General features: G+C 43.4%; 43 protein-coding genes, 4 pseudogenes and 1 CRISPR repeat array. Of the genes and pseudogenes, 17 read left to right on the top strand and 30 right to left on the bottom strand.

Features of this window, described 5'->3' with window-relative positions:
- Nucleotides 1-491 precede the first annotated feature (491 nt).
- The 19 genes and pseudogenes from DP114_RS05745 to DP114_RS05660 all read right to left on the bottom strand — a co-directional run bounded on the left by DP114_RS05745 (nucleotide 492) and on the right by DP114_RS05660 (nucleotide 21,354).
- The gene (locus DP114_RS05745; protein ID WP_246163067.1) at nucleotides 492-1,229 is read right to left on the bottom strand and encodes a putative antibiotic biosynthesis monooxygenase; all 738 of its coding nucleotides are present in this window, start codon (nucleotides 1,227-1,229) and stop codon (nucleotides 492-494) included.
- Between the two features lie 26 nt (nucleotides 1,230-1,255).
- A complete protein-coding gene (gene ycaC, locus DP114_RS05740) occupies nucleotides 1,256-1,876 on the bottom strand; it encodes an isochorismate family cysteine hydrolase YcaC (protein WP_169265577.1) in 621 nt (206 codons plus the stop codon).
- 162 nt (nucleotides 1,877-2,038) lie between these two features.
- Nucleotides 2,039-2,737, bottom strand: a complete 699-nt coding sequence (locus DP114_RS05735) for a hydrolase (RefSeq protein WP_169265576.1) — start codon at nucleotides 2,735-2,737, stop codon at nucleotides 2,039-2,041.
- Nucleotides 2,738-2,795: 58 nt separating this feature from the next.
- Nucleotides 2,796-3,554, bottom strand: coding sequence for an SDR family oxidoreductase (locus tag DP114_RS05730; protein ID WP_171975675.1), 759 nt, complete (start codon nucleotides 3,552-3,554; stop codon nucleotides 2,796-2,798).
- 55 nt (nucleotides 3,555-3,609) lie between these two features.
- Entirely contained in the window at nucleotides 3,610-4,017 is a 408-nt protein-coding gene (locus DP114_RS05725; RefSeq protein WP_171975674.1) for a hypothetical protein, read from the bottom strand.
- Complete coding sequence (locus DP114_RS05720) at nucleotides 4,010-4,903, bottom strand: pirin family protein (protein ID WP_171975673.1); 894 nt, start codon at nucleotides 4,901-4,903, stop codon at nucleotides 4,010-4,012. Before DP114_RS05720 ends, DP114_RS05725 begins: the two co-directional genes overlap by 8 nt.
- A 275-nt stretch (nucleotides 4,904-5,178) precedes the next feature.
- Nucleotides 5,179-6,147: a zinc-dependent alcohol dehydrogenase family protein gene (locus DP114_RS05715; protein ID WP_171975672.1), complete on the bottom strand. Its 969-nt coding sequence runs from the start codon at nucleotides 6,145-6,147 to the stop codon at nucleotides 5,179-5,181.
- A gap of 41 nt (nucleotides 6,148-6,188) precedes the next feature.
- Nucleotides 6,189-6,557 (bottom strand): annotated as a pseudogene (locus DP114_RS05710) (SDR family NAD(P)-dependent oxidoreductase); the annotation flags it as partial.
- 47 nt (nucleotides 6,558-6,604) lie between these two features.
- On the bottom strand, nucleotides 6,605-7,333 hold the full coding sequence (locus DP114_RS05705) for an alpha/beta hydrolase (RefSeq protein WP_171975671.1): 729 nt from the start codon (nucleotides 7,331-7,333) through the stop codon (nucleotides 6,605-6,607).
- A gap of 108 nt (nucleotides 7,334-7,441) precedes the next feature.
- Nucleotides 7,442-8,212, bottom strand: coding sequence for an SDR family oxidoreductase (locus DP114_RS05700; RefSeq protein WP_171975670.1), 771 nt, complete (start codon nucleotides 8,210-8,212; stop codon nucleotides 7,442-7,444).
- Nucleotides 8,209-8,391 (bottom strand): hypothetical protein, encoded by a 183-nt coding sequence (locus tag DP114_RS05695; RefSeq protein ID WP_171975669.1) that lies wholly within the window; start codon nucleotides 8,389-8,391, stop codon nucleotides 8,209-8,211. The genes DP114_RS05700 and DP114_RS05695 overlap by 4 nt, the downstream gene beginning before the upstream one ends.
- 203 nt (nucleotides 8,392-8,594) lie before the next feature.
- Nucleotides 8,595-9,152 carry a DsbA family protein gene (locus DP114_RS05690; protein ID WP_169265568.1) on the bottom strand — a complete coding sequence of 186 codons (558 nt, stop codon included), beginning with the start codon at nucleotides 9,150-9,152 and terminating at the stop codon, nucleotides 8,595-8,597.
- A gap of 221 nt (nucleotides 9,153-9,373) precedes the next feature.
- Nucleotides 9,374-9,454, bottom strand: a pseudogene (locus tag DP114_RS36220) (DNA-binding response regulator); the annotation flags it as partial.
- A 218-nt stretch (nucleotides 9,455-9,672) separates the two neighbouring features.
- A complete protein-coding gene (locus DP114_RS05685; protein WP_216669970.1) occupies nucleotides 9,673-10,353 on the bottom strand; it encodes an isochorismatase family protein in 681 nt (226 codons plus the stop codon).
- Nucleotides 10,354-10,595: 242 nt separating this feature from the next.
- Nucleotides 10,596-11,225 (bottom strand): response regulator, encoded by a 630-nt coding sequence (locus tag DP114_RS05680; RefSeq protein WP_169265567.1) that lies wholly within the window; start codon nucleotides 11,223-11,225, stop codon nucleotides 10,596-10,598.
- A 12-nt stretch (nucleotides 11,226-11,237) separates the two neighbouring features.
- Nucleotides 11,238-17,999, bottom strand: coding sequence for a PAS domain S-box protein (locus DP114_RS05675; protein ID WP_171975668.1), 6,762 nt, complete (start codon nucleotides 17,997-17,999; stop codon nucleotides 11,238-11,240).
- A 177-nt stretch (nucleotides 18,000-18,176) separates the two neighbouring features.
- Nucleotides 18,177-19,267: pseudogene (locus DP114_RS05670) on the bottom strand (IS630 family transposase).
- A 282-nt stretch (nucleotides 19,268-19,549) separates the two neighbouring features.
- Complete coding sequence (locus tag DP114_RS05665; protein ID WP_169265565.1) at nucleotides 19,550-20,224, bottom strand: response regulator transcription factor; 675 nt, start codon at nucleotides 20,222-20,224, stop codon at nucleotides 19,550-19,552.
- Nucleotides 20,221-21,354, bottom strand: coding sequence for a sensor histidine kinase (locus DP114_RS05660; RefSeq protein ID WP_169265564.1), 1,134 nt, complete (start codon nucleotides 21,352-21,354; stop codon nucleotides 20,221-20,223). Before DP114_RS05660 ends, DP114_RS05665 begins: the two co-directional genes overlap by 4 nt.
- Before the next feature lie 743 nt (nucleotides 21,355-22,097).
- On the opposite strand from DP114_RS05660, the gene DP114_RS05655 reads away from it, so the two are divergent.
- Together DP114_RS05655 and DP114_RS05650 are read left to right on the top strand one after the other, a co-directional pair.
- Nucleotides 22,098-23,363 carry a GAF domain-containing sensor histidine kinase gene (locus tag DP114_RS05655; protein ID WP_171975667.1) on the top strand — a complete coding sequence of 422 codons (1,266 nt, stop codon included), beginning with the start codon at nucleotides 22,098-22,100 and terminating at the stop codon, nucleotides 23,361-23,363.
- 241 nt (nucleotides 23,364-23,604) lie between these two features.
- On the top strand, nucleotides 23,605-24,441 hold the full coding sequence (locus tag DP114_RS05650; RefSeq protein WP_246163066.1) for a DUF928 domain-containing protein: 837 nt from the start codon (nucleotides 23,605-23,607) through the stop codon (nucleotides 24,439-24,441).
- A gap of 48 nt (nucleotides 24,442-24,489) precedes the next feature.
- On the opposite strand, the gene DP114_RS05645 is transcribed toward DP114_RS05650, so the two are convergent.
- Both DP114_RS05645 and DP114_RS05640 read right to left on the bottom strand, forming a co-directional pair.
- Complete coding sequence (locus DP114_RS05645; RefSeq protein WP_171975665.1) at nucleotides 24,490-27,138, bottom strand: CHAT domain-containing protein; 2,649 nt, start codon at nucleotides 27,136-27,138, stop codon at nucleotides 24,490-24,492.
- Nucleotides 27,139-27,148: 10 nt separating this feature from the next.
- The gene (locus DP114_RS05640) at nucleotides 27,149-32,374 is read right to left on the bottom strand and encodes a beta strand repeat-containing protein (protein ID WP_172195165.1); all 5,226 of its coding nucleotides are present in this window, start codon (nucleotides 32,372-32,374) and stop codon (nucleotides 27,149-27,151) included.
- A 732-nt stretch (nucleotides 32,375-33,106) separates the two neighbouring features.
- Between DP114_RS05640 and DP114_RS05635 the strand changes: the two genes are divergently transcribed.
- The 10 genes from DP114_RS05635 to DP114_RS05590 all read left to right on the top strand — a co-directional run bounded on the left by DP114_RS05635 (nucleotide 33,107) and on the right by DP114_RS05590 (nucleotide 42,417).
- Nucleotides 33,107-34,669, top strand: a complete 1,563-nt coding sequence (locus DP114_RS05635; protein ID WP_169267695.1) for a hypothetical protein — start codon at nucleotides 33,107-33,109, stop codon at nucleotides 34,667-34,669.
- Between the two features lie 13 nt (nucleotides 34,670-34,682).
- A complete protein-coding gene (locus tag DP114_RS05630; protein ID WP_171975663.1) occupies nucleotides 34,683-35,873 on the top strand; it encodes a DUF1822 family protein in 1,191 nt (396 codons plus the stop codon).
- A 10-nt stretch (nucleotides 35,874-35,883) separates the two neighbouring features.
- A complete protein-coding gene (locus DP114_RS05625; protein ID WP_169267697.1) occupies nucleotides 35,884-37,086 on the top strand; it encodes a CHAT domain-containing protein in 1,203 nt (400 codons plus the stop codon).
- Nucleotides 37,087-37,319: 233 nt separating this feature from the next.
- On the top strand, nucleotides 37,320-38,069 hold the full coding sequence (locus DP114_RS05620; protein ID WP_169267698.1) for a hypothetical protein: 750 nt from the start codon (nucleotides 37,320-37,322) through the stop codon (nucleotides 38,067-38,069).
- Between the two features lie 4 nt (nucleotides 38,070-38,073).
- Nucleotides 38,074-38,568: a hypothetical protein gene (locus DP114_RS05615; protein WP_169267699.1), complete on the top strand. Its 495-nt coding sequence runs from the start codon at nucleotides 38,074-38,076 to the stop codon at nucleotides 38,566-38,568.
- Between the two features lie 18 nt (nucleotides 38,569-38,586).
- The gene (locus tag DP114_RS05610; RefSeq protein WP_169267700.1) at nucleotides 38,587-38,835 is read left to right on the top strand and encodes a hypothetical protein; all 249 of its coding nucleotides are present in this window, start codon (nucleotides 38,587-38,589) and stop codon (nucleotides 38,833-38,835) included.
- Between the two features lie 96 nt (nucleotides 38,836-38,931).
- Nucleotides 38,932-39,987: an ATP-binding protein gene (locus tag DP114_RS05605; RefSeq protein ID WP_169267701.1), complete on the top strand. Its 1,056-nt coding sequence runs from the start codon at nucleotides 38,932-38,934 to the stop codon at nucleotides 39,985-39,987.
- A gap of 163 nt (nucleotides 39,988-40,150) precedes the next feature.
- Nucleotides 40,151-40,717 carry a hypothetical protein gene (locus DP114_RS05600; RefSeq protein ID WP_171975662.1) on the top strand — a complete coding sequence of 189 codons (567 nt, stop codon included), beginning with the start codon at nucleotides 40,151-40,153 and terminating at the stop codon, nucleotides 40,715-40,717.
- 13 nt (nucleotides 40,718-40,730) lie between these two features.
- Nucleotides 40,731-41,801 (top strand): helix-turn-helix domain-containing protein, encoded by a 1,071-nt coding sequence (locus tag DP114_RS05595; RefSeq protein WP_169267703.1) that lies wholly within the window; start codon nucleotides 40,731-40,733, stop codon nucleotides 41,799-41,801.
- Entirely contained in the window at nucleotides 41,773-42,417 is a 645-nt protein-coding gene (locus DP114_RS05590; RefSeq protein WP_171975661.1) for an SAF domain-containing protein, read from the top strand. Before DP114_RS05595 ends, DP114_RS05590 begins: the two co-directional genes overlap by 29 nt.
- 133 nt (nucleotides 42,418-42,550) lie before the next feature.
- Here the strand turns inward: DP114_RS05590 and DP114_RS05585 are convergent, their stop codons facing one another.
- From DP114_RS05585 to DP114_RS05575, 3 genes are all read right to left on the bottom strand, one after another.
- A complete protein-coding gene (locus tag DP114_RS05585) occupies nucleotides 42,551-45,034 on the bottom strand; it encodes a CHASE2 domain-containing protein (protein ID WP_171975660.1) in 2,484 nt (827 codons plus the stop codon).
- 307 nt (nucleotides 45,035-45,341) lie between these two features.
- The gene (locus DP114_RS05580) at nucleotides 45,342-46,598 is read right to left on the bottom strand and encodes a DUF1822 family protein (protein WP_171975659.1); all 1,257 of its coding nucleotides are present in this window, start codon (nucleotides 46,596-46,598) and stop codon (nucleotides 45,342-45,344) included.
- Between the two features lie 19 nt (nucleotides 46,599-46,617).
- Entirely contained in the window at nucleotides 46,618-47,814 is a 1,197-nt protein-coding gene (locus DP114_RS05575) for a sigma-70 family RNA polymerase sigma factor (protein WP_171975658.1), read from the bottom strand.
- Between the two features lie 366 nt (nucleotides 47,815-48,180).
- On the opposite strand from DP114_RS05575, the gene DP114_RS05570 reads away from it, so the two are divergent.
- A complete protein-coding gene (locus DP114_RS05570; RefSeq protein WP_169266881.1) occupies nucleotides 48,181-48,849 on the top strand; it encodes a Uma2 family endonuclease in 669 nt (222 codons plus the stop codon).
- 2 nt (nucleotides 48,850-48,851) lie between these two features.
- Nucleotides 48,852-49,790 carry an RluA family pseudouridine synthase gene (locus DP114_RS05565; protein WP_171975657.1) on the top strand — a complete coding sequence of 313 codons (939 nt, stop codon included), beginning with the start codon at nucleotides 48,852-48,854 and terminating at the stop codon, nucleotides 49,788-49,790.
- A gap of 2 nt (nucleotides 49,791-49,792) precedes the next feature.
- On the opposite strand, the gene DP114_RS05560 is transcribed toward DP114_RS05565, so the two are convergent.
- Nucleotides 49,793-50,605 (bottom strand): HEAT repeat domain-containing protein, encoded by an 813-nt coding sequence (locus tag DP114_RS05560; RefSeq protein WP_171975656.1) that lies wholly within the window; start codon nucleotides 50,603-50,605, stop codon nucleotides 49,793-49,795.
- A 157-nt stretch (nucleotides 50,606-50,762) separates the two neighbouring features.
- Between DP114_RS05560 and DP114_RS05555 the strand changes: the two genes are divergently transcribed.
- Together DP114_RS05555 and DP114_RS05550 are read left to right on the top strand one after the other, a co-directional pair.
- The gene (locus tag DP114_RS05555) at nucleotides 50,763-50,960 is read left to right on the top strand and encodes a hypothetical protein (RefSeq protein ID WP_169266878.1); all 198 of its coding nucleotides are present in this window, start codon (nucleotides 50,763-50,765) and stop codon (nucleotides 50,958-50,960) included.
- A 171-nt stretch (nucleotides 50,961-51,131) separates the two neighbouring features.
- Nucleotides 51,132-51,362: a type II toxin-antitoxin system PemK/MazF family toxin gene (locus tag DP114_RS05550; RefSeq protein ID WP_169266883.1), complete on the top strand. Its 231-nt coding sequence runs from the start codon at nucleotides 51,132-51,134 to the stop codon at nucleotides 51,360-51,362.
- Nucleotides 51,363-51,390: 28 nt separating this feature from the next.
- Here the strand turns inward: DP114_RS05550 and DP114_RS05545 are convergent, their stop codons facing one another.
- Nucleotides 51,391-52,218 (bottom strand): HEAT repeat domain-containing protein, encoded by an 828-nt coding sequence (locus tag DP114_RS05545; protein WP_171975655.1) that lies wholly within the window; start codon nucleotides 52,216-52,218, stop codon nucleotides 51,391-51,393.
- Nucleotides 52,219-52,740: 522 nt separating this feature from the next.
- On the opposite strand from DP114_RS05545, the pseudogene DP114_RS36215 reads away from it, so the two are divergent.
- Nucleotides 52,741-53,148 (top strand): annotated as a pseudogene (locus DP114_RS36215) (hypothetical protein).
- Between the two features lie 73 nt (nucleotides 53,149-53,221).
- A CRISPR array of direct repeats spans nucleotides 53,222-54,131; the repeat unit is 37 nt; unit sequence GTTTCAATCCCTAATAGGGAGAAAGATAAATTTCGAC.
- Nucleotides 54,132-54,470: 339 nt separating this feature from the next.
- Here the strand turns inward: DP114_RS36215 and DP114_RS05535 are convergent.
- The 4 genes from DP114_RS05535 to DP114_RS05520 all read right to left on the bottom strand — a co-directional run bounded on the left by DP114_RS05535 (nucleotide 54,471) and on the right by DP114_RS05520 (nucleotide 57,562).
- Complete coding sequence (locus DP114_RS05535) at nucleotides 54,471-55,322, bottom strand: phycobilisome linker polypeptide (RefSeq protein WP_171975654.1); 852 nt, start codon at nucleotides 55,320-55,322, stop codon at nucleotides 54,471-54,473.
- 75 nt (nucleotides 55,323-55,397) lie between these two features.
- Nucleotides 55,398-56,213 carry a phycobilisome rod-core linker polypeptide gene (locus tag DP114_RS05530; protein ID WP_171975653.1) on the bottom strand — a complete coding sequence of 272 codons (816 nt, stop codon included), beginning with the start codon at nucleotides 56,211-56,213 and terminating at the stop codon, nucleotides 55,398-55,400.
- A gap of 214 nt (nucleotides 56,214-56,427) precedes the next feature.
- A complete protein-coding gene (cpcA, locus tag DP114_RS05525; RefSeq protein ID WP_169266874.1) occupies nucleotides 56,428-56,916 on the bottom strand; it encodes a phycocyanin subunit alpha in 489 nt (162 codons plus the stop codon).
- 127 nt (nucleotides 56,917-57,043) lie between these two features.
- Complete coding sequence (locus DP114_RS05520; RefSeq protein ID WP_169266873.1) at nucleotides 57,044-57,562, bottom strand: phycocyanin subunit beta; 519 nt, start codon at nucleotides 57,560-57,562, stop codon at nucleotides 57,044-57,046.
- Between the last annotated feature and the right edge of the window lie 109 nt (nucleotides 57,563-57,671).

Below are 57,671 nucleotides of genomic sequence, written 5' to 3'. Positions count from 1 at the left end.
CAAAGGAGCGGCGCTCGTCCTGTGTGGCAATTCGACCGTTGAAGAGAATGACATCGGCGTTGGTGTCGTTACTGGCAAGTGTGTTAGCGTTCATGCGATTTACTCCTAAAAGGTACGAGGAAGCCCCAACCGCAGTAGCCAGTTGTAAAAAACGTCTGCGGCCATTCGTGAGAGGTTAAGACAATATTCATTTTGTCAATTAGGAATTATGCTGAAAAGTGAGTGAAAAACAAAGTATTAAACTAAGCTTAGTACTGACTTTTCAGCATCAAAGTGAATCATGAGTCATTTGGTTACGCCATTGTTCCCACAAAAATTATGTTTCCTACCACGTTTTTGGTAGTATTTTTAAGTTTTTTTACTTATTGACAAAATTACCATAACCTTAACCTATCACGGTTGGTCTGCGGCTTGCTTGAGGGTGACTACTCATAATTCCTCCACTTGACGAAGGTGTTGATATCAAGAAAGAATGGATGCAGCGCTTAAACTTAGGAAGCCGGATACAGCCATTGGCGAAACAACTGCGTCAAACGCGGCATGATCAAATAAGTGAGAAAGGCTACGACGAGTCCAGTTGTGATCAATTGATTGAGCAATACAGGTAACTTGGACAGAAATGGTGCTAGTAGACGACTGAGAATCGCAAGAGTGATAAACACGCCCAGCCATGTCACTAGTGCCATTTTGTAACGAGGTGGGGGAGCCTTGAGGGGCTTGTTGGGCAGGGTGAACCAGGTTTCTAATCCAGTGAGAGTTTGCACTTCTTCCGGTTTTTCAATCAGCGGTCGCAATCGTTCAATCCATTCTCGCCGCACATCAGACTCCAGCCACTGTTTGAGGTTGGTGTACCGATCAAACCTGAGAATTGCTACATATTCAGGATGGGCGTGATCGCAAGGTTGAATGATACTTACACCCCTATGTCCCTTAAACTTCTTGGCGGCGGCAATAATTCCACGTAACCACTCCTCATACCCCTGCTCACGCCCTGGTCGGACAACATGAGAGATAATGGCTGTAACCTGCTGACTTTCTTCATCCGTACCGATTTCAAGAGGCTCTTCCAACATAAATGCGACCTTTCGTAATGTTGCGGCGGTGTACACAAACTCAATATTGGTAATGCCCATAAACCTAACAATCAGCCGTAGATAGGGCATTTGCAGATCATAAGCAGGGGCAGGGCTGCCCTCAGGATAGGTGCCTCCCTGTGACAGAATAAACAACCTCTCATCTGCAACCCGGTAGATTTCTACTGCTTCACGGCATAACTGGTCATCAGATTTTTGTAATCAGGAATGTAACCTGCCAACAGATTACCTAAACCTGTGACATCATTACGCCAGTCACGATGCAGCTCACACGCAACGCTGAACCAGTTTACTAATTGAATTCCAGCACGAGACATACGCTCCCAAGCGGCGTAGCGGCAAGTTTCATCAAATGTGCCAGACGCATCAGTGACGACAAAAACGTCATAACCGGCTTCGATCGCTGACAGAGCACAAAACGCGACACAAACATCCGTGACGATCCCAGCGATGATCAATTGTTTTCGACCCGTCTGAGCTACCGCCTTAACGAAATCTTCATTGTCCCAGGCGTTGATTTGTCCGGGGCGAGGAATATATGGAGCATCAGGAAACTTCTCTTTCAGTTCGGGCATGATAGGACCATTCGGACCTTGCTCAAAACTGGTCGTCAAAATCGTCGGAAGACCAAAAAACTTGACTGTACTTGCCAGCGCTAGCACATTATTTTTGAAGTCGGCGGCACCAAAATCACGCACGAGTGAGAACAGTCCAGTCTGGTGATCGACCAGTAGAGCCGCAGCATTATCTTTATCCAGACGGTTGTACTTGAACGTAGACATGAAGTATATCTCCTAATTGAGTATTAGTGAATGAATTTGTTGCAGGATGGAATCAGGGATAAGAGAGTATCTGTCCCTAACCTGCTCTTTGTCATAGCGGGGACGAAGACTGTGTTTAGAGAGGATTTCCCTCGCTAATCCTCTAGTGGCAATGGGATTTTACTATCGACCCGTGAAGATGGAGGAATTGCTGACCTGGACAGGTTTGCCGTCCGCTGGAGGGGTTGTTGCAAGGAGCTGAAGTTCCCATGCAAGGGCCACCGCACTAGCACCGCCATGCTCAAGAACAATATCTGATACACCCTCAGTTGTTTCTGTGCGTGCCCAGTCACGTTGCCATTCAGCAAGTACAGCCATCCAATTGATTGGAACTGCACCAGCTTGAACCATACGGCGAACAGCCATGTCATGAGCTTCCGCAGTAACACCGCCCGAAGCATCGGTAACGATGAATACTTCATAACCCTCACCAAGCGCCTGGATTGCTGGCATTGCCAGACAGATCTCGGTGTAAAGCGCAGCAAGTATAAGTTGCTTGCGGCCACTTTTCTTCACTACATCTGTAACGTTTGGATCTTCCCAGGTATTGATGAAAGTGCGGTTGATCGGTTTTTGATCAGGAAAAACATCCTGTAGTCCCTTAATGATATAACCCCCTCTTTCTTCAATTACTGTGGTCAGGATTGTGGGTACGTTAAACACCTTTGCCGATTTGGCAAGACCAATAACATTGTTAATGATCATCGTAGGTTCATGGCTGTTCAAGTTGGTGAACTGATAAGGCTGGTGGTCAATCAGTACCAGGATGCTATCTTCTGGACGAAGCAGTCCTTCTAGGCCGATTTTTGGATTTTTAGACATCGCTATAAGTCTCCATTCAATGTTTGCTTTACAGACATACCCTGTACGCGTTCAGGGGTCACTTCAGTCCGAAACCGCCGCTTGCTTCAATGTACTGACCTGTAACCCAACCTCCATCCTCTAGGGCGAGAAAGGCTGCAACACTGGCAATGTCTTTAACCTTTCCGATTCGTCCAAGCACAGTCATAGATGAAATCGTTTCTCTCACCGTTGGATCTTGCAAAATTTTGGCATTAGCATCGGTATCTGTGTAGCCAGGAGCGATCGAGTTCACAGTAATACCCCGCTTACCTAGCTCACCTGCCAACACTAGAGTGAAGTTATCGATCGCCGCTTTCGTCATCCCGTAAACTGCGATGTCTGAGAGAGGACGGCGTGAGGCTCCCGAAGAAAGATTAATGATTCTGCCACCATCACGGAGCCGGGGCAGAGTCATCTGAGTGATAAAGAAAGTGCCTTTGACATTGACGGCAAAGAGTCGATCAAACTCTTTTTCAGTTGTTCCCTCAACCGTCGTGAAGATTCCAATTCCGGCATTGTTGACGAGAATATCAAACTGGTTAGTTCCAGTCCGTTGAGTCAGTTCAACGTCGAGCTTGTCGTAAAACTTTTGAATCTCGGCGACCAAGCCAACATCTCCTTGCACTGCGAAGGCAGAACCACCATCGGCTTGAATCTCAGCAACGGTGGTTGCCGCTGCTTCAGCATCTCTAGCGTAATTGATCGCGACTAATGCACCCTCCTTCGCAAGGCGTTTGGCAATAGCTCGACCAATACCACGGCTAGAACCTGTAACCACAGCCACTTTGTCTTTCATAAAACCTTCTCCTTGGTTGATAGAAAAATTGCTTCTCCCACTTGTCTATCAAAGGTTAAATACTGTCAGAAGTCAGCAACATCATGACATCTGCATGAGCTAACACGACATCGGGGTGGCGTTGCAACGCCGTGTTATACTTCATGGCAAACTCATCGCCCAATTCATCGGGGCTGAGCAGTGTACGAATGTCACGGTCGATCGCTTCAATTACCTCTTGCGTAACAGGTTCATCAGTATGAAGCAACTCATCGATTTGGATAATCAATGCTGAGAGTCGATGCAACCAGGCAAACTGCTCATGACGAATCACCAGTTGTAGCAATTCACCTCTAGAAACTTGCCCTCGAACTTGCTGATAGGTAAGACGCTCAGTCTCTAGTAAAAGCTTGTGCAAACGCAGTAGTTTGATTCGTAACTCACTCAAGCGTTGATGTTGAGTAGATTGAAGTGTGTTAAGCATAAATCCGTCCCATCCTTCCTTCTTGGTAGTCGTTGATCGCCTGGGTAATTTCAGCTTCAGTGTTCATGACAAACGGACCGTAGCGCACGACTGGTTCGTTAAGCGGTACACCTGCAATCAGCAGAAGATCTAGAGGACGCTGAGCATCAGCAGGGTTGGAGATCACCACATCTTCTCCATCTTGAGAAAAGAGCACCATCTGCCCATCATCACCAGGCGCTGGCTCTGTCCCAAACAACCCAGACCCCTCCAGTACATAGACAAAGGCATTGTACTCTTTCGGTACAGGCTGGATCATCGTTGCCCCTGGTTGCAGTGTGAAGTGGAGGTAAATTATCGGCGTGCGCGTCTGAATGACGGCTTCTGCCCCTAACGCTTCTCCCGCAATTACCCGCACCGTCACAGACCTATCTTCGGTTTGAGCGACCGGAATCTGAGCCGTTGGAATTTCCTGATAGCGGGGCGGCATCATTTTGTCTCGTTGTGGCAGATTGATCCAGAGTTGAATGCCGTGGAGCCGTCCACCTGTTTGGGTAAACATTGACTCTGGCATCTCGGAATGCACGACCCCAGCACCTGCTGTCATCCACTGGACATCACCCGGATTGAGTAGCCCAGCGTGCCCCGCAGAATCTTTGTGTTCTAACCATCCATCCAAGACATAGCTGACGATTTCAAAGCCCCGGTGCGGATGATCGGGTGCGCCTTTTGCCTGACCCGGCTTTAGATGAATCGGCCCCAACTCGTCGAGGAGGAGAAACGGGTCAAATTCAGAGAAGCTACTTTTGGGAAAGGGGCGACGGACAAGAAATCCGCCCCCTTCGAGTGTTTCAACGCTGTTGATTACTCCGGCAACGGTTCGAGATGTTTGAGTGGGGACAGTCATAGAATTACCTCTTCAGAACTAGACAGATATAGATATCATTTGAGCCTGATTCAACTGATGAATCACAGAGTTTTCTCACAAGTGAAAAATGCAGCAGGTCTTGTGTTCGGTGCATTATGCTGTCGCTAATACACCCTACTGGCTGATGTGTCTGTGCAAGATTGTGAGAATGCTCCAAGGATTAGGTCGGTTTTCTCCTGTTTCAATCAATATTGACCTTCAGCACACAATCAAACTCCGATCCGTTTAGCAATTACCAGTGCCGCAAAGCCAATCTAATTTTCCATAAATTGCAGCACGATTTTGCCCAGTGTTCCTCCCTGCTCTAGACGCTGATGTGCCAGAACAACCTGATCCCAGGGCAATACTGAATCAATTACTGGGCGAAGCTGATGACGCTCGATTAGTTTTGTCAAAGCCTCTAATTTTGCTCGGTACTGGGGTGAAAGAACAAAATGAATCGTCAGATTCTTACCCCATGCTTCAAGAAGCGATTGCGGTATTGCAATGTCTACAATGCTGATAAGCCTACCGAAGGGACGAATGATTCCTAGACTACGCTGAATTGTTTCTCCGCCGATCGTATCTAGAACTAAATCCACACCCAGTCCATTTGTTGCTTGATGAATGACTTCTACGTAATCTTCATTTTTGTAATCAATCACTCGATCTGCGCCCAGCTGTGTCACGAAATCTCGGTTTCTAGAACTACAGGTCGCAAAGACGTATGCCCCTGTCGCTTTGGCGAGTTGAACTGCGATCGAACCAACTCCACCCGCACCCGCATGGATGAGAACTGTTTCACCAACTTGTAGATTGCCCCTGGTCACTAGACAATCCCAAGCAGTTCCGCCTGCAAGCGGCAAAGAAGCTGCCTCAACGTGCGATAGATTTGCAGGCTTCAATGCAACAATTGCTGCATCAGCCACATGATACTGAGCGTAGCTACCGAATTCTCCAAAAACTTGCGGCGAGTAATATACGTTGTCTCCTACCTTGAAATCAGTCACAGCTTCGCCAATTGCCTCAATCACCCCTGAAACATCGACTCCAAGGATGGCGGGTAATCGAACCAGTTCCTTGTAATCACCACGACGAGTTTGGTAATCGACCGGGTTAATCGAGGTTGCACAAACTCTGACTAACACCTGATTCGCCTTCAGTGTTGGTATGGGAACAGTTTGAATCTCAAACTTGTCAGCATCACCAAACGCAGTTAATACGGCTGCTTTCATAGATTCCATCTGTGCCAACTCTCCTTGATTTAGAATAAACAGTGACGGGATTTCATCGACAACCAAACGCCTTTGATATTGACATTCATAGTGCGATCATATTCAGCTTCTGTTTGCTCAATCAATGAGGGATTTTCGCCAACCGTTCCTGCATTGTTAAAGGCAATATCTAACCGACCTAAAACGTTAACCGTCTTATCAATCATTGCCTCAACATCGGCTTCTTTCGTGACATCTGCTTGCACAAAGATAGCCTCTCCGCCAGCTTCCTGAATCAATCGAACCGTTTCTTCACCTTCATCCATTCGACGACCCACCACCACCACCTTTGCTTGTTGTTGGGCATAAGCGATCGCCGTTGTTCTACCGATTCCTGATGTTCCGCCAGTCACTAAAGCCACTTTATCTTGCAGTATCATCCTGTTTCTCCTGTTTCAATCAATAAACACAATTGCAAATTCTGCTGCTATTCGCGCCCTGCCACAATAATCTTTTCTGCTAAACCGATCGGGTTAGAAAACATTACCTCGTGACTACCGAGCATTTGTACAAGCCGAAATAGCCCCAAGCGGTTAGACATCCTGGGATGCCAACCCCACTGTTCGCCTTGAGGGAGGACATTATCTTCTGTACAGTAGAGGTAACTTTTGGCAATGGGCAGCGAGTAAAACTGCTTCAAGTCCAACTTGTCAAGGAACGGTTGATACGGTTCAGGGGATAATTGTGCGTAACTTGATCGAGCCAGGTCGAGGTCGGCATCGTTGATAAACGCTTCTCGCCAAACCTCAGAAGGCAGCATCATCGTATTATCGTCCGATTCTCTCGCTAGCTTGTCGAATAACGCTTGAGAGTCGGGTGGGATGTTATCTGTGAGGCGATCGCCATCATTGAGGACAAATGCATTGAAGAAGATCAGCCGTTTAATACGATCGCTAACCGCTTCAGCAACTTTCGCAATAATTGTTCCGCCAAAACTATGTCCTAGTAAGACAATATCCGTTAGGTCTTTGCTAACAATATAATCAACGATCGACTGTGTACATTGAGCATGGTTAACGTTCTTATTCACGCCTTTGCCATGACCTGCGATCGTCGGAGCAAACGCTTGATGCCCTTTCGCTTCTAGCTGTTTGATCACTTTGTTCCAAGCAGAACCCTCGTGCCATGCGCCGTGAACCAAGACAAAAGTTGACATAGAATTGCTCCTTAAAGTGATTCAGCGTTCTAATATTGACCTTCAGCACAAACTCAAACTAACTGTGTCGATCGCTACTTGGTCGCAACGTTTCGCACCGCTGATCGACTACTGCGCTACATACCCACCATCTACCATCAACGTTTCACCTGTTACGAACGATGCCATATCAGATGATAAAAACAGGACTGCATTTGCAACTTCAAGCGGTGTTCCAACTCGTCCGATCGGGTGAAGTCCTGCCAAGTAAGCTTTGGCTTCATCCTGAGCGGATTCAAACATATCTGTTGCGATAGACCCTGGTGCAACGACATTGATGCGAATACCTGCTTTGGCATATTGGAGCGCAGCGGCTTTTGTTAAGCCTACTACTGCATGTTTACTCGCGGTGTAGAGGGGGATACTAGGAAGTGCAACGACTCCAACCGCAGATGCCGTATTGACGATGCACATAGTGCCGCCAGAGGCGAACGAACCACTTCCCTGTTTCAACATCTGAGCGATCTCATGCTTCATTGACAACCAAACGCCTTTGACATTAACGTTCATCGTGCGATCGTATTCCGCTTCTGTTTGCTCAATCAATGAAGGATTTTCGTCGGCCGTTCCTGCATTATTAAAGGCAATATCCAGCCGACCAAAAACGTCAACCGCTTTATCAACCATTGCTTTAACATCGGCTTCTTTCGTGACATCTGATTGCACAAAAATAGCCTCTCCGCCAGCTTCCTGAATTAATCGAACTGTTTCTTCACCTTCATCAATTCGACGACCAACTACCACTACCTTTGCTTGTTGTTGGGCATAAGCGATCGCTGTTGCTCTACCGATTCCTGATGTGCCGCCTGTAACTAATGCCACTTTATCTTGCAGTATCATTCTGTTTCTCCTGTTTTAATTTCATCAGTTTGTATCGGGTAAGCTTGTCTCAGCAACTCAGTGACTTCTTGCGCGATCGCAATCAGGGCAAGATTAACTGAGGAGTCCTGAAGAGAATCAGTCTGAGGTGTACCTTCATGCCCAGGATTATTCTTGCCTTGTACTAGTGAATGCGTCATAGAACTATCCTCAATGAAACACTGATTTGTAATTGACTAAATCAATACCTAGGAATTCAGTTGTTGGCATGGTAACTGTTGTCATGATTCAAAAAGTGGCAATTTTGTTCAGTGAAACAGGCAAAATCCTAGCCATCAAAATTAGATAACTTACAGCACTTACAGACAAGTCAGATATGAATTGGGAGCAGAGATCGGGGAACTTAACGACTTGCAGCAATCATGGCAGCCATTAAGACCGTCGTGTTCCAGCGCTCGGTATACCGAATTCCATTGATAAACAGGGCTGGGGCAGTCGTCACTCCACTCTGCATTCCGCCTTCAATATCTTCGTTGATATGATCGACATGCACTTGCTTAGACAATTCTTTGAGAAATTGAGGAATGTCAAGCCCTAAATCATTGGCGTACTCGACAAGATAACCATTCTCCAACTTTTGTTGATGGGTAAATAAAGTATCATTCATTAACCAAAACTGTCCTTGGGCAGCGGCGGCTTCGGCAGCTTGGGCTGCCCGTTGAGCATGAGGATGAATTTGTGTTTGCGGAAAATGGCGGAAGATAAAGCATAAATAATCCTCTCCTAAAGAAGCACTAAGCTCCCGTTTAATCACTTTAATCAGCTTGTAAACGTCTGCACTTCTAGGGCATTGATAGTCTCCATACATCACCAGTACTACCTTGGCACTCAGCACACCTTCCATCCAATCTTGGGTTGAAGGCAAGACAAGTAAGGAACTGTGGCTGCGATCGTCGTTCATCTTTCTACATCTGCATCAAGCATGGAACCTTGCAATTAACTTGCTCAATTCATTGCCTGCATAACTGTTTGCATAAATTCAATATAGGCGATCGCCTTCAAGCCGTCGTCTATAACGAGTTAAAATTTTTACCGTACAAATTGATAGAACAACCACACCATCGTGGAGTAGAAAGCTGGTTCTAACTTAAGTTAGAATCCAAATTTGATCGAAAGTACACCCTACAGACTGACAATGCCGCGTTTAACGGCAACAATCACAGCTTGGGTGCGTTCGCTCACATCCAACTTATCCAAAATCCGTTAGTTGATCAAGGTTGTTTGCACGTCTTCATGAACCGCCCATTGCAACCCGCACGATGGGTGGGGTGTGGGCAGGAGAAACACCTGCCTCGACCCGATTAGCCTGCTTGTTGGGGCGTTACGGACACTCTTATCGGGAATGCGGGGCGAGGAACTGATAACCAACTCCTCGCCTTCACTTTTTTTATTTTGTGCGTGCGCGTTGCAATTAGGTGCTTTTACACAGGTGCCATTTGCCGATCGAGCTTGGTCTCTCGTCCATCTCGTTGCACAGATTGAGCTTTGTCATAGCTCTCCATCAGGGCGCGGTAAGGCGGTATGATGTGGTCAAACGCAACAGCGGCAAACTCCATTGCGTCTGGACGGTTCCACGTGTTCATGAGTTCGCTGATTACTGCGAAAGTGTCGATGGGCATCGCTCCTGCTTGGACGACCCGGGCCAGAGTGAGGTCGGTCGCCATCTGGCTCCAGTTGCCGGAAGCGTCAATGATCGTGAAGACCTTGTAGCCGGCGGCCAGTGCGCTCAGCGTCGGAAACGCCATGCAGACGCTGGTGAGAGTTCCAGCGATGAGAAGAGTCTTTCGCCCAGTCTTCTCGATCGCGTCTACCCAAGCCGGGTTATCCCAGGCGTTAATCTGGCCTGTGCGCGGAATGTAAACCGCCTCAGGATTGTGCTGGTGGATTTCGGGAATCAGGGGACCATTGGGACCATCGGGCACCGAAGCAGTCGTGAAGGTCGGAATCTTGGCGAGTCGCGAGATCTTGGCGAGCGCCGTAACATTGGAGCGGAGGACTGGGAGTTCGATGTCACGCACAAGTTGGAAGAGTCCGCTCTGATGATCAATCAGCAGCAGTACGGCGTCGTTGGGATCGATCATTGTGTCGATGGTGTTGCTCACGGGTTTGTCTCCTTTTTCATTTAAATTCAGTCAATGTCATTTTTTCCTAGCTATCTGGGGCGTGTCCAGTTCTAGTACTCAGCTTCTTTCAGAATAAGTTCAGTATAGGAGATCGCCTTCAAGCCGTCGTCTATAGCGAGTTAAATTTTTTACAGTACAAATTGATAGAGTAACCATTCCATCGTAGAGTAGAAGGCTGGTTATAACTTAAGTTAGAATCCGAACTCGATCGAAAGTACACCCTACAAACTGACAATGCCGCGTTTAACGGCAACAATCACAGCCTGGGTGCGATCGCTCACATCTAATTTATTCAAAATTCGATTGACATGGGATTTAACCGTGCCTTCACCAATACTCAAAGCATCAGCAATCTCGGCATTGCTCATCCCCTGTGCCAGTGAGCGGAGTACCGCCAGTTCTCTTTCACTCAGTTCTGGATTGCTGAGGCGCTGTACCAACTTTGCTCCCACATCGGGCGGAATATACTGCCGACCCCGATGAACGGTACGAATGGCATTTAGAAGTTCGTCAGGTTCAGTTTCTTTCAACAGGTATCCTTTTGCTCCTGCCTGCAATCCCCGATAAATATCTTCGTCACTATCATATGTTGTCAGTACAATAATCCGAGCAGATTTAGCGGTAGCACGAATTGCACCGATGGCGGCAACTCCTTCAACTTCAGGCATTCGCAGATCCATCAGCGTTACATCCGGTTGGTGTTCCCGAAAGGCGGCGATCGCCTGTTCCCCATTTTCGGCTTGGGCAATCACCTTCATATCTGGGTCACGGTTAATAATCGTGGCTAATCCTTGCCGAAAAATGGAATGATCGTCTGCAATCAAAACCCGAATTGTCGTGGTTTGGCTCATCGTGATGCTCACTCAAGGGTTGACGGTGACAATAATCTCTGTTCCTTGCCCAGGTTGACTCCTAATCGTCAGTTGTGCGCCGATGCGCTCTGCCCGTTCGCTCATGCCTAATAAGCCAAAACCATTAGAGGATGGAACACTCCCAACTCCAAAGCCCTGCCCATTGTCTTTCACGCGCAAGCAAAACCGATTACGATCATATACTAGCTCCACTCGAATCTCGTCAGCATTGGCGTGTCTGATAGCATTAGTTAATGCTTCCTGCCCAATCCGCAGTAGGTTACTTTCGACTTCAGTGGGTAGAGAATACACTGCACCCTCGATCTCATAATATAAAGTAGTATCCATTGCGGCAGTTCTGAGTTGAGCGACGAGACGATGTAGAGCGCTCTGTAAACTGCCCTCCTCCAAAAGCTGAGGACGGAGCGCTACTACCGATCGCCGCGCTTCAGTCAGTCCAGTTCGCGCCAATTCTTTGATCAGGTCTAGATGTGCCTGAGTTGCTTCTAAATCATCCGTTAGCACCTGGTTTGCAGCTCCTACCTGAGCCAGAATGCCTGTAAACGCCTGAGCGAGTGTGTCATGAATTTCGCGTGCCATGCGGTTACGTTCTTCCAAAATTGAGGCGGCTTCTGCTTGCTTGAGCGGCGTAATATCTCGCGTTAGCCAAATCACCTGATCGTGGTCGATTGGTGCAATGCGAGCCGAAAACCAGGCTTCTCGTCCATTTATAAACGTACTGTACTCGACTGTGAGGATTTGTTGGGTTCTCAGCACCTGCTGAATATAACTTAGAAATTCATCGGCTTGTTCCTTTCCGAGTTGATGCATGGTTTTACCAATCATCTCCTCAATGGGTTGCCATAGCAGATTTGGTTCCAGTACGATTATTTCAAGGAATCGCCCTTCAGCAGTCAGTACAAATAATGGATCGGGAATTGCCTCAATTAGAGTCCGTAGCTTTGACTCTGAGGCTTGTAGGGCTTCTTCTGCTTGCTTGCGATCGTCTTCGATGCGCTTGCGAACGCTGATGTCCCGCTGTACCCCGAATTGTCCGATGATTCTGCCTTGACTGTCATACAGGCAGATATAATTTCCCTCAATCCAGATTGCCGTTCCATCCGATCTGCGTTCATCCGTTTCGATACATAGCTTCCCAGCATCAAGAAATTCCCGCCACACCCGTTTGCCATAGGCTAGATCGTGGGCATACAGGTCGTTGGGAGTAAAACCAATAAACTGCTCCTGGCTAATCCCATACTGAGCGAGTATGGCATCGTTGGCTTTTGTAACCCTCTGGTGGGCAAAGACATAATCCAAAACCTGATCCTTATCAACGCTGCTATCCCACTGCACGGGTTGATCCAGCATCATGATGAAAAATCCGTCAAGGGAATGAGAGAAAGATACATCCAAAAGTTGCTCACTTTCACGCAGTGCCTCTTCTGCTCGTTTGCGATCGCTGATATCCGCAATCACGCCTTCGATGTATCCATCGGTTGCATTCAGATAAGAAGAGAAAAGTACCCAAAACACTGTCCCATCTCGTTTTCGCATCTGTGCTTCATAGCTTCGCACTTCCCTATCACGCTTCAGCAACTCAAGGAATTGTTGGCGATCGCTGGGATTTACATAGTAGTCTGTGGCGTGTTCAAGCCCAATGCTCTCCTCTGGTGAATCAAAGCCAAACAGATTGGCATGGCGTTGATTGGCATCGAGAAGTAATCCATCCGAGAGGCGGGTTCGGAAGATGCCGACCTGCGAGTTTTCAAAGATAGTTCGGAACTTGGCTTCACTGCGTTGTAATGCCTCTTCTGCTTGTTTGCGCTGGGTGGTGTCATTACCAACCGATAAGATTTCAACTACATCTCCCTGTTCATTGAAGATGGCTTGATTAGACCAGGAAACCCAAACTCGCCGACCGTCTCGACACAGGTTTTCACCCTCGCCTTGCGGGTACGATTGAGGATTGCGAAGTAAATCGTGAACAAATGGTTTGACATCGCGTCCAGAGGTTTCGATGTCTGGAATGATTGTTTCAAATAAGGTTCGCCCTAAAATCTGATGTTCTTCATAGCCCAAGAATTTCACCCCATAATCGTTGATGTATCGAATCCGTCCTTGTGGATCATAGCGAATGATGACTGAATTCGCGGTTTGTAGCAAGTTGCGATAATTCGCTTCACTTTGTCTCAATGCGGCTTCGGTTTGTTGACGTTCAGCGATCTCCTGCTGTAAGGCTTGAGTTCGCGCTTCTACTTTCCTTTCCAGTGTTTCGGAATAATCTGCTAACCGTTCATACAACCGAGCATTTTCTAGTGAAATCGCTGCCTGAGCAATCAACAGTTTGAGAACTTGCAAGCGATCGCTGGTAAACACTCCAGTGCTGAGATTGTTCTCTAAATAAAGGATGCCAATCAGTTGACTTTGCTTGAGAATTGGCATACAAAGGAGCGATCGCGTCTGTTGGCGTTGAATATAAGAATTAGTTGAAACAGACGCTTCGCTGACTGCATCATCAAACACTAGAGTTTCTTGAGTGCGTTCTACCGATTGAATGACGGAAACAGGAATTGTTGCACAGCCAGCAACAGTGGTCTTTTCCAGGTTGCACTGTCTACTCCCACTGCACTGAGCCACGACAGTGAGCTGATCGTCTTCCAGGAGAATCAGAGCGCCAGTTTCGGCTCCGGCATTTTCTATCACCACCTGCATCAACGTGGCAATCAATTGATCGAGATGGATGATTTCTGAGAGGGCTTGAGCCGCTTTCATCACCGCAGCCAAATCGATCACCGCAGTCGAATGACTGATTGTTCCCTCGATCAAGATTGAATTCGATTGCCGAATTGGGTTGGAATTGAGTAGTTGCGGATAGCGTTTTTCTAAGTCTTTAACTTTAGCTTTTGCACCCCAGCGATCGTACCAATAGTGCGCCTCTTTCATGTAGGTTTGAGCAATTTTTTCTCGACCTCGCGCTAGATAATGTTTAGCCGCTAATTCATAAGCCAATGCTTCTTCTTGGATAAACTCATTTTCAGCAGCACCTGCGATCGCTCGTTCATAAAACTCTTCAGCCTCAAGAAATTGCCCTAAGACTCGCGCTTTCTCTGCCTCGACTAGATGAAATTTATGTAGATAATTCATTGGGGCGTGTTCTGCCCATTTTTGCATCTTTTCTTGGTTGGTACTAACACAACTCAGCCAAGCTGCTTTTTCAGCGCTCGAAGTATCAAGCGATAGGCTCAAAAGCGCCAGAGAATGGTAGAAACAGAATACAGGTAAAACCGTTATTGCTGTCACCTCTTCAAAATATTGCCTTGCTAAAATGGCAGTCTGTACAGCTTGATGATATTCTTCAAATAGATAACACAGTATAACTTTGTGCAGATACAGCATTTGAATTGCAGTTCCATCTTTAACTGCAATAGCGTGTGGTAACGCCTGCTCTTCATTACATAGCCTACCAACTAAGCGGCTGGGATTAAGAGACCTATCTAGCAAATTAAGAATGGTCTGCCACAATATTGCAAGCCAATTCGAGGGGCTTTCCCGTCTGATTTGGTCGATCGCTTTGCTGTAAGTTGCTGTTTTTTGTTTCAGTTGGGTAAGTTCCTCTCCAGCAAAAAACGAGTTATGGCACACGTAATATGCAGCATAACCAGCTATTTCAAAGTCTCCAGTTTCCACTCCATTCTGATAAGCATCAGCCAGCATGGGTATTGTGTTCTTAAGATGCACCTTCCAGTGCATGATATGGACACTCGAAAACATTAATGTTTTAGCATTTCCTCTGGTATTCAATCGTTCTGCCAAACCCAGAGCCAATTTGCCTAACTCATAACCGAGTTCAATGTCTTGAACAACTCCACATAAAACAAACCCGTAGCAAGCATAATACAGTGATGACCAGATAGCATTCCCGTAGTTGATTGATAAATTTACCGTTTTGAAAGTAATCAGTATCCACAGTGCTGGTAACATTATAAATGCAGCAGACCCCATATTCGCTAGGATTGACATAGCTGCCAGGGGTTCTGGTGCAGTCATCTCTGGTAAATTAATCAAGTCTTCGATTTCTCGTTCAGCGAGTAGTGCAGCCGTTGACTCCAATTCCCTTTGAATATCTGCCTGACTTGGATTTTCTATTAAATCTATTCCCAAGAGCTTTAACGCTTCCAATCCAGTTTTTAGTGCTTCTTTCAGGTTGCCCTGTGACAAATATCCTTGAATTCTGCTATCGTAAGCCTGCACTTTGTCAACCACTGTTTTGGCACGATCGAGTACCACTTCTACCAACTGTTCCATCTCATCAAAGCGACCCTGGAGATACGCCGCTTCTGCTGCTTCTGAGTACAGCGCTAAGGTGAGGTCATACTCACTCTGCCAACTCTGTTTCTTGAGGAGTTGAAGCCCTGTAGTGAAATACTTAAAAGCTGCTTCATAAGCCGTTGCTGCCTTTGCTTTCTGACCTGCCATTAAATTCAATCTAGCAATTTCAGTTCGTTCTGATTGAGCAGTGACTAGCTCAACTCCCTGATCGAGATGATCTACAATTGCAAACAGTCGATCGGATCGTTGCTCTGGTAAAGTTTTTTCGAGTAAATTGCGACCGATTTGGAGATGAACCACTTGTTTGCACGACTCATCAATCAAGGCATAAGCGGCTTGCTGGACGCGATCGTGCGAAAACTTATACTCTTGCACTAATAAGTCTTCGTCTAAGTCAGACAAGGGTTGAATTAATCCAGTTTGTATTGCTGCTAGTAAATCCTGAAAAATTGCTTTCGGTGATTTTTCGCAAACGATCGCCAATGTTTCTAAATCAAACTCAGACCCAACACAAGCGGCGATGGAGAGAACTTGCTGTGTTGCTTCCGGCAATTTCTGCAACTGACGCAACAGCAACTCCACTACATTATCAGTGATATCTTGAACTTCAATCTCAGCCAAGTTCCATTGCCAGCTCAACTGTTGTGCATCAAAGGTCAACAGATTTTCGCCATACAGCATTTTCAAAAATTCACCGACAAAGAACGGGTTGCCCTCGGTTTTACGTGACACAGTTTGGGCTAGGGAATGAACCGTTTCAGGATTGTGATGTAATGTCTCAGCTAACAGTTGACTCAACGATTTTAATGTTAAGGGGGTCAGAATGATTTCCTGAAGAATTGCTCCCTGGTTTCGCAGGTTCTCTAGCGTCAAAACCAATGGATGCGTTGGAGACACTTCATTATCTCGATAAGCTCCGATCAAAAACAGATATTGGGTTTGCTCGTCAAGTAAGATGAGTTCGATTAACTTCAGCGTCGCAGAATCGATCCACTGTAGATCATCTAAGAAGATGACCAGGGGATGCTCTTTTGCACAAAACGCCCGCATAAACCTTTGAAAAGTTAGATTGAAGCGATTCTGTGCTTGGGTTGCTCCAACTTCTGGTACGGGCGGCTGCTTGCCAATGATTAACTCAACTTCTCTTATGACATCAATGATGATTTGTCCATTGCTTCCCAAAGCGGTGAGCAGGCGCTCTTGCCACTGTTGCAACTGCTCGTCAGGTTCACCCAGTAGTTGCTGCACCAATTTTTGCAGGGCATGGGCGATCGCGCTATAAGGAACATTGCGCCCAAATTGGTCAAATTTACCTGATATGAAATAGCCGTGCTTTGCCGTGATGGGTTTGTAGAGTTCCTGCACCAATGCTGTTTTGCCAACGCCAGCGTAACCAGCAACGAGCATGAGTTCGACATTGAGTTGAGCATTTTCTATGCCTGACTCTAGTTGACAAATTTCGCCGAATGTCTCTTTTCCAGCCACTCTGTCAAACGCCGCCAATAATGCTTCAATCTCCGCTTCTCGTCCATACAGTTTTTGAGGAATGCAAAACTGTTCGGAAACATCTTGTAGTCCCAACGACATGGCGTTAATCTGACCCATTTCTGCCAGTTGTTGAGCGCAGCGTTCTAGATCCGTTTTGATGCCCCAGGCACTTTGATAGCGATCCTCCGCATTTTTCGCCATCAGTTTCAAAATCAGGTCTGAAACGGGTTGGGGAATCGTCGCGTTTAATTCGTGCGGGGGAATCGGTGGTCTGGCAATGTGACAGTGGACTAGCTCTAGAAGATCTTTGGTGGGAAACGGCAATTGTCCCGTCAACAGTTCGTAGAAGGTTACGCCCAGCGAGTAGAAATCGGTGCGATAGTCGAGCATCCGGTTCATCCGCCCGGTTTGCTCTGGCGACAAATAGGCGGGGGTTCCTTCCAGAAGATGGAGACTTTTGAACGTGGGATTAGTGCGGCCCAAGCGAGTAGCAATCCCAAAATCAATGATTTTAACAACGCCAGTGTTCAGATTAAAGACAATGTTACCAGGGTTAATATCTTTATGGATGACATGAGCCGCATGGATTCTGCCCAGAGTATGGGTAATGGCGATCGCCACATCCAAAAAAATCGACAAGGGCATGGGACAGAAGTCTGATTGCTGCCGCATCCAGTATTCTAAAGACTCTCCACCAAAGTCCTCCAGGAGAATAACCAGCGTGCGCTGGTAGTCTTGCTGGCTGTATGCCTTAACTACGCCTTCGATGTTGAGGGAACGGGTAATTTCATATTCCTGCCGATAACGAGTTAATTCCCCAGAAGAAGGATAATCCTGCTTCAGAACTTTAGCGATGACTGCACAATTCTCCCGTTCTCTTATGCCCCGATACACTAGAGAAACCGAACTTTCATAGATTTTGCTATGGATGGTAACTCCAGGTAAGGCAATCATTGGATTCTCTTGGGATGAGTGTCGTCAGCCATATCACAAAGTATATCGTTTACCAAACTCCAAAAAATAATCTCTGATCGCAAATTTGCCGAAGAGGAGGTCTGAAGCAGTTGCAGAGTAATAATTTGAGATCTTGTGGTAAAAGAGCTAATATGATGTCCGGCAAATTACCGATAATTAAGCACCCAGTTCAGACCACCAAGAAAAATTGGTTAAACCACGAACAAAATCAGGTTGGTTAATGATTTGGCGACAACGTTTGATTAACGCCTCCTCAACCTGATCAAGATTTTCAAAATCTCGATTGGCGATTGGTTGATTTGTAAGTGTCCATAAACGTTGTGCGGGTTGTAATTCTGGGGAGTGGGAAGGCAAAAATTCTAAATGTATACCTTGTGGTAGTTCTACTTGGTCGCTAGTATGCCACCCAGCTCGATCTACAACCAAGACAACCTGCTTACGAGTCGCAATGTCAAAGTGCTGAGCAAAATCTGCAAGTACTTTGTTAAATAATTGGATGTTGAGATAAGGTAGTATCCACCAATATGTTTGCCCAGATTGTGGGTGAACAAACCCGTAAAGCCACAACCATTTAAAACGCCAATTAATATTTGCGGTTGGTACTGTCCATTCATCAACCCAAATACGTCGAATTACTGGTTTCAAGCCAACTCGTTCGCGAAGCGTTGCCGAAGGCATTTGCTCGTCCATTGCCCATACTTCTACGTCGGAGTGTGGATGTTGTTGGCTGATTTGTTCGACTTTGGTCGCCAAATTTTTTTTTCCACTCCGCCTGTTCCTCTGGGCTTGAGTGTGTATGTTCTGGTCGGGGAACTCGAAGGCGAAAGCCCATTTGCTTGAGATACTCCCACCCCCTTTGACGACTGACGGGGCGACCGATTAACGCAAGCTACCAATCTGCAACTTTTCTACCATTCCACTGTCCTCCCTCAGAGGAGTGGCAATGCAAGTGCGCTCGATTGCAATGCCTGCTGTACATCATCTAAAAGCGGTTCACTGCTTCCTTGATTTGAGCTGCGTTGATCTCCTAAGGTTTCTGGCCCGATCCGGTTATAGCCCCAAACCAACTCGTAAATCCAACTCCGGCTATAGCCTGTGACTGCCACCACTTCTTCAGTCCGTGAACCTTTGGCTAACAACCAAATTATCTGGTAATGTGTCCGCTTTACCGGCTCCTTGGCTTGTCGATAACCTCTTTCCAATTCTTCTAGGCTCAGATGTGCCTCGATTGTTACTCGTCTTGGCATTGCGATCTGCGCTCCGCGCAGCAGCGAAGCTATCGCACTTCATAGCATTCTGATTTATATTATGGGTCATTTGCCGGACATCATATAAGTCAAAAAAATTGGCACTGCCTCACAAATAATATCAAGTTCGGATGAACACTTATAAAAAACGAAGAACCTCACCCCGCATTTGAGTCTCGCAAACGCTCCCCTCTGGTGAACTCGCGGAGAGGGGCTGGGGGTGAGGTCGTTTTATCGTAACTAATTAGGCGAGCTTGATATAAATAGTATTGAAATCAATCACTACTCTCTTAACGCATACCCCACACCACGCAGAGTATGAATCAAGCGTTTTTCATTATTTTCTTCCAGTTTGAGACGCAGATAACGAATGTAAACTTCAATAATATTAGAATCACCCATAAAGTCATAACCCCAAACTTTCTCTAGAATTTGGTCTCTAGTAAACACCTGACGGGGATGGCTAAGAAGATACTCCAATAAATCAAACTCTTTTGCCGTTAGCTCAATCGCTCGTTTGCTGCGAAATACTTCACGAGTACGGCGATTTAAGCTCAAATCTTCAAACTGCAATACATCCTCATCTGTTTCTTGAGTGCGACGCAGATGGGCACGGATTCTTGCCAGCAGCTCCTCAATGCTAAATGGTTTGACGACATAATCATCAGCTCCTGCGTCCAAACCTGCCACGCGATCGCTCACTTCATCTTTTGCTGTCAACAAAATCACTGGCATTTTGTTCCCGGTTGTGCGTAAGCGACGGCAAACTTCTAACCCAGATAACCCAGGTAGCATCCAGTCAAGAATCGCTAAGTCTGGTGATTCCTCTCGCGCCAGAGTTAAACCCGTGATTCCATCATGCGCCACACTGACTTTGTAACCTTCGCTACTCAGTTCCAATTCGACAAATCGCGCCAGTTTGATTTCATCTTCAACCAGGAGGATATGCGCTGTCATATTTTTGCTCCTAATGCAGGTAATCTCAGAATAAAAGTGCTGCCATAACCAGGTTCTGAGCGAATTCCAACCTTGCCTCCCATGCGCTCCACAAGGCGTTTTACTATAGATAAACCCAAGCCTGTTCCTCCAGTCGAACGGGTACGGGATGGATCTACCCGATAAAAGGGTTCAAAAATGCGAGATTGATCTGCTAAAGGAATACCACAGCCGTTGTCACTTACTTCAATCACTGCCCAACCATCAACTTGAATCAGTTGTAAAGTCACTGGCTCACCTACATCCGAGTATTGAAAAGCATTGTCAATCAAATGGTTTAACGCCTGCATTAGCTGGTTGCGTTCCGCTTTGACTTTCATCGGAAACGGAACGACTTCAAGCTGGATTGCTCGATGGTCAAATTTTTCTCTCATCTGTGCTATTTCTGCAATCAAATCATTTAGTATCAATGGTTCAGCTTGCAAGGGCATAGCACTGCTACCTGCGCGTGCCAAATCCACTAAGTCTTGCACGATGCGAGTCATTCGTTCTGCGTCAGAAACAGCCATCTCTAGAGCCTCTTTCTGGGAATCTAATAAGTTTTGACTGCGTTGCAGAGTTCTCTGCAAATATGCATAAACCATACTGAGGGGTGTGCGTAACTCATGAGCCAAGTCGTTGGTAAACTGTTGCTGTTGTTCTCTAACCTCCATTAACCTTGTTAACAACTCATTCCACGTTTGAGCTACTGCTTTCACTTCGCTTGGTGTCTGATTTAACCGTGGGTGATACGAGCTCAGTTCAGCAGCGTGGGCAGCCGCCCACTGATTCATCTGTTGTAACGGCAAGAGCGATCGCCTAATAAACACAATGGTGAAAACTATAGTGGTGGCAAGCAACACAACGCTCATAGTTTCCAGATTTTTAATAATTGCCAACAGCTTGGGGTCATCATAAGACATACCATATTGTTGATAAGTCATAATGATAAACTGTTTTATTTCCCAACTTATCCATCTAGTAAAACTACTGATTCCTACTGTAAAGATAACGATGATTCCAATACTCAGGCGAAATTGTAGCGAAGAGGGGTCAATTCTTGCTCGAAGAACTTTCGCTAATTTTCTCCTAAACTGGTCTAGAAAATTCATTAAAGTGACTCATGCTCCTGCATTTTATTAATTTAGGTAATCACATGTATGGTGATGCGTTCAAACAATAAACAATAAACTCTTTAATATATAATTTAACTGTAAAATAAAAGTTCCTGAGAAAAATGAGTTTTTCCTGAATAGAGTTAAAGCTTTTGGTTAGAAATTGGTCAGAATCTTGATATTTTATCTATAAAGCTCTTATGACCGGGACGATTTTAGATTTTAAATTTTAGATTTTAGATTGGGGGTTGGTCGGTACAAGCCCCGTCCCTGTCTCCTTCACCAGACGCTACGCGTTCGCTCGATTCGTGCGCTTTGCGCATACGGCAAGCTCAGGGCAAGCCTTCTAGGACGGAATGAATTCCTCAATCCGTCAATTTTAGATTTGCGATTTTAGATTGGGTTGGTTCGTTGTCCCACGAGTTAAGTTAATCCAAAATCCAAAATCCAAAATTCGAGTCACCTTTAGCTTGGGCTGAGCGCAGCCGAAGCCGGTGGAGTCAATTCCATTATCCAAAATCCAAAATCCAAAATTGGCTGACTTACTCAGCTAATTCTAATTTTTAGGTTATGCATGTATAACATTTTATGTTTTCATGTAAAATCTGTAATGATTTCTGTAAATAAACAGAAGACATAATTAGTAAAATCTTCGTACCAAAGCATCCCAAACCAAAACTCTGAAAACTTCACATCTTACCAGTTTCTCTCTAAGCTTATTTTGCGCTTATCAATAAACAATGAGTAAAGCCAATGAAGATGAAATCTTGTTGCATAACCAGCCGTGGCAACGGGAGTTACGGGCGATGACGCTTTTGTCCTCATTGAACTATCGAACTGGAGAATTGTGTAGTTATTTACATAACATTGCCTGTGGTGTCAGCGAACTCATTGAGGTAGATTGGTCAGTAGTAACGCTATGTCAGGAAGGGTTTGAAACAGTGCTGGCAAGTAGTATTGACATGGGCGAGGGCGAACACATTTATTCACTACATGGTTCACTCACTGGCACTGTTATAGAAATCGGTCACTCGTTAGCAGTGGAAAATGCTGAAAAACATCCTGAGTATGGAGAGGCTCCAGAAGGTTATTGCTCATATTTAGGAATACCATTACGGACTGCCCAAGGTGAAGTGATTGGTACTGTGTGTTCTTTTCATCAGCAGCCAAGGGAGTTTACAAAAGAAGAAATCCAAATAGTGGAACTGTTTGCAGAACGTGCGGCTACAGCAATCGACCATTACCATCTCTACCAGCAACAGTGCCAATTTAATCAAGTTCTGGAAGCTGAGGTCGAAAAACGCACTCAAGAACTGCGGGCGGCGCAAACCAAGCTTGTAGAACAGAAACGGTTGGCAGCCATTGGTGAATTTGCTGCTATGATTGTGCATGAAATTCGCAATCCCCTGACCACAATGATCATGGGTTTAAAGTTTTTTAAGAAAACTACTCTGGCTGAACCAGCTCAAGAGCGATTATCGTTAGCACTTGACGAGGGTAGTCGTCTGGAACGTCTGCTGACTGAAATTTTGCTCTACGCCAAACCTCAGGTTTTGCAGTTGTGTGAATTGGATGTGAATCAATTTATTCGTGAGTTGCTAGTGCCAATCTGCGAAATGCCAGAAGCACTCTCACGGCAAATCGAATTTATTCCGGCGTCATCAACAATCAAAATTCTGGGTGACAAGGATAAGTTAAAACAAGTGTTTATTAATATTGTCCGCAATGCCTGCGAAGCAATCTCAGATGGAGATGTCGTCACATGGAAAGTAGACACTTCGTGTGAAGATAAAGTCTGCATTAACGTCTGCAATGGCGGCGAGCCAATTCCTCCAGAAGTCCTCTCAAAGTTAACGCAGCCATTCTTTTCCACAAAACCTGGTGGTACTGGGCTGGGGCTTGCCATTACCAAACGTATTGTTAATGCTCATGGTGGGGAATTACTGATTCAGTCTGATGCAGTGACAGGTACTATAATGAGTGTTCAATTAAGTAAGTGGGTGTGAAAATTTCTAAGTATGTAACTATAGCACTTCTCGTTTGCATGAAGTAGATTTTTCAACCTCACCATGAGGAAGTGCCGAAATAGTTTCCTTACACCCCTAATTGATGAGAGAACAATTGCATAACTTAACTATCTCAACTCTACCAAAAATATAAAGGCACTCTGTTAAATCAACTTTTATCGGTAGTTTGAGTTCTAATACTATGATAACAATAGCTGAAACCAAAAACAGTACGTACTCTGTGAACTCCACAAAATGGATGCTAACAATCACTCTCATTTTGAGCAGCATCACCTACTATCCAGCAAAGGTAATAGCCCAAACTCAACAACCAGCAACGACTAAGCAGGCTGTACAACTTAACAGAAGTGGGACTTCATCTCAACAACGTACCTCTCGACCTGTTTTTGTTTTGCCAAAAACACCCGCACGGTTAAGTCCTGTCTCTGGGCGTAGAGCAGGAATGGGTAGCCGGGATAATTGTCCTGCGGTTCCAACTGCACTCACTGCTTTAGTACCGTTACAAAGGGAACAAAAGGCTAGCAAACAAACAGACAAATCAATTTTGGGGATTGTCGAGGGAGTAACCACCTCTGAACGACCAACGTTTTGGTTTTACGTTCCTTACACTCAGGATTTAACAGTTGGTGCTGAATTTATCTTACAAGATAATGCGGGAAACGAGATTTATAAAAATGCGATCGCACTCCCTCCAAAGCCCAGTGTCATACCTGTTTCTCTTCCATCCAATGCATCCTTGCAAGTAGGGAAAATATATCGCTGGTATTTAAAAGTCCGTTGCAATCAGCAACAAACAGCGAGCGTTCCTATTTATGTAGAAGGAGACATTCAAAGAGTGAATTTGGATTCTCGTGTTGTCCAGCAGTTGGAAGCAGCCACGGATCCAGGGCAAAAGGCTACAATCTATGCGGCTAATGGTATTTGGTTTGATTCTCTGACAATACTGGCACAAGAACGCCAGAAGAATCCTAATGATGCATCTGTTGCTGAAGATTGGCAAAGTTTATTGCGATCGGTCAATTTGGATAATGTTGCTACGGCTCCTCTGGTTAAATAACAGTTATCAGTTATCAGTTAAAATTTGGTTCAAATGATAACTATTTCTCTACAACCAATTACCAACTAACACATAAGGTGCCCAGTAGAGAGGACGATTGTATTCAGTATTAGACAGCAGCCTTAATTGAGCCTCGCGTAGAGCTTCTGCTGTAGTTTTACCAGTTGTTAACTGACGGTAGAATTCATCAATAAACACAACCGTAGAGTTATCACCAATCTGCCATAAAGACGCTAAAGTACTCCGCGCCCCAGCCCGGATAGCAACTCCTGCTAATCCTAATGCAGCACGGTTATCTCCTGCTGCTGTTTGGCAAGCACTCAGAACAAGTAATTCCACTGGCTCTGTCCGTGTTTGCTCTCTACTTTTGAGCAAGTTATCTAAGTCTCTCACATTAATACGTCCATCGGCTGCTAGGATGAAAGTGTCTTTTGCTCTAGAGCTAAATTGTCCATGAGTTGCCAGGTGAACGACTCTAAATGGTTGGGCGTTGATGGTTTTTCTTAATGTCGTACTTTTGAAATTTTCATCTAATAATGTCATTGTCGATACGCCCGATTGCTGAATCAATTTTAGTTCAACCTTAACGTTGGGAAGCGGTGCAAACTTTTCATTTTTGGGTGGTTGCGAAAGTCCTCCAGCAAGAGCGTTTAATCTTTCCTGTGCTAGAGGTTTGGGGGTAAACAGTTGCAATCCTGGACTAATGGCGATCGCGTACTTCTGAACTAAATATTCTTTGCCATCATACAATGCACACACTGGAATATTTCGCAGTGACCCATCTGGGATAAAAACTAAAGTCTTGACTCCACTATTTTTGAGTTCACTTTCAACTGGTTTTATTAACCAATCATAAATTTTTTGGGAAACTTCCTGAAAATTCTTACTAGCATCGGGTTCGACTATCGTCTCTCGCATGTTTGTAATGGCTTTCTCTACCTTTTGTCTGTTCACCACAGAAGTTTTATGTATCAAAGGTTGGTTGGGAAGTTTGAGGATAACTTCTAACCGGTTATCTAGGATAATGGGATAAAAAATGGCAGTATTAAGATTATCACGATCTACCACTTTGTCTAACACCACAAATTGGTTACTCAAGCAAGCTTCTCGGAAAAAATTGTCTAGTTCTGCTAGTTGTAAGGCTTCGATTCGCTTGCGGACTTTATCTAAATCAGGCTTTTCTTGTCCTTTTTGTTGTAAAAGCAGCTCTACTGACTCGCGATAAATAGGTTCTACGCTATCACGAAAATTAAACTGAACCTCTTGGTTTACTGCTACTAAGTCACTGCGGAGAGACTGAAGAGATGCGACTGCGCTATCATAAGCAGCGATCGCTCTCTCAATATTTCCCTGTGCTTTGAGCAAACGTCCTAATTGCCACTCCCAACGATAAGCTATATCTGAAGCCAAGATTTTTTGAGCGATAAACAACGCTTGCTCCGTCAAATTCTGTGCTTCTTGCCATTGATTGTTTTGCTCATAGACTTCTGCTAAACTGCCAAGTGCATAGGATTGGGCGCGCTCCGAGCCTATCATTTTGGCTTGTTGAACGCTGCTTGCTAAAATTTTGGCGATATCTTTTTTATTACCAATTTTGCTTATGGTGCGAGCAAAGTTGATACGTGTGTAGATACCAGCTTGATTTATAGGCAGAGTTGCGAGTTGAGATTGGATTGTGGAGATTAGTAGAGACGTTGCATCTGATGGTTTTACATCTGCTTTATTCTTATCCTTGACAAGCAAGCTGAGTTGATTGATTTGAGCTTGAACTTTGGTGAGTGGGTTTGGTGCAATTAAAGCTGCATTTTTATAATGAGCGATCGCATTTTCTCTTTGATCTAAAGCTCTAGCAGTATTACCAAGAGAAAGCTGTGTCAGACTCATTTCTTGGGGTAGTTGCAGACGTTGAGCAATTTCTAAGCTTTGTTGTAAGTTTTTCTGAGATTCTTCTAACTTACCTGATTGTTGCTCGACATTACCCAGAGAGCGTAAAGCAGTTACTTTTTCAAGTGAGTCAGGTTGGGTTTGTAATTGTTGGGAAATTTCCTCTAATATGTCTAAGCTACGACGGTAAAAACCAGAAACTCGTAGAGCTTGTGCTTGGTTGATACGGCTGCGCGTCACTCCAGTATTGTATTGTTTACCTAATCGCTTCCAGATTTGCTCTGCTTGCTGTGATGTTTTTAGAGATACATCTGCCTGTCCCTGTGACAGTTGCAGTCCGCCTTGAATCTCTAGAGTTTGTGCTAGAATCTCCAAAAATTCTGACTTTGGACTGTTGACATTTAACTTTTGATTGTCTCCATTCCAGCCTAGTAGATTTAAGCTGGTGTTGATAGCTTTTGACGCTTCTTTCCATGAGCCAAGTTGCTGAAACGTTAAAGAAAGGTTTGTTAGTGCTGCAGCTTGTGCGAGGTTGTCGCCTTCTCGTTGAGAGATGCGGACAGCTTGTTGTAAAACAGTTATAGCTTCAGCAAATCGTCCAGATTGATAAAGTGCTTCTCCTTGTTCAAGAAGTTGCTGTGGTGTCGTGGCTGGGAATTTGGTGGTTTGGGTGTGGAATTTGTCTGATGAATTTGTATGGGGTTGTTTAGCGAATGTGCTGGGGATAAGAGTTAGGAAAAAAGCAAGGGTAAATAGGACTACATGAGTTAGCGAAAATCTAACGAGTCGTTTCGTCAACTGAAATGGATGCATATTTCACACCTTAGCGAGATGGACAAGAAGCAGGTGTTTGCCAAGGGCTGTGAGGCGTGACTTGGGCAGATTGCGCCACGAGTTCTATATTCCCATTGCGATCAACCACCCAACCAGTAGCTTCCACAATTTGAGTCGTCGCCGCTGCAACTTTAGTACTGTTTGAGACTGCAGTTGGTTGTGGCGAAGGTGTTGTTCTAGCTGAGTTTGCTGGTTTTGGTTTTAATCTCACCCACGCAGACAGAGTACTTGAATCTTGTAATGGTTCAGTCAGACTTATGGGTAACCCGCCGCGCCCTGTTGATACAAAAGAACTTTGGCTTTGCCGACTTCCGGGAGTGCAGGCGGTGGAAATTTGTTGGGAGACATCAACTAGATTACTAGGGAGTTCGATTAAGCCGCTAGTGGGGTCGATATTAGGTCTGTTAATTTGCACATTGCCGCTTAAATCTGGCGTTGCTCCTTTTGCAGTAATATCACTTTGTGGAGAAGGTTCTTTCCTGGACTGGATACCAAATATACCAGCAGTATTCTTTATGGTGACATTTCCGCCACGGAAGTTAGCGGAATCTGCTCTGATGTCGCTATTTTCATTGGGAACAGCAACGATAAAGCCATTTTTAGCATCGATAGTTATGTTCCCCCCAGAGATATTGTCTCCACTAGCGTTGGTTGTGATACTGCTACCTCGACGTAATAATAATAAAGGTGAGTTGAGAGAGATATCTCCCCCACCGCCTGTGGTGTTAGCGCTAAAAGTTGCCTTGTTATCTAAAAGGATAGAATTAGATGTAGCTTTTATGGCGCCTGCATTACCTGATCCTTGACTGTTCCCAGTTACTTCAGCATTATCCCGGATAGTCAATGACCCACTAGTGATGTTAATGTCTCCTCCCTTACCTGTGGAGCCTTTGAAGGAGTTAGTAAATAGACCACTGGCAGCTCCTGTTTCTGTAAAATTGTTGGCGATCAATGATAATCGGAAGGAAGCACCCTCTGGATCCGTGCGGATACGTTCTTCATTTGCCTGAACTTGGGCAACGCGAGTGTTGTATTTCTGGTCAATACCAGATATAGTTATCCGGTCTTTTGCACTAATCAAAATATTACCTGCTTGTCCGTTACCAGTTGTTGTAGTAACTAATTGTCCACCGCTCATTGCCTCAAAATATTTGGCATTCACTGTAATATCGCCACCCCGCCCATTCCCACGGGTGCGAGCGCTCAAACCGGCTGAGTCTGCAATTCGGAATGTCTCAGTGTTAATAATGATGTTGCCAGCATTGGAAGAATTATCGGTGTTGGTAAATAATCCGCTAGATAAACCACTAATGGGACTACTGCCTGAAATATCAACAACATTAGTATTGATATTAATATTTCCTGCAGCACCTTCTCCTTGAGTACTGGCTTTAATTAAGGCACCGTCTTTTAGCACTAGAGAATTAGCTTTAATTGCAAGGTTTCCACCAGGACCTTTCCCCCCTGGCAACACTCCTAATGTAATTCTGGTCGATTCTCCAGTCGGAGCAATCTCAGTTTTGCCTCCAATCAGTAAGATAGTACCATCGACTATTAAATCAATGTTTCCTCCCTCTCGTGATACTCCGCCTATGTCTAAATCCGCTCTCAAAGCAGCATTACTCGTCATCGAGAACTCTCCTGCTTGAATTTTGATGTTGCCCGAATTACCCGTAGCTCTACTGTTTACTGCTATTTGACTAGTTGTTGCCGCAGAAAACGACCCAGTTTTAATTGTGATGTTGCCTGCGTTGCCTACCGCATTAAATTCAGCTTGGGCATATATGGCGCCCTGATTATCAAGAGAGACTGAGTTGGTTGTGATATTAATATTACCCCCAACCCCTTTGTCCGTTGCTAGTGGTTGCAAGCTGGCAGACAGTTCAGCGTTATCAGTTAAAGACAACGAGCCTGCGGAGATATTAATGTTTCCCCTATTACCAGTCGCCCCCGCACCCACACTGCTGGAAATTGCACTGGGATATTTTCCATCCCTAATACCTTCAATCTTCACCGCGCCTGTGACATCAACGTTGACATTTCCTGCATTTCCTCTTCCTGCTGGTTTATCATTAAATGCTTCACGCACTAAGGTTAAGATTTGGGCGCCATCTTTTAGGGATAATGAAGCTGCGTTGATTTCGACTTTGCCTCCATTACCAACTGCTCCTGATTCCACGGTGCTTAAGATCAATGCGTTGACAAGAGACACAGAGTCGGTTGCTTTTACAAACACACTGCCTGCATTTCCTTGTCCGAATGTTCTAGCACTTAGTATGGCGCGATCAGTTAAGGAGAGTGAGCCAGTGGTGATATTAATGTCCCCTCCTTTACTTGAACCATAAGTATTGGTACTAATTTCGCCGTCAACTCGGACTTCTCCATTTTTACTAATCAGGGTAATATCTCCACCACGAGCTAGTTTGTCAGAGGATCTAATAGTTGAGATAATATTACCTGTCCTAATGTTGTTCGAGGCTTGAAGCTGAATATTAGCCGTATTCCCACTTCGAGAATCAGTGTATAAAGTTCCTTTTGTTGTATCAATTTCTCCATTAGTGCTGGTGAGTTGAATCCTGCTACTATCTCCTTTTTCGGCACTAGTATCTAATTCAGCGGTTCTAATATCACCTTTGGCTGTGAAAACAATCGCTCCTCCATTGCCAGTTCCACCTGAGTTATTACGAATTTGGGATGTGATAGTTCCTTTGGTTGTATCAATAGCTCCGGCGTTACTGGTGAGGGTGATGTTCCCACCGTTGCCAGTATCTTCTGTTTCTGAGATGATCCAACCCGTTGTAATATTGTTAAAGGCAGAGAGGAAAATCGCGCCAGCATCCCCACTTCGAGAATCAGTAGCTAAATCTCCTGCGGTAGTATTAATTGTCCCATTGTTACTAATGAGTTGGATACTTCCACCATTTCCTTTTTCGGCACTAGCATTAACTGTAGCGGTTTGAATATCTCCAGTGGCTCTGAATGCGATCGCACCTCCACGCCCTGTTCCATTTGAATAATCGCGAATTTGGGATGTGATACTTCCTTTGGTTGTATCAATAGCTCCGGCGTTACTGGTGAGGGTGATGTTCCCGCCATTGCCAGTACCCCCTGCTTCTGAGATGATGCCACCCGTTGTAATATTGTTGGCAGAGAGGAAAACCGTACCAGCATTTCCACTTCGAGAATCAGTAGCCAAATCTCCTTTTGTCGTGTTAATCGCTCCATTGTTACTCGTGAGTTGAATGTTGCCACCATCTCCTGTTTCAGAACTAGCATTAACTGTAGCGGTTTGAATATCTCCTTGGGCTGTAAATGCGATCGCACCTCCACGCCCTGTTCCATTTGAATAATCGCGAATTTGGGATGTGATACTTCCTTTGGTTGTATCAATAGCTCCGGCGTTACTGGTGAGGGTGATGTTCCCGCCATTGCCAGTACCCCCTGCTTCTGAGATGATGCCACCCGTTGTAATATTGTTGGCAGAGAGGAAAACCGTACCAGCATTTCCACTTCGAGAATCAGTAGCCAAATCTCCTTTTGTCGTGTTAATCGCTCCATTGTTACTCGTGAGTTGAATGTTGCCACCATCTCCTGTTTCAGAACTAGCATTAACTGTAGCGGTTTGAATATCTCCTTGGGCTGTAAATGCGATCGCACCTCCACGCCCTGTTCCATTTGAATAATCGCGAATTTGGGATGTGATACTTCCTTTGGTTGTATCAATAGCTCCGGCGTTACTAGTCAGGGTGATGTTTCCACCGTTGCCAGTACCCCCTGCTTCTGAGATGATGCCACCCGTGGTAATGTTGCCATTGGCAGTTAAGGCGATCGCGCCACCATTTCCCACACTGTCCACAGAAGAGTATGAAGAAGAGTTTAAAATACCTGTGGTAGTAATTGCTCTAGCACTGTTAATATCAATCGCCCCACCATTAGTGATAATCCCTTTAGTACTAACATCTCCAGATGCTGTCGTTAAGCTAACTAACCCCCCAGCCCCATTAGACTGCTGTAAAGAAACATCTCCACCTAAAGTAATTCCCTCTGGCACAGTTCCACTCGAAAACCCAGGTACTGAACCAGAATTGATACCCCCATAAGCTAGAGTATTCTGCCCAGAACGCATAATTAACGCCGTACTGTTGCTTAAAGTTGCAGTATCTTGTCCTGTAGGTAAAACACTCGTATCCGGTCCAGTAATATTTATATCACCTGCAAAGCGAATATTACCCTTGCTTTCGACTAACAACGATGCGCCTGTATAGTTAGCTGCAACATCCACATTGCCATTGCTACTGATTATGGGGTCATATTTGCTAACAAAGTTAGCCAGTCCCCCCGATACACTCTTGAGCGAAAAACTCCCACCACTACTAAAATGAGCATCAAGAGAAATAATTCCATCACTGATTAAGCTTAAATTGCCCCCACTCACAAATGGTGTTTGTGTTGGGTGATTCAGTGCTAAAATATCAATTCCTTGATTTCCCCCAATTGTGAGATTACCGCCCGCAGTAGCTAAAAACGGAGTCGTCACACTGTCCCGTACTTTTACAGTATCCTGTGCTTGCAGTGTTAAATCTCTTCCTGCTTTTAGCTGTCCCTGCAAATCAAGTTTGTCAGCTACTAGTGTCAAGTCTTGCTGGGGTGCTAAATTTCCGGTATTGGTAATAGTCGCCCCTGGCTGACTTGCTCCATACTGCAACCCTGGTGTAATATTTACCGTTAGTAATGGCGGTGCTTGGGGATTAGTGGCACTGAAAGTACTGCCATCAGGAAACTTAAAACTGCTTGCTGTAGTTGCAGAAAACGAGCCACCAATATCTAACCGGGCATTTGGTCCAAAAATAATACCATTGGGATTAAGCAGGAATAAGTTTGCAGTGCCTAAGCTGCGAATTAAGCCATCAATATTAGAAATTGACTTACCTGTTACTCGTGTCAGGATATTCTGAATATTGAGTGCATTATTGAACAAAGCCTCTGAGCCAGTGGGAACAGAAAACTCCCGAAAACTGTGGAACAGATTAGCACCTCTTGCGGTTCCACCTTCAATAATTCTAGTGTTGCCCTCTAATCTCACGTTGGAATTATTTGGCAGAGTCCCATCTGGCGTAATTTGAGCGCGAGCGCTATTTGTATATAAGGCTATTATGCTCCCAATCAAAATTCCTAGACTTTGCCACCAGTACAAACGTATAGATACCACAGACATTGCACTCTCCTATAAAAAGGAAATTTAGCGAGTGAATCCTCAATTAGGTATAGATGTCAGGGCGATCAACTTATGCACAAGCGAGGAAGCAAAGTGGCGTTACTGAATCAAGTGCATAAACCAGGGCAAACGCATCTAAAGTATAAGAATCCTTTAATAGCAAGGGTTTGAACGTTTGATAATTGAGGCGATTTTTTGATCAATATCCTTATGCAGCAAGGGTTTCACAAATTACGTGCGTTTGCCCTGTTGAATAAACGAAACTACTGCTACCAATTAAGAATCAGAAGGAAAAGCTAAAAAACTTCTGATTCCCAGCCGTGAATAAACGAAACTACCAATTAAGAATTAGAAGGCAAGGCTAAAAAACTTCTGATTCTCAGGCGTGAATAAACTTATTTCACTCCTACCAATTCTGAATTAGAGGAGAGGGTACTTGTATTAGGTGGGGACTATACTCTATTTTTTATACCTGGTATGTAAGCCCATGTTTTTAGTACGTCTGAACTGTTTAGGTAGTGATACGCTTTGCGTCAAACCTCCGGCTTATCGCGTACAACTGGCACACAAAATGTTTTTTATCTTATTGATTCACTCCAGTAAATTGCAATGCAATTTTTCAACTCCTTAGCCCAATAGATATATAGTAAGCACACCATTTACTCAATCTTAAGGGGTATGGAGGAATGAAAACATTCTTGTCTGTATATTTAGAGAATTTGGAATGAAAACATGACTCAGATCGCTCCATTGTATAGATTCTATACATTTCCTCAACTAGAACTGAAAGAACCTCGCTGGAATATTAAGTGGATACCAGATTCTAAGTTGCGCCAGAATATTAACAACATCAAACGGTCAAATCTTCAATTGACTGAAGAAGAAGATTTTGCATGGTATTTTTTATATTCGTACTTATACGAGTCAGAAAATGCAGAATCTGAAAATCATATAAAGGCTTTTTTAGCAAGCTTTAGTGTTGAGATTGTTAGATATTTTGAGAAAATACTGAAACGTGATAACCGAAATAATTCTGATATTTTAAGTATTCTTCAAGATATTTTGCAAACCGCTTGTAAATACGCCTTAAATCCAAAGATTTTCTTTCGAGGTTTTCAAAGGAGGGAGAGAAACGAGTATTCTTATTACGCACTCAAGAAATACATTAAAGAAAGAATGTATGGCTTAGTTAGAGATGAGTTAATCAAAGAAAGACAAGTGAGGCAAACAACCAATCGTACAGATTTGGGCTTAGCTAGTAAATCATCTCAAAAACGAGTTAAAGATGCTTTAGAAGCTCAAGGTATAACAAAAGAGCAAGTCGTAAAATATATTGGAATATGGAACACATTTCAGGAAGTAAGAAAAACAAATAAAAAGAAAAATAAAAGTGATATAAGTTCACTGACAGAGGAACAATTTGAGGAAATTGCAAGGCGCTACAGTCAGTTAAACTCTGTACAACTTGATGGAGAAGCAATTAGAAGAGATTTAGAACGTATTGGTAGAGCAGTTCGCGATTATCAAAATTTTAAAACTCATTCTTTTGATGTTCCCTCCAATCCAGAAGATAGTACGAGTCTACCTCTTGTTGAATACATTCCAGATACATCTTTGGGTGAAATTTGGGACAGATTCCCAAGGGAAGAAGATAAAGAAAAGCTGAGAACATTTCTAGAGAACCAAATACAAGAACTAGATATAAAGAGTCAGAGTCTTTTGTTACTTAGACATGGCTTCCAACTAGTACAAAAAGAAATTGCTGGAGAAATTAACAAGAATACAGCCACTGTTAACCGTCGCTATAACAATCTCCTGACTTTATTCATACAAAAAATAAGGGAGTGGAGAAATCAACATTGGAATATGAATGGAGAAGAGTCTGAGCAAGACTTGACTTCAGAGGAGTTGAAAGAAATTAAATCCAATCTAGTCACTTTTCTTGATGGCTACTATTATCATATAAGTTTTAATTTTTTTCAGCAATCTTTCAACAATCTGTCAGTAGAGAGCAAACGTATTTTGGACTCCTATTACCGCAGCTTTTTTAATAAAAGTTACAGTGAATACAATAAAACTAATTGTAATTCTAATGGAGTTCATTTAAATAATGTTCTTCTCTCTGAAGCTAGGAAATTATTACAAGCAGGAATAGCACAACAAATCCATCACCACTATTTATTGAATTTGAAATCAGATGGAGCGGCTTGGTTACAGCTTGAAAACATGGAGTTCATTAACCAATTTATGGCACACATAGAGAGAATAAACAGTAATTTGATAATACTTGAATAAATGGAGAACAATCATGAAACTGAATTTGCAAGAGCTAAGAAGACTTTATCCTGAACAAATTTGGCAGGAGTTTTCAGAAAAAGAGTTGAAACAGAGAGAATCAACTATCCGGCGTTATTCCAATCAAACTGCTCAAAATAATGCAGATTTAAACTTTTGGTGTCTCAATGCTTTTAGAACTTGGCTGAAGGAAAACCTTGGCGATTCGATAACAGTGTTACCCAGCGAAGCTGATTTACCAACTATTTGGGATGTTGTCAATGGTACAGCCATTACTATTGGTAAAACCCGACTTGTTCTAATTCCTGATGAAGCAACAGATACAGAGACATTGACAGTATCGCAAGAATGGGTTGATATTCCTGACTGGGTGGCAGACTATTACTTAGCGATACAAGTTAACATTGATGCAGGCTGGATGTGTGTTTGGGGATTTACTAGCCACCGTACTCTGAAGGATAAAGGCAACTACGATCCAATTTACCGCACATATTCTCTGGAACGAGATTATGTGATTACAGATTTAGATGTGCTATGGCTAGCACAAGAAATGGGTTTGGAGGAAAAAGCAAATGTAGAGCAATTGAAATTTTTATCTCATTCTACTGCAAAAGATTTGTTAGTGAGATTGAGTAAACCATCTCCTTATTCTCCTCGTCTTGATGTGAGTTTTCAAGAATGGGGTGCGCTGTTGGCTAGCAATAACTGGCGGAATCGTTTATATGAGATGCGACAAGAAAAAGCATCTGGTAAATTGAAGCAATTTATAGCAGAAAATTATGCATTAGTAAGTAACGGATGGCAAGATATTCAAGCTTTTTTCAGTCCAGAAAAAGTGCAAGTGCAATTAGATTACAGCTTAAGAAATACTACTGAAGTCAGTAATAGTAGTCTTCATTGGCAAGGTAAACTTATTTACCTAAAGAAAGAGATAACGGTATTACTGAAAGTTGCTTTTATAAAAGAAGCAGATGGCAGGGTTGGAGTATGTGTTCAAGTATATCCAGGGTCAGAAGAAACATACTTACCTGCAAATCTTAAGCTGGCTTTGCTGTCTAACTCAGAAGTACTAGAAAGTGTAACTTCTGGAAAATCTTCTCTTTATATTGAACTCCCCTACTTTAAATGTCAGTTGGGGACTCAGTTCTGTATTGAAATTGCGCTGCAAGACTCAAATCACGTAGAAAATTTTTATATTTATTAGGAGATAGATAATGGTTAAAATCTTAAAAATTAAATTGGGTAAAGGAGATTTAGAGAATGGATTTAATCATGTAATAATTGAGCTAGAAAGTAAATATGGAACGTTATCGCTAGTTTCCAGTTTAGCATCTGCTACAGATACAAAAGTAATAGAGTGTTATCAAGAATGGAAATCTTCACATCAAGAATTCTACAAATCATTAAGCCACCGCGCTGCAAATCAACAAATTGAATTTGAGCAACCAAACTCCAACGTGCAGCCGTCTAAGATAACCTTTCAATATCAAAAATTAAAAGATGCCATAAATGATTGGCTACATACTAGAGATTTTTGTGCAAAAGAAAAGCAGATCCGCACTGCATTAGGTCAAGAAGACAAAATTATGGTGATAATTTCAACAGAAGATGCCTTCGCATGGCGGTTACCGTGGCATTTATGGAGTTTTTTTGATGACTACAGAAATGCAGGTGTAGTATTAAGCACTTCTGAATTTAAAAAAGTTAATTCAAACAATAACGATTTTTCTCGTCCAAAAGTTCTGGCAATTGTTGATAATAGACAAAATAAGAATGATTTGGAATCTTGGACAAAAACAAAGAACATTAATTTGAATGTTTTATCAGGAGACGAACTTTCAAATCAGAATCTACTACAAAAGATTTCAGATGAATTGTACGAGCAATCGTATAATATTCTTTTCTTTGCTGGCCATAGTTCTAGTGATATAAACAATGGTAGTCCAAGCTTTTTCATAAAACCTAACGAACCCCTGAGCATTAAGCAGCTAGAAAATGCCTTGAGCGAAGCTATTAAGAAGGGGTTGCAATTAGCGATTTTTAACTCTTGCGATGGGTTAGGAATAGCACGAGATTTACTTACTTTCAATCTGCCAAAAGTAGTTGTTATGCGCGAGGATGTGCCTAATAAAGTTGCAGAGGAATTTCTCAAATATTTTTTGGAAGAGTTTATAAAGAAGAAAGGTACACCCGCCTTTTTAGCAGTACGAAGAGCAAGGGAAAGGCTGCAAGGATTGGAAGATCAATTTCCTAGTGCAAGTTTGTTACCAGTTATGTGTTCTAATCCAGCTACAAAGCCATTAGTTATTTATCGCAAATCAAAGTGGCTCTTCAGGTATGCAAAAAATTGGTTTGCTAAGCTTAAAACCTATTTTTTACAAGGTTTTCAGACTTTTCGCCATCCAAGTAACAGATAAAATCGCTTATAAAGCTTACCAATAGACAGTTCTAGGCAATCTGAGTGTAAATCAGCATAGTATGTACTGAATAACCATCAAAGTTACAATCCCAGTCAAGGCAACATTGCCCTCTCTGTCTGCTTCTCAAGTTGATCGTCCCTGTCTTGATATCAGATTAGAACCAGTATTAATCTTTGCAAATTTCTTAGCAACCACCCCAATTAATAATTAGAGATGTGGAGAAACCACTTATGAATAAAGAACACAACACATTTGAGAACAAAGACAAAGACTCGTCAGAAAAGTTGCCAAAGCAACCGTCAAAAGTGCCAGAAGTGGCGCAGCATATTCAGTCTCCAAAGAAACCACTTATAAATGAAGAACATGACACATTTGAGAACAAAGACAAAGACTTATCAGAAAAGTTGCCAAAGCAACCGTCAAAAGTGCCAGAAGTGCTGCAGCATATTCAGTCTCATCTATCTCAGGTGCCAGAATTAGTCAAAAACGTGACAAATACTATCTGGGAAGGACTAACATCTACAGAAAAGGTTGACCTTCAACAAAAACAGCAGGTTTATGACAATATTGCTCAGTTTTTGCAAGAAAGGCTTCAAGTAGACTTTCAAAAAGTAGAGTTTAAAACCTACTTGCAAACAACTTACATATTATGTAACGAATCCGATCCACAAGTGGTAGGGGAACAGCCACTAAGCGAGCTAGCTCAAAAACTGGCAACTAAAGTAAAAGATCTCATCCTCACTATCAAAGTGAATTACTTGAAACACCAAGAAGTTCCAACTTCTGACACAGCCGCAAACAGTGAGCACTTGCGTCAAACCGAAATTTTTTACATAGATCGCAATAACTCAAAACCCAACGTTTTTCGAGTTGATGAACAAGTGGAATGGGACAATTTGCCGGGTGATGTGCGAGAAAGCTTCATCAAGGAAGATTTACCTCGGATCAGCTTTAAACTTTATCCCCAAGAAGGAAGCTAACATTATGCCTATACCCATCTTTGCACAAGTTCTACTGGCAGTCCTGTTTGTAGGAACTGTAGCAACCGCACTCATCTTCTGGAACCAAATCCTTGACTGGGCAAATAAAACTTTGTTTCCCTGGATTAAGAAAAACTTACCTTGGTTAGCAAACGATGTCATAAATGCTTTCGTGGCGCTTGACAAAGTTCTCACACCAATGCGCATCAGAATCAAAGAAGCTTGGAAAAAGCTCCGCGAATATTTGCTGAAAATATTAGTTCAGTTTGAGCAGAACACACGAAATGATTGGGTAAAACGGATTACTTACTGGGCAATTCGTAATCTTGAGTCTAACGAACCAGAAGTAGCGCGGGTGGTTGAAGAACAGATAGTTGACTTTGATTCATTGCCACCTGATGTGCGCGAAGAATTTCTGAGACGGAGTAATATCAGTCAGGATGTAAATGTGACTCAGCTGCGCGATCGCGAACTCGAACTCGCTCCTATGACCAATTAACGTCACAACACACTCGTAATGTATTGGACACTCATCACAAAACTCGCAATTGTAGTAACAGTTGGATATTTAGCTTGGAATCATCAAGATCAAATTCGGGAAAGCGTTGCTGCATGGTTGCGTAAGCAAGGCTTACAGGATAGTGCTTTGATGAAAGCCTGGATTGTTTTTGACCGGTTGATTTCTAGAGTTCGCCGTTCCCTAATGGTGGAAACCAGACAAACTGGTACTCAAAAGATATCTGAGACAAGCCATTCTCTAGAATAAATTCGCAAAACTCACCCTGATGTTTATGACCAACTACAAAGGTTGGGCTATGTCAAAAAAGACATTATGCCTTTATTGCAATAGCAGGAAATAAATATGCCAGCAAATTGGAAAAGAATCGATAAACCTAACCAATCTCATCAATCTCAAGCTAATGTAACCGTTTCGTCGGATACTAGCTCTGAAACTTCTGAAATCCAGCGGATGGAAATATTTGTCCCAGAAACACCCAACCGCAGCCTAAATAACTTGATTGTATCAGCTAAGGTTAAAACCCAAATTGAAACAGCCTTAAACAGCATTCGTTTTCATGATGTGCTGTACCACGAGTGGAACTTAAAAAAGATTGACCCTCATGGACATCGAGTAGCAATTAATCTGTTTGGTCCACCGGGAACGGGAAAGACGTTTTGCGCTGAGGCGATCGCTCACCACTTAGGTAAACCAATCATCCGTGTAAACTATGCAGAGATTGAATCTAAGTACGTAGGAGAAACTCCAAAAAATATTAAAGCAGCTTTCAACAAAGCCCGTGAAACCGGAGCAATATTATTCTTTGACGAAGCTGATTCAATTCTTGGCAAGCGACTCACCAATGTTACCCAAAGTGCCGATCACGGAGTCAATGTTAGCCGTTCCGTTATGTTGTTGGAGTTAGATAACTTCAATGGAATCGTGATTTTTGCTACTAATTTACCAGGAAACTACGATGGGGCTTTTGTAAGACGAATTCAAGCACATATTGAGTTTGAACTTCCAAACGAAGATTGCCTTGTGCAATTGTGGAATTTACTACTACCTACAGAAGTTCCCCGTGCAGAATATATTACCATTCAATGGTTAGCGCAAGAATCTATAGGTTTAGCTGGTGGAGATATTCTCAATGTAGTCAAGTTAGCTGCAAGCCAAGCTGTTGTCCGGACTGGAGAAGAGCGAAGGATTTTACAATCAGATATTCAAAACGCCGTCACCCAAGTCAAGCTTGGCAAAGAAAAAGTTGGTACTGGATTCTCTTATCACAACCAATCTACTGCAACAGTAGTTAAAGAAGAGATAGTTTCACCTGAAGAATTACCTTCTGACGTTCGTGATAAATACGAGCAAGTCTTGGAACAGGATAATGTTTCCGATGCTATTGCTGTTGGAACTTAATCAGGAATGACTCTTATGTTGGGGTGGTGTTACAGATGTGTTGAAGATGATGTTTATATCTATCTTACAGCAAGTAATTAAACAACTGAATCGACACTTTAGAGACACCACTAACCCAACCTTTAAGTACTTTTTTTGTTAATTTGTCACTGGAAATAATTGCATGAGCTTGACACAAGACCACATGATCAAGGACTTTCAGTTACTCGCTGGTACGCTAAGTCCAGCAGAAGCGCTTGTAGAATTAGTAACTGAATATGGTGTCGTTTTGGATGAGCATTCAAAACCAGTAGCACTAGTTACAGCTGATGATTTAGAACAAGCAGCTAACCAAGGTATTAGCTCTCTACTCGATACTAAGATAGGGTTCCCTGCTACTATCATTGTCGGTTGTCAAGTTATGCAAGACCTCGTGAAGTGGGAAGGTTTTATTGACCGATATGAGAGAATTAGAGGAGTAATAATCATTGATGATAATGGAGTTTTTGGGATATTAGCTATTACAACTGTTCGCAACTATTTAAACACTTTAAAAAATCGTGATTATGAGTTGCGCGGTGACCGGTCAGGCGCTGCTGGTGACAGTGGATTACCAGGAAGACATCAGTCATCAAAGATGGTGCTTAAGTGTGGTGAGTGCGGTTTTGTTAATGAGTTGTCTTATATCGACTACAAAAAGCTGCCCAACTGTAAAAATCCTAATAAGCTCCACGAATTAAAACTAACTTAAGTTGGAGACAGCTATGTTAAATGATGTTCTTAAGGAAGTTCCCGGACTTCTTGGTCGCCGTTTCCTAATGAATGCCTTTTTTCCCAGTTTTCTTTTTTGGGGATTGATTATTGTAGTCGCGAGCGCGGGACAGGCAGATTTTGTTAACGTGTTGAAAGAATGGAATCAACTGGATATTACATTAAAAGCTTTGCAAATCGTTGGCTTTTTTAGTTGTGTTACAGTCTTCTCTATTATCTTATCTAACAATTTCAATACAATCCTGCGGTTTTATGAAGGCTACTGGAATTTTCCGCTTGGTCGTTTATTAGAAAATAACCGGAGAAGGTGGTATCAATCTCATTTGAGAAAACTAGATTTTGATAACCATAAGAAGGAGTTAGACGAAGAAATAGATAAAATTAAACAAGAGCTTAAAAAAAATACATCTCAACAACAAAAAAAACTCAGACTAGAGGAACAACTAAAAAAACTAGAGGAACAACTAAAAAAATTACAGCATCAGGATAATAGTGGAAAACTTTATGAAACTATTTACCTGTATTATCCCCTGCCAACACAACCAGAACAGGTCATGCCAACTCGCTTAGGCAATATTCTCAGAAACGCTGAACTATACTCTCGTGACCGCTATGATATAGATGCTGTTCTTATCTGGCCACGTTTATATAATTTGTTTCCAGGGCATTTTATTGAGACTATTGCTGAAGCAAAAAGCTCTTTAGATTTCATGCTCGTGGTTTCTGCCTTAAGCAGTATTTTTGCCTTATTCAGTGGTATTTATTTAGTAATTGTTAAGGCATCTGGATTGCTTTTTCTGACGTGTTTTTGGGGAGGATTATTCTTAGCGTGGTTAACTTATCAAAGCGCCTTAGGAAGTGCTTTACTTTATGCCCAACAGATTAAAGCAGGTTTTGACCTTTATCGTCATGAATTATTAAAACAAATGCGCTTAGAACTGCCTAATACACCATTAGAAGAGCCTGAACTATGGGAGAAAATTGGTCAGCTTCTTTATCACAATATAAGAGTAGAATTGCAATACAAAGATACTGATGCAGCTAAGACTCAAAACTCGCCATAATATCTATCGTTTCCTCATGCAGTTGCTGTTCAAACCATCCCTCAGCCAATGGATAACTATGCTGGCTTTGTTTGTTGGAATTCTTGGGGCTACCTACCTCGAAACTCAAACTAAAATTGAAATTCAAGTTCCCAACCGAGATTTACCCGCCTATTATCAGATAAAACCAGGCGATCTCAGCTCAAAAACTTACGCTCAAAAAGACATTCCTTCACAGATTTTAAAAAACTCCCAAGAACTTGTAAATCGTTATACCTTGACCAAAATTCCTAAGCAAAAGCCTTTAACTGAAAAGCTTGTTAGCTCTAAAATCGACCCAAATCGCCTTGTTGATACTGTTGTCGTTGGTATTCCTGCAACACCTGCCATGATATTAGGTGGTAACTTACAAGCAGGCGATACTGTAGAAATGACACTTGTACCCACTACAACTAAAGCAAAATCTTTACCATCTCCTGTGGTATTTCCTAACATCTTAGTGTTGGATGTAAACTCAGTGTCTCAAGCCAGTGCTTCATCGACATCTGTGGTCGTAGTTGCCTTGCCCTTAAAGCGTCAGCAAGAATTTGCTAGCAAAAGTCTTGGTGCAACCTTCTTGCTTACCCGCAAGCTTTAAAGATTTTAGTTAGTCGAATTCAAGTCAGTTTACCAATCACCCATCATCAAAGAATGATGCCGGACAACTTGCTGGCACAACAAAATGGGAGAGAAGGACACGTCGCACACGGAGTGTTTCCACAAAGATATTTTTATTCACGTAAAGAGTGGGTACTGGAAAATTCCCGACGACGTTGAACAAACAACACAACAACACCACTTGCAACCACAGCAAAAGCTGAGGGAATAAATGGTAACCATACCCCTTGTTTTAAAAGAGCCATCGCCCCTAAAGGCACTGCCCAAACCGCGATGGGTAAAGCCCCGCTAAGAGCGATCGCACAAACTCCACATAAAACAACAACTATCGCAAACATGCCCCATCCCTTATTTGACAGCGAACGAAAGCGCCAAACAATCAAACCAGACACACTCGACCATCCCCATATCCACAGAATATCACCCCAGAAAGGCAAAACCCCAAGAATTGGACGTTCGTCTAAAACGGCACTCAGAATTTGGCTGACCATTTGCGCTTGTATAAATACGCCTGGTATTTGCTCGTAAGGTTGCTGTGCAGCAGAGTAGGGAGTTGACCAAGTATCACTGATAGTGTTAGCTGTCACTCCAATGAGAACTAGCTTATCTTTGAGCAACTCAGGGTTAACTTTATCACTCAATACATCTTCCAAAGAAATTCTTTGATAATCTACATCACGGTAATTAACAAGTATTTGAATTCCGCCTAAACCAACTTTTTGTTGATAGCCACCACTGCGACCAGACTTTAAGCGTTTAAATACTTTAGAACCAAACTGTACATAATCTTCATTGAAATCAGGTTTAATATTTTCGTAAGATAAGTAACCAGCAGCCAATTGCAACGAGAGTGAGTGAGGCGTTGCACAGGAAGACGAAGGTTCTTGTCGCATCATCAAAATTTGGCGACGGACGATACCATCTGGATCTTGGATTGCATCAGTAAAACCCTGACGTTCTTCAGGTACTTCTCTTGGAGGTTTAACACCTTGGGGGTCATATTTGCTATCTCGACCTTTGCAGACAACAACAACATTTTCTTTGCTTAGTTCAGTAGCTAGTTGTATCGGCTTTAACTTATTTGGGGCTTGCCCTGAGAGTAGCCGAAGGGGGTCAGCAAAATCTCTATAAATATCTAGTCCAATGACTCGCGGTTGATACTTTTGTAATTTGTTGAGTAATTGAGCTAACGTACTATCAGAAATAGATTTCGGTCCTTGAATCGTTTCTGGTCGGGATTGAATATCTTTTTCAGTGATTTCAACAACGAGCAATCTTGGATCTAACTCTTCCTTTGGTCGCAGGAGTAGCATTTGGTCAAAGATTTGCAGTTCGAGTTTTTCAAAAAGCCCCAAGTATCTCAGACCTATTGTTGAAAGAGTCACAATAACAGTACTCAGCAGTACTATCCATAATTTGGTCTTTGGAGTCGAAATTCTGCTTTTGGTCTTTGGGGTCGAAATTCTGCTCTTTGTCGAAACTTCGCCGCGAGTCTCAATGTCACCCCAACCACCGCGCAGTTCTTGCCAAGTTATCGGAACAGTTGTAGGATTTTGGCAGATGACTGGTAACCAACTAGCACAAGGGAAGTCATTCTCCAATCCCTGAAGTCTCTCCCGCGCTTCTCGTACAGCTGGATAAAATGGCTTGCCACCTGCAAAGGCGACAATAAAGTTTTTCAAGAACTCCTGTGCGACTAAATCTGGCACCCCTTCTCGCATCACAATTATTTGGGGAATGTTCAAATCAGCTAAATCTCGCGCTAAACCAATTCCATCACAAGAGTTGAAAATTGCCAGTTTTAAACCGCGTGTAATTGCTGTTTTCAGTGCATTTTTTAACTGAGAAATTGTTAAACTCTCGCTTTGATTAATGTAAATTTCCCCTCTCTCCCCATCTGCAATACTAGCGCTATGTCCTGCAAAAAACAGAATATCCCAATTCTGATTCCACAGTTTTTCGTTAAGTTCTCTGCGTGTTGGTTCGACAAGAAACCTAGTTTGAGTATCTGTTAAACCTTGCAACAAATAGGAGTCTTGATCAATATCAATACCAAAACTGTTACCTAGAATTGCTAAAATCTTCACTTGACCTGTGGAAGATTTTCGTACTACCTGAGGAGAGGCATACTCATGATTGCTCAAAGCTAATTCAGCTTTAGGGTAATCCTCAAAAAAATTCCACAGATGCCAAGGTAACCGATGCACTAAAGCTATATTTGTTTCAATAATAACTCTAATTTCATCATCTCGACTGAGTAGAGTCCGTAACTGTCGCTCAATATTTTGGAAGGATTCAGATTTCAACCAAGCATTGATATGTGCTTGTAGCTGTTGACACACTTCATCGAAGTCATTCATAGAGATATTAGTAATATCTTGTGAATGCACTTTTATACGTTGATTGCTGCCCAAACGTTGATGGACAGCTTCATAGAGTAATTTCCATCTTCTGTAGACTTCGGAAAGTTCTGGTACTGCTGGCAGACTCCCTGTTATTTTAAACAATTGGTCATTATGCCAAAGTTGAGCCGTGACAACAGGAAATCCTTGATTTAAATTTCCTCCCAACAAGCTAAATACGACTAGCTTACTCATTTGTTGTTTGGTCGTTGTGAGTTGTTAGTTGTCATTTGTCTAGTAACCATTAGTCATTAACGTTTTGACTAATGACTAATACCAAGTTCGTTTGATTACTTACAATAAAAAGACCTCACTCGCTGAGCGCCAGAGGCGCACGCCAAGGGCGAACGCTCAAATTCAAAATTCAAAATTCAAAATTCAAAATTAAGAATTCTTTTTTTTGATAGCGCAGCGTGCCGCAGGCATACTTTGAATTTCCCGGAGGGGATCGGGGTGAGGTTCTTCGTTTTTTATAAGTGTTCATCCGAACATAATATAATGACTAAATAACGAAATTTTCTGTTATCTGGCAACTATCAAGAGCAACTTGGATGCTAAAACATTCTCCTACTTCTCCATCAAAGCGTTTCAATTGTATGTAATTATCTTGAACTCTTGCTTGCACTTCCTGAATGATTTCCCCTGACTCTAAAAGCAAAGCTAGCTTCATATTAACAGGTAAATAAGATTCTCCATTGGCAGGATGTAATTGCACGCGAATACTAACTTGTTGGCTAGACTCTGGTATCAAAGCAACTAAGAGCACCACTTTTTGAGACTCTATTTCGATTCCCAAGTCAATCAGCTTGGCTCGTTTGATACTACTAAGATCTAACCCAGTACTACTCCTAAAATTAAAAGCTAGACTACTGGAATTTGATGCGAAAAATGTCTCTATTGATTCCCAAGCATTATCATATATACCTTCCAGCCAACGACTGAGATTCACTTGCACTTGCGAAGATTGTGACTGCTGCCCTATCTCCTGCGGAGACGCTACGCGTTCGCCTTGGCGTGCGCTTGCGCTTACGACTGCGCTCAGGGTGAACCGTTGTTGGTACAAGCGCTGCCGCCAGTGTTCATCCTCTAGTAGCGAACCCCAGGTTGTAAATGGTACTCCTAGTCTAGAAAAAGTCACAGAGGAATTGCCTAAGCGTTGCACAAGATTTTCTGCTTGCTGGGTGGATAATTGTGGTAGAGAAGCTACAGCCGCTTTCATCTGTTCTTCTCTACAAAATTGATAGCTCAAAGAAAAAGCATTGAGGTCTTTTGTCAAATGCCTTGCATCTATACAATAAGTTCTATCGACTGAGTCATAGTGAGCCAGAGATTTCAGTTCTGTATGGGTTGTATAACCCCAAATTCGTACCCACTCGCCATCTGGTTTGACTTGTACTGCTAAATAGTAGTCTGCTGCCCAACTGGGAATGTCCACCCATTCCTGAGGAACTTCTAACTCGCTATCATCAATTGCCTCACTGGGAATCAACACGACTCGCCTCCGGTCTAACAAAATAGCTGTGCCATTGACAAATTCCCAAAAAGCTGGCGTACCAGGGAAACTGTGCCAAACACTCGCGCTGGGAAAATCTTCAGTTGAGATCCAATCCAAGAAGGCATGGAGACAAATTTGATTTATGTAAGCGCACCAGCGACTGCTAGACGTGGCATAAACCTGGCTTTGTTGCCAGGATTGTACTTGAATTGTTGGTGATATTTCTAACCACCATTCTCTCGGATCAGCAAATGCACAAGTCATTTTTACTACCTAATGAAAACTATGGGTTCATATTATACTCGCCATACTGATTTCTCAGCCATTCTTCCAAAGCAAGACTCATATCTTTTATTTGGTTAGAATCAACACAAATATTCAAAGCTTGGCTCCACTTAATAAGTCCTGCAAGCATTGATTCTCTACCTTTAACCAGTCTGCGAGACACCGTAGGCTGACTCATCTGCAACTGTTGCATAATCTGCTGCTGAGTGAGTCCCTGTTGATAGTAAAGCTTAAGTACTTCTTGGGATTGCCCATCCAGGCTCTGTAAAGCTTTTAACAATACAGCAAACATCTGAGATATTTGGTTTTGTCGATTTTGGACATCCTCTTGGGCTATCATATCAGCCATTGGTGAGTCAAAAGATGGATCTGGCAAATCAAACGTTACTGTCGTGTCATCATCTTGCTTAAAAGCATTTAGAGATTTCACTGCTGGAAACAGATAAGCACGCACGTAGAGAACTGTTTGGTTTAACCACTGTTCAATTGTCTGTGCATTACGTTGCTCAGTGAGTTGAGTAAGTTGGCTTTGGCGTTGCTGGTTGTAGAGGTTGGCAATCGCTTCCCAAAGCTGACGATTCGGTTCTGGTAACTTACTGGTACCTCCTGGTTGGTTTTGGACGTACAGTTGGTTGAAACAAGTCCAAGCTAGACGATATTGAGCAATTGCGCTTTGTGAGAATCCAGCTTCACTAAGAGCTTCACTAAGCAGCTTTTTGCTCACTTTGCGTAACAATGCCCAATTCGTGCAAAGATTAGCTTCTTTGCGTTGGCGCAAAACATCTTTCAGCCGACTGGGAATTGCCATAATGGCGTAGGTTTTTAAACTAGAGCATTTTTCTGAGTTGAAGTCTTTAAGAATTATTTCGACTTCTGCGATCGCCATTTGGAAGTAATCAGCTAGAGTGTATTGGCTAAGAGTAAATTTAGCAACTGCTTTTGAAGCCGTCCAATAACATGCTTCTTGTAAATAAGCCGACAAATGCATTCTGGCAAAATTGTTGGATTTAGAACGCCAGTGCTTATGCCAGTAAAGCGCCCAAAAGTTTTCTGATTTAAGTGCTTCTGAGGAAAGCTCCAAGTGATTTTGAATATTTTTATATAGTTTCTTATCAATGGACCATTTGCTGAATTTGTCTCCTTCCAACTGCGCGAATGTCGAGAACATATCCGTAATTTCTTGGCGAGTACGCATAAGTAATTAAACCAGTGAAGAGTGAACAGTGAGTCCAGTGCTTGATGAGGGTTTCCCGACAGAGGCATCTGGCGTAAGCGCAAAGCGCACGCTGCGCGTTCGCTCTTAGCGTGCGCTTGCGCTTACGCCCTCAGGCGTGCGCTTTGCGCATACCCGATAGCCGTAAGGCGTGGCGTTAGCCATAGGGTGAACAGTGAACAGTGAACAGGTACTGCGGGTACTTGATAACTGATAACTGTTAAAAATATAAATTGAGCAGGACTACAAATACCATGCTTTCTTGCTCTTGTTAGTATGCGAAGACTTCACACGCACTTGCGTTCGTTAAAATGAACTATGCTATCTGCAAGAAGAGAATTTACTGCAATGGTCACTCAGATATCATCTTACAACCAAAAGGATGTTATTTACCCGGAAAGCGACGGACAGCCAATGGCTGATAACACAAAGCAATTTGAGTTGATTGTACTCATTAAAAAAAACTTGGATTTGCTGTTTGACAATCACCGGAATGTGTTCGTTGCTGGGGACTTACTGTGGTATCCTATTGAGGGCAATAACCTCACTCGTAGAGCGCCTGATGTTATGGTTGTCTTTGGCAGACCAAAAGGAGATCGAGGTTCTTATTTACAGTGGCGAGAAGACAATATTCCCCCACAAGTCGTCTTTGAAATTCTTTCCCCCAGGAATAGCGCCAAAGAGATGATCACTAAATACAAGTTTTATGAGCGCTATGGTGTGGAAGAATACTACTTGTATAACCCAGACACAGGTGAGTTGACTGGTTGGCTACGCTCTGGTGATGAATTAGCAGAAATTGAGCAAATGATAGGTTGGGTGAGTCCTCGTCTAAGCATACGCTTTGAAATGTTAGAGGGCGAACTTCAGATTTATCGTCCTGATGAACAGCAGTTTCTAAGCTATGTGGAACTAGCGCATAAACAAAAACAAGCTGAAGCTAGAGCCGAAAAAGCTGAAGCAGAATTACAAGCACTCCGTGCTTTACTTCAAGAACGAGGAATTAATCCAAATTAAGTGTGAACGAATTTTATCTAGAAGTCAAACAAGATAGTGATAGCGTTCGCCTAGATCGCTACCTCTCCCAAGAATTACCAAACTTATCGCGATCGCGCATTCAGCAGCTCATAGAACAAAGTCACGTCCAACTAAATGATAATATTTGCACATCAAAGAAAATCGCTGTCAAAGTAGGCGATCGCATTTCCATTAAAATACCAGACGCCCAACCCTTAGAACTCCAACCAGAAGATATTCCTCTGGACATTCTTTACGAAGACGACTCTCTACTTATCATCAACAAAAGCGCTGGGTTAGTCGTCCATCCCGCACCAGGTCATCAAGACGGTACTTTAGTCAACGCGATCTTAGCTCACTGCCCTAATTTACCAGGAATTGGGGGAGTCCAACGTCCGGGAATTGTCCATCGATTGGATAAGGATACAACGGGGGCGATCGCAATAGCCAAAACAGAACACGCTCATCAACACCTACAAGCTCAACTCAAAGCAAAAACTGCACGGCGAGAATACCTCGGCATTATCTACGGCGTACCCAAAACAGAAAGCGGTACGATAAATTTGCCCATCGGTCGTCATCCAGTTGACCGCAAAAAAATGTCGGTTGTTCCAGTAGAACAAGGTGGAAGAACTGCAGTTACTCACTGGAAAGTGAAAGAGCGTTTTGGTAACTATACATTGATGCACTTTCAACTGGAAACCGGACGCACCCATCAAATTCGTGTCCACAGCACCCACATCGGTCATCCTATTGTTGGCGATCCTATTTATAGTTCCGGTCGTTCCGTTGGTGTGAATTTACCAGGTCAAGCACTTCACGCTTGGCGACTCACGTTAGAACATCCTGTCTCTGGAGAATGGATTGAAGTCACTGCATCTGTTCCAGAGGAGTTTACAACTCTGTTGGAAGTTCTCAGGCGACGAGTCTCTCATCCTTAAGACTAAGCATTCGCCCTCGCAATCGCGGCTGCAACCTCACGAAACTTGCGCGGATCGCCTTCTGGCAAGGGTTGTTCCTGACGCTTACGCGCATAAAGTTTTTCGAGAGTTGCTTGCCAGTCGATGTCCAAGGTGCTGACAGTTGCAGCAGTTTGCTTATCCAGTACCTCAACGGCATACTCCTGAATTTCTCTCTGCGCCAGCCAAATCCGAGCAATCACTGTCAGATTGTCTTCAGATTCCACCTGGCGGTCAAAATGTGTTATAATCTGCATCGCCCAGTCGGTATGAGAAATGGCAACGGCGATCGCCAATTTCTGCAACGCAGTCACCGCTGCATAACGCACCACCCATTGGTGGTCTTGGGACACTTGTAGTAGAGTCTCTAGCACCTGAGTTTGTGCGCTTTGAAGTTGCTCTGGTGGTAAATCTTCCCAGGCGATCGTACCTAGTCCCCTAGCAGCGCCCCGCCGGACACTGAAAGAAAAGTCATTTTTTGCCGCATCAAGCAACATCTCCAATCCTCGTGGATCGCCAATTCCGGCAAGGGCACGAATTGCCCAAGCCCTAGCACCATAGTTGTAGCCATCCAGCAGTTCTATTAGGGGCGTTACTGCTGGCTTGCCGATCTCAATCAGTCCCTCAACTGCTGCAACCGCCGCCCCTGGGTTGTTGTAGCCTAGCGCTGCAATCAGGGTTGGAATCGCCGCTTCCAGACGGGCGGCTGACAATTGCTCGACAGCTTCCAGTAGACGGGCAGAGGAGTCTGCTTCTTCAACGGCGCGGATTAGGGTTTGGGCAAGATTAGCAGTCATAAACTTAATTTTTAATATAGGGATGGCTAGACGTTGAATTTTTTATATAGTCTGAGTTGTTTGTATTGTTTCAATTTTAGACTAGTAGCTCGTCAATAATGAATGAACTAATAAATGAGGCTTGTGCTACTGTCAAGTGTGTCCGAGCAAAAGAATTATGACTCCTGTAGTAAAAGAATTCCTAAGTAGCTTTGATCGTTTGCCGGACTCAGAAGAGCTAGAGATTGCATTGGAAATTTTGAAGCGGGTCATTCATGTAGATTTTCCGCCTTTATCGGATGAAGATTTAGTCTTAAATGCTGAAGCAATTTTTCTAGAGTTAGATAAGCAAGAAGCTGCCCATAAAGATTCCTGATCGTGGAGAGGTCTGGCTCGTCGATCTAGGCTATGCAGCAAAAGTTATATCATGTCCGGTGAAAGACTTATCATTAAGACGGCTCTTAGCAGGGGGCTCTTAGCAGGGAGAAAGAGGATTTCCCGGTTTTTGCACAGATTTTGTAATCACAACTAATTAGCCGGACATGATATTAGACCATGTTTGGTCATTAGTATTCCAGCTTTGGAACAAGATCGTGCCTTGGTAACCTTAGTTCCTCACACAACTAGCCCACGTGGTTCGAGATTTGAAGTAGAGGTCAAAGTCAACTTCCTTCGAGCAGGAGTGTTTGATGTGCAGAACATTATTACAATTCCTCATGCAAAGCTACTGCGAAAGTTAGGAAGCTTGACGCCAAAGCAAACTGAGGACGAGGATTAATCTGTGTGTCGGTTGCTGCGGCATTATACTACAGTAACCCATCCATTAACGTCATCACCCGAACAGCACCCTCAGATAATTCATTGGAAGGTGACATATAAATCTGGTGTTCCAGTAGTCCTTTGAGTGCAATCAGTTTTATACTATTTTCAGCCAAAGTTTGAGCGATCGCCTCTGCTGCTGGCAAGTAGCCAATGGCACCCAAGTCTGCAAGTGCAGAGCGACGCAGTTGCAAATCCTTACCTGCCAAGGCTTGCACCAGGCGTTCTCCATAGATCACATCTTGAGTTAACTGGTACATGGCTCGTGCTGCAGCATACTGAATCCGCTCGATTGGATGATCCAAGAACAGCGAAATCAGCGGAACAGCGACGGTTGCTCCTAGGGTTCCTAAGGCTTCTAAAATGGCATCATAAGGTTGAGAGAAGTCTGGCTGGTTTGGAACGAGGTGATTTCCTTGCAAGCCTGCTTTGAGTAGGGAAATCAAATTGGGGATACAAACTGGATCGCCTAGCATCTCTAGGGATTGAGCTGCAGCTTCCCGGACGTAAAAATCAGAGCAGTCCAAAGACTGAATCAGGGGTAGTACTGCTTGGCGATCGCCCAACTTTCCCAATGCCCTAGCAGCGTTCCGCCGTAACGGGTATCCACCTTCTTCTGTGCGATCAGCTTCGTCTTCTAATGCTTGGATGAGGAGTGAAACTGCTACAGGTTCCCGTACCCGAAATCTGCCCAGCCACCAAGCCGCATACATGCGCAACCCCAAGTCTTCTCCTTGGAGGTTGGCGATCGCCTGCCCGATTGTTAAAGATTCACTGCTACTCGATTCATCCGGTGCAAACACGTCTAAACTCATAATATGACCATTCGCCACATTCTATAATACAAATCTTGTAAATCTGTAAAAATACTCAAAATACTATTAAATAATAATGCATATGGCGAGAAAGTGGGAGGAGGCGAGCGTCGCTCGTCAGGATAATGCCTTTTGCTTTAGCTTGCGCTATCAACCGTAGTAAATTAGGAGTGAGTTTATCTCTCACTATTGAATCAGTTAAATAGAACCTTTACCCAATAATTGGGCAGATATTCAGCCTGATGCTGTATATCATACAACTAATGATTTACTAGTTTCTTTTAGTCAAGAACAAATTAAACTGGGAATAAAATCTGACCAAAAAAGTAAACAGCTAAAAGCTATTGAAAAAGGGCAAGTGCCCCACGCGGTAGTATTGGTCTTGTTCCCTCTCAAGAAGAAGGTTACGATTTGAAATCAAAAGTATTGGGAAAAGTGGCGACCGTCGGTTTTATGCCAAATTTAGAGATGGAGTCTTGCACTTTCCTGGTTTAGCAACAGAACATTAATCCAAAATCAGATATGAGTAACCTTGAATTAAAAAATCACCAAGTTTGGCATGATTTTACTGAAATCCTACAAAACATAGATGCCAATACACTTGTTAAAGAACATCTCTGTTTATGTGATTATAAAGTATCCGGTTATTGGGATGAACAAGATAAATATTATGAATAAATTCCCCTACCACGCACCCTCGAAGCTGAATTAACTCGTAGTTCCATTGGCGTAACACAGAAGAAACGCTTTCTCCAATTGAAGTTTATCCTCACAGATTATAGAAATGATGTTGAAGGTAATTTAAGTCATCATAACAGACTGCGTATTGGCGAGTTGGAACTTGTTTATGATGAAAATCTAGAATTTATAGATGAAAATTGGCAATTAGATATTGATTCTCCTTTTCTGGACATTCAACACGCTTTATAAGAATAGTAGTCCACTACTTTATAGGTACTTCTTTGCTGGAAAGAAATAAATTATGAAAGTTTGCAAAATTTAAGTTTCAATCCCTAATAGGGAGAAAGATAAATTTCGACGGTTTACACTCCAGCGGGAAGCATCGATTTGCTGTTTCAATCCCTAATAGGGAGAAAGATAAATTTCGACCAGGCGATTCCCCCTCCGGCTGAAAACAACTCGTTTCAATCCCTAATAGGGAGAAAGATAAATTTCGACATATAGCTCAAGAAATTGTAAGTTTTTATCTTGAGTTTCAATCCCTAATAGGGAGAAAGATAAATTTCGACGGTATCATCTTCTGTTGCAGTGCAAGCAATAGCAACGTTTCAATCCCTAATAGGGAGAAAGATAAATTTCGACACCCATTACTCAATCACCACCCAACAACCCACAAACAAAGTTTCAATCCCTAATAGGGAGAAAGATAAATTTCGACCTTACATTGCTCATAATATATAAGCTGCCAAAAGTACTGTTTCAATCCCTAATAGGGAGAAAGATAAATTTCGACAGCAGAGCGAGGCACCTGGATAAAAGGCGCTACGCCAGTTTCAATCCCTAATAGGGAGAAAGATAAATTTCGACCGGGCAACACTGCCGGGTAACTCGCCCTCCAGATCATATGTTTCAATCCCTAATAGGGAGAAAGATAAATTTCGACGACTGATGACCGCAGCAGCTAAAGCTACAGCTGCTAAGTTTCAATCCCTAATAGGGAGAAAGATAAATTTCGACTTAGCTGGCTTCAATGAGTTCATCTAGCTGTGTTTCAATCCCTAATAGGGAGAAAGATAAATTTCGACCGTGTTAGGTATACCTAGCCACTTCGATGATGCCCAAGGTTTCAATCCCTAATAGGGAGAAAGATAAATTTCGACAAACATTAGAAGGTGTTACTCCTTGCAGAAATATTGTTTCAATCCCTAATAGGGAGAAAGATAAATTTCGACTGCGGCAGTTAGAAAACTGCACCATATAAAGTTTTCAAGGTTCTAAACCGCCGATGATCTAATGATAGCATCATAAAAAGTAAATTGGTTGACAGGTAAATAGCTGAAATCCAGTCTGGGCAAGGAGCGCGGATGGTTGATTACAAATTTTCTCCAAAATCCTTATCCTGTAAGCAATCCAGGCATTTTTTTTCTAACCCTTTTTCCAACACCTACCCATCCGCGCATTGGGCAAAGAAAATCCTGTTATTACAGAAAATCGGCAATCAGCAGTTGGAAGGTTCCATAACTGATTACCGGTTGTAGTTTTTCCACTAAAGGACGACTCATCAAAGGGGACTACAAAGGTGTGATGCTGGCAATCTTGCCTCCTTCGCGTTGCACCCGTTGCATGTAATCTGATAGCTGTTCATAAGGAATGACAACAGCTTTGTTGCTACGGCGTACACGGGGATACTGGGGAGTTAAAAGAGCAGACACTTCCACACGGTACAAGCGACGATCTCCATAAATGGTTGAGCCACCGAAAGCAGTATTGGGAGTCACTCCCTTGGCTGAGGGACGATAGCCATAGCCAGGGCTACCTGGTGCGACAACTGCCGAGGCGGTATTGCGTCCCAACTCTGTGACCAGGTGTGGAGAATTGCCACCAAACTGAGCGCGATCGCTGTTGGCATAGCCGCGATATAGTTGGAACATCCGGCTAAACCCAACAGTTTTCTGTCCGGTTTGAGTCGCGAAGCCGCGATAGTAGGGTACTATGTATTCGCCAAAGTTTGCTTGATACTCGGGTGAATCAATGTAAGCATCTATGTCGGCGTCGTAGCCTTTGTTTTGATACAAATCCAAGTGATGGATGATTTCAGCTTCGTCATAAGGTGCCCGACCCAACAAGTGCTTATAATTCAGTTCAATGGTACGGGTTTGAAAACTGTTGTAGAAAAACTTGGATTTATATAGTTCTGATTTTGCCACCTGCCGGACAAATTCTTGCACTGTAATCCTGCCATTTGCCAGGAGTGATTCAATACTAGTCAGGCGTTGCGAAGCCATTAAATAATCGTTGCCCAATAGCTGACGATAGACAGCGCCAATAACATTTGGCACATCTGTTGGACTACGTAGTTCTACAGGGGAAAAATTATTAAAAGCAGAGGTTCCAAGGCGGGATGCTTCTGTTGTAATAGCCATTTAAAAAATCTCCTTATTAACCAAGTTCATCATTTGTCATTTGTCTAATACCAATGACCTATGACCTATGACTAATTAAGAAAGCGTGATGCTCATGACTTTGAAGCCCTTGCTGTTCAGTTGTTGCAACTTGCTGGAAAGCTGCTCAAAAGGCACAACAACTTCACTCGTAGCACGCCGTAGCACAGGCGATTTGGAAGAGGGCGGTTGCATAATCCGCAGTCGGTAGGTACTTCCGCCACGGCTACCTGTAGAGACACCTGTCAACGAGCCACTGGAGGCTGCGTAGATGGGTGAAGCTGTATTCTGGGCTACTTCCCGAGTTAGCCGTCCTTGATTTTGTTTTTGGGCGCGATCGCTACTGGAATAGCCCCTAAATAGTTGGAACATCCGGCTGAAGCCGACATTTTTCTGACCAACTTGAGTCGTAAAGCCGCGAAGGTAGGGGACTATATTTTCGCCAAAATTTTCTTGATATTCGTCGCTGTCAATGTAATAATCAATATCTGCTTCAAAGCCCCGCTCATCTAATATCTGACTGTGAGCAACCATTTCACTGTAGTCATTTGGAGCACGACCAAGTAAATGCTTGAAGTTCAACTCAGTTGTGCGGTAACGGTAGCAATTCTCAAAGAACCGCGAGCGGTACAAATCCGACTTAGCAATCTGCCGTACAAACTCGCGAACCGATATCTCACCCCGCTTGAGTTGAGATTCAGGGACAACGAGTCGCTCACTTTCCATGACATAGCAATTGCCCAATACCTGTCGATAGACAGCGCGGATTACCACTTCGATCTGTTCTGCACTGTCATCTGGGCACAGTTCTATCCATGCTGAAGCTTCGCTCGGTGTAATCCCTAGTCGTTCCGAACCAGCGAAAACTGCCATATTTGCCTCCCTATTTCAACCAGTTATCAGTTATCAGTTATCAGTTATCAGGTAGGAAACGGATTCGTCCACCCCTTGTTCACTGTTTACTGTTCACTGTTCACTGTTTTAATATGCCTCATAGCAAAAAAGCAGCCCGGTAAAGTGAACAACTCAATCATCAATCATCATGATTGCTAACAAAACTGTTTACCCTACCGGGCCTATGTGTTTACTAGCTTAGACAGTTAATAGCGTAGTCGAGGTAAGAGTTAGCTTCTACTGCTGGATCTCCGCTCAGACCGTGGTTAGCTTTAATGTGCTTGAGTGCTTCAACGTACCAGCTAGGAGACAGGTCGAAGGTCTTGTTAATTTCAGCTATTCCAGCGATCAAGTAATCATCCAATGGACCAGTACCACCAACAACTAAGCAGTAGGTGACCATCCGCAGGTAGTAACCGATGTCACGGACGCACTTTGCCTTGCCACGAGAATCTGCAGCATACTGAGGTCCCTGCATTTGGGTGGTGTAAGGGAACTTCTGGTATACCGCGTTTGCAGCACCATCAGCCAAACTTTGAGCCTTAGAGGTCAAAGCTTTAGCTGCTTCCAAGCTAGCGCTAGCTTGACGGAAGCGACCAAACGCAACCTGGACTTCTGTGCTGCTCAGGAAACGTCCTTGGGAATCAGCAGCGCTAACAGCTTCAGTGAGTGGAGTTTTCATTGCTTTTTCGATCTGTTGTATTGTTTTACAAAGTTTTGCTTGAAAGCGAGTTTGTCTTAAGTCATTTGTCCACTAGTCATTTGTCTAAAGTTAATGACCATTTATCAAATGACTGGTCACTAAAGATTTAAGCAACAGCAGAAGCTGCACGATCAAAGTAGCCAGAGACTTCGGACATCAACGCGCTGCAATCTCCTTTGGTGATACCGTTGGTATCATTCGCAATTTTTAAGGCTGCGTCTTTCATTTTTTGAACGCCCACTGCTACTGAAGCACCAGGGGTTCCTAATGCCAAGTAGGTTTCCTTCAGACCGTTCAGACAGCGATCATCAAGTACGCTACCATCTCCAGAAAAAATAGCGTAGGTGATGTAGCGCAAGATAATTTCCATATCGCGCAAGCAAGCTGCCATCCGACGGCTGGTATAAGCATTGCCACCAGGAGCGATTAGCTGGGGTTGTTCTGCAAACAGACTACGAGCGGCATCAGCAACGATCGCGGAGGCATTGCTGGTAATCCGGTTAACGGTATCCATCCGCTTGTTGCCATCTGCAACCATTGCTGCCAGAGCATCCAATTGACTAGTGCTCAGGTATTCACCTCGTGCATCGGCTTGAGAAACAACTTTTGCAAATGCGTCTTGCATAAATTTCGTCTCCTAAATTCCTTCGTTTGAGTTACGATGTCGTTTCACAACTGAATGATTCAGCAATCGTGAATTTTGCCTGTGTGGGCAGCTGAGAAAGGCTATACAG

It is taken from the genome of Brasilonema sennae CENA114 (genome assembly GCF_006968745.1).
Lineage (GTDB): Bacteria > Cyanobacteriota > Cyanobacteriia > Cyanobacteriales > Nostocaceae > Brasilonema > Brasilonema sennae.
This window is presented reverse-complemented; position numbering and strand designations above follow the sequence as displayed.

Bases quoted from the DNA above. Each gene is read 5' to 3' on its own strand.
- DP114_RS05725 (WP_171975674.1), bottom strand. From the start codon at position 4,017: ATGCTTAACACACTTCAATCTACTCAACATCAACGCTTGAGTGAGTTA.
- DP114_RS05690 (WP_169265568.1), bottom strand. From the start codon at position 9,152: ATGAACGACGATCGCAGCCACAGTTCCTTACTTGTCTTGCCTTCAACC.
- DP114_RS05705 (WP_171975671.1), bottom strand. From the start codon at position 7,333: ATGTCAACTTTTGTCTTGGTTCACGGCGCATGGCACGAGGGTTCTGCT.
- ycaC (WP_169265577.1), bottom strand. From the start codon at position 1,876: ATGTCTACGTTCAAGTACAACCGTCTGGATAAAGATAATGCTGCGGCT.
- DP114_RS05675 (WP_171975668.1), bottom strand. From the start codon at position 17,999: ATGATTGCCTTACCTGGAGTTACCATCCATAGCAAAATCTATGAAAGT.
- DP114_RS05560 (WP_171975656.1), bottom strand. From the start codon at position 50,605: ATGACTGCTAATCTTGCCCAAACCCTAATCCGCGCCGTTGAAGAAGCA.
- DP114_RS05665 (WP_169265565.1), bottom strand. From the start codon at position 20,224: ATGACAGCGCATATCCTCCTGGTTGAAGATGAAATCAAACTGGCGCGA.
- DP114_RS05645 (WP_171975665.1), bottom strand. From the start codon at position 27,138: ATGCATCCATTTCAGTTGACGAAACGACTCGTTAGATTTTCGCTAACT.
- DP114_RS05720 (WP_171975673.1), bottom strand. From the start codon at position 4,903: ATGACTGTCCCCACTCAAACATCTCGAACCGTTGCCGGAGTAATCAAC.
- DP114_RS05625 (WP_169267697.1), top strand. From the start codon at position 35,884: ATGGTTAAAATCTTAAAAATTAAATTGGGTAAAGGAGATTTAGAGAAT.
- DP114_RS05730 (WP_171975675.1), bottom strand. From the start codon at position 3,554: ATGAAAGACAAAGTGGCTGTGGTTACAGGTTCTAGCCGTGGTATTGGT.
- DP114_RS05615 (WP_169267699.1), top strand. From the start codon at position 38,074: ATGCCTATACCCATCTTTGCACAAGTTCTACTGGCAGTCCTGTTTGTA.
- DP114_RS05600 (WP_171975662.1), top strand. From the start codon at position 40,151: ATGAGCTTGACACAAGACCACATGATCAAGGACTTTCAGTTACTCGCT.
- DP114_RS05585 (WP_171975660.1), bottom strand. From the start codon at position 45,034: ATGAGTAAGCTAGTCGTATTTAGCTTGTTGGGAGGAAATTTAAATCAA.
- DP114_RS05735 (WP_169265576.1), bottom strand. From the start codon at position 2,737: ATGTCTAAAAATCCAAAAATCGGCCTAGAAGGACTGCTTCGTCCAGAA.
- DP114_RS05570 (WP_169266881.1), top strand. From the start codon at position 48,181: ATGGTCACTCAGATATCATCTTACAACCAAAAGGATGTTATTTACCCG.
- DP114_RS05715 (WP_171975672.1), bottom strand. From the start codon at position 6,147: ATGGAATCTATGAAAGCAGCCGTATTAACTGCGTTTGGTGATGCTGAC.
- DP114_RS05640 (WP_172195165.1), bottom strand. From the start codon at position 32,374: ATGTCTGTGGTATCTATACGTTTGTACTGGTGGCAAAGTCTAGGAATT.
- DP114_RS05660 (WP_169265564.1), bottom strand. From the start codon at position 21,354: ATGAATTTTCTAGACCAGTTTAGGAGAAAATTAGCGAAAGTTCTTCGA.
- DP114_RS05610 (WP_169267700.1), top strand. From the start codon at position 38,587: ATGTATTGGACACTCATCACAAAACTCGCAATTGTAGTAACAGTTGGA.
- DP114_RS05700 (WP_171975670.1), bottom strand. From the start codon at position 8,212: ATGATACTGCAAGATAAAGTGGCATTAGTTACAGGCGGCACATCAGGA.
- DP114_RS05545 (WP_171975655.1), bottom strand. From the start codon at position 52,218: ATGAGTTTAGACGTGTTTGCACCGGATGAATCGAGTAGCAGTGAATCT.
- DP114_RS05680 (WP_169265567.1), bottom strand. From the start codon at position 11,225: ATGAGCCAAACCACGACAATTCGGGTTTTGATTGCAGACGATCATTCC.
- DP114_RS05695 (WP_171975669.1), bottom strand. From the start codon at position 8,391: ATGACGCATTCACTAGTACAAGGCAAGAATAATCCTGGGCATGAAGGT.
- DP114_RS05530 (WP_171975653.1), bottom strand. From the start codon at position 56,213: ATGGCAGTTTTCGCTGGTTCGGAACGACTAGGGATTACACCGAGCGAA.
- DP114_RS05555 (WP_169266878.1), top strand. From the start codon at position 50,763: ATGACTCCTGTAGTAAAAGAATTCCTAAGTAGCTTTGATCGTTTGCCG.
- DP114_RS05590 (WP_171975661.1), top strand. From the start codon at position 41,773: ATGCAGCTAAGACTCAAAACTCGCCATAATATCTATCGTTTCCTCATG.
- DP114_RS05580 (WP_171975659.1), bottom strand. From the start codon at position 46,598: ATGACTTGTGCATTTGCTGATCCGAGAGAATGGTGGTTAGAAATATCA.
- DP114_RS05635 (WP_169267695.1), top strand. From the start codon at position 33,107: ATGACTCAGATCGCTCCATTGTATAGATTCTATACATTTCCTCAACTA.
- DP114_RS05630 (WP_171975663.1), top strand. From the start codon at position 34,683: ATGAAACTGAATTTGCAAGAGCTAAGAAGACTTTATCCTGAACAAATT.
- DP114_RS05605 (WP_169267701.1), top strand. From the start codon at position 38,932: ATGCCAGCAAATTGGAAAAGAATCGATAAACCTAACCAATCTCATCAA.
- cpcA (WP_169266874.1), bottom strand. From the start codon at position 56,916: ATGAAAACTCCACTCACTGAAGCTGTTAGCGCTGCTGATTCCCAAGGA.
- DP114_RS05520 (WP_169266873.1), bottom strand. From the start codon at position 57,562: ATGCAAGACGCATTTGCAAAAGTTGTTTCTCAAGCCGATGCACGAGGT.
- DP114_RS05620 (WP_169267698.1), top strand. From the start codon at position 37,320: ATGAATAAAGAACACAACACATTTGAGAACAAAGACAAAGACTCGTCA.
- DP114_RS05655 (WP_171975667.1), top strand. From the start codon at position 22,098: ATGAGTAAAGCCAATGAAGATGAAATCTTGTTGCATAACCAGCCGTGG.
- DP114_RS05595 (WP_169267703.1), top strand. From the start codon at position 40,731: ATGTTAAATGATGTTCTTAAGGAAGTTCCCGGACTTCTTGGTCGCCGT.
- DP114_RS05575 (WP_171975658.1), bottom strand. From the start codon at position 47,814: ATGCGTACTCGCCAAGAAATTACGGATATGTTCTCGACATTCGCGCAG.
- DP114_RS05535 (WP_171975654.1), bottom strand. From the start codon at position 55,322: ATGGCTATTACAACAGAAGCATCCCGCCTTGGAACCTCTGCTTTTAAT.